Below are 55,804 nucleotides of genomic sequence, written 5' to 3'. Positions count from 1 at the left end.
GCTGGGTGATCTTAACGATAAACTGCGAGAACGGATTATAAAAATCGCATCTTGCCCACTGCATCCAGATACGCAGCAGCAGCACTTTCACGTAAAGATTAATTATCGTTGAGACCAGAAAAGTCAACGTCAGCATGGAGTCCCTCAAAAGTTAGTTAGTGGCGCCGTAATCGCGCGCGCCAAATATGGCGGTGCCAATGCGCACCATGGTCGTACCTGCCTCAATAGCCGCATCCATATCGTCGCTCATCCCCAGAGAGAGCGTGTCGACGGAGGCATAACTCTTTTTCAGTTCGCTAAAGGCTGCCGCCATCCGGCGACAAACGGCCAGCTGGTGCTGATAATCCGCCTCCGGCGCGGGGATCGCCATCAGGCCGCGCAGCGTTAAACGCGGCAGCTGAGCAATCTCCCGAGCCAGATCCGGCAGCGCAGCCAGCATGATGCCAGATTTACTCTGCTCGTCGCTGATATTTATCTGGATCAGCACATTCAACGGCGGTAAATCGGCCGGACGCTGTTCGTTCAGCCTTGCGGCGATCTTCAGCCGATCCACCGTATGGCACCAGGCAAAGTTTTCCGCTACCAGCCGACTTTTGTTGGATTGCAGCGGCCCGATAAAGTGCCACGCCAGCGCGGAATTGTTAAGCGCCTGGATTTTATCGACGCCTTCCTGCACGTAGTTTTCGCCAAAGGCAAGCTGGCCCGCCGCCGCCGCTTCTTCGACCGCGCTCGCAGGTTTTGTTTTGCTCACTGCAAGCAGCGTAATTTCTGCTGGATCGCGGCCGCATCGTGCGGCTGCCGCTGAGATCCGCTCGCGTATCTGCTGTAAGTTGTGCTGAATCGGGGTCATAGTCAGGGAGTTAATATGGATATTGAGGAATTAGTGGCGCTTAGTGTAAAGCATAATGCCGGGGATCTGCACCTCTGTAGTGGTCATTATCCGTTCTGGCGGCTGGCCGGCAGGCTGGAGGCGATACCGGGCGGTCTTCCTGCCAGCGACGAGCTGCTGCTAAAAATTAGTCAGGCGTGGCTGGATGCCGATCAGCAACGCGAATTCGCTCGCGCAGGCCAGCTGGATTTCGCGCTGACGCTGGCCGACGGCACGCGGCTGCGGGCGAATCTGTTCCGACAGCGGCGGGGTATTTCGCTGGCGCTGCGCTTTATCACCAGCCGCTGTCCCGAGCTGGCGGAGCTGGATCTACCGCCGATAGTAAAGGAGCTGCTCCGGCTGCAGGACGGGCTGGTATTGGTGACGGGCGCGACGGGCAGCGGCAAATCAACCACGCTGGCTGCGCTTATCGGCGCGATTAACCAACAGCAGCACCGCCATATCCTGACGCTGGAAGATCCGGTGGAGTTTATTCACCGCAGCGAGCGATCGCTGATCCAGCAGCGGGAGATAGGCCGGCACTGCGTCTCTTTCAGCACCGGGCTGCGGGCGGCGCTGCGCCAGGATCCGGACGTCATCCTGCTGGGCGAGCTGCGCGATAGCGACACCATCCAGCTGGCTTTGACGGCGGCAGAAACCGGGCATCTGGTGCTGGCGACGCTGCACACGCGCGGCGCGGCGCAGGCGGTGGACAGGCTGGTGGACGTTTTTCCCGGCGCGGAGAAAAACCTGATCCGCAGCCAGCTGGCCGGCAGCCTGAAAGCGGTGATTGCGCAAAAGCTGGTGCCGGGCGTGACCAGGGGGCGGGTGGCGCTGTTTGAGGTGCTGATTAATACCCCAGCCACAAGCAGCTTGATTCGCGAGGGCAAAACGCATCAGCTGCCGGGCGTGCTGCAAACCGGCGCGCAGCTGGGTATGCAGACGTTTGAGCAAAGTTTGCAGGCGCGGCGGCAGGCCGGGCTGGTGGCGTGATTTCAGGTGAAGACGGAGGTGTAACGGAAAGCGGGGCCGATAGCGTAATGGCAGGCGTTACTGGCAAGTGGAGCTGGAGAAGTAATGGCAATCGAGACTGGCAGCCGCTGGTGCTGGGGCGTGGCGGCAATCGAAACGGGCGGGTGGCGGTGCTGCTGGCGTAACGTTAAGCGGGGCTGGTGCACGAGCCGGGCGACGTTACGCGGCCCGGCGGTAAAAGTGAAGCGATAAACGAGCCGACTAGCTCCACGCGTTCTCAAACCAGCTTTCGAGGATGATCACGGCCGAAAGGGAATCGACGCTGCCCTTGTTCAGCGCCCGAAAGCCGCCGCGTGAAAAGAGGTCAGCCCTGGCTTCCACGGTGCTGAGGCGCTCATCGTGCAGCTCTACCTTGACGCCAAAGCGGCCGTGCAGCCGGTTGGCAAATTTGCGCGCTCTGGCGGTTAGCGGCTGTTCGGTGCCGTCCATATTTAACGGCAGACCGACCACAACATGATCCGGCTGCCACTCTTTCAGCAACGCCTCGATTTTGCTCCAGTCGGGCGTGCCATCCTGCGCTTTTAACGCGGGAAGCGGGCGGGCGGTGCCGGTAAGCTGTTGGCCTATCGCCACGCCGATGCTTTTGGTGCCGAAATCGAAGGCCAGCAGAGTAAGGTGGCTCATCAGGCGTGTCCAACATCGCTGGTGATATTGTGAATATCCACGCCGATGCTTTTCGCCGCTTCGCGCCAGCGTTCGGCCACGGGCGTTTTAAACAGAATATTGCTGTTGGCCGGAATGGTCAGCCAGGCGTTTTCCAGCAGCTCGTTTTCCAGCTGGTCTTTCTCCCAGGCGCAGTAGCCCAGCGCGACCAGCACGCTTTCCGGCTGCTCCGGCGTGCCCAGCGTTTCCAGCACGTCGCGGGAGGTGGTGATCACCGTATTATCGGAAACGCGAATGCTGGACGCGTAGGTATGCTGAGCCGAGTGCAAAATAAAACCGCGATCTTCTGCCAGCGGGCCGCCGGCAAAAACCGGCTTGTCGAGTTTGACTTCGGGTTCGCGCGGGGTTGGCATAATTTTTAACTTCTTAAGAATGCCGTCGACGGTAAGATTTTCCATCGGTTTATTAACGATAATACCCATGGCGCCTTCGTCATTGTGTTCGCAGATATAAACAACCGAACGTTTGAACAAAGGATCCAGCAGCGTGGGCATGGCAATCAAAAAATGATGCTGTAAATTCATATCAGGATTCTGTAGTCGGGTTGCCCGCCTGTGGTAAAGGCCGCAGGCGAACAACAGGGTTAGCACGAAGGCCCGTCAATCCTTTTCTTATCAGGCCAGTCGTTTTTCAATCGCATCCATAAGCATACCAGTAATTGAAATCGGGAATGCGGCCTCGATCTCACGTATGCAGGTCGGGCTGGTCACGTTAATTTCCGTCAGCTTGTCGCCGATGATATCCAGGCCGACAAAAATCAGGCCCTTTTGCTTCAGCATTGGGCCGACGCGGCGGGCAATTTCCCAGTCGCTTTCGGACAGCGGACGCGCTTCGCCACGGCCGCCGGCCGCCAGGTTGCCACGCGTTTCGCCCGATTTGGGAATGCGAGCCAGGCAGTAAGGCACGGGTTCACCATCCACCACCAGCACGCGCTTGTCGCCTTCTTTAATCGCTGGCAGATAGTTCTGCGCCATGCAGTAGAAGCTGCCGTGCTCGGTCAGCGTTTCAATAATCACCGACAGGTTTGGATCTTCCTGCTTCACGCGGAAAATAGAGGCGCCGCCCATGCCGTCCAGCGGTTTCAGGATAATGTCGCCGTGCTCCTGCCAGAAATCGCGGATCTGCTGCGCGCTGCGGGTCACCAGCGTGTCCGGCGTCAGCTCAGCAAACCAGGCGGTATAGAGCTTCTCGTTGCAGTCGCGCAGGCTCTGCGGCTTATTCACGATCAGCGTGCCTTTTTCTTCCGCGCGCTCAAGGATGTAGGTCGCGTAGATAAATTCGGTGTCGAAAGGCGGATCTTTACGCATCAGCACTACGTTCAGGTCGGCCAGCGCAATATCCTGCTCGCTGCCGAACTCGTACCATTTGTCGTAGTTTTGCTCAACGCTCAACAGACGCGTTGCGGCGCGCGCTTCACCGCCGCGCAGATAGAGATCTTTCATCTCCATATAGTGAATTTCATAACCGCGGCGCTGTGCTTCCAGCAGCATCGCGAAGCTGCTGTCTTTTTTAATATTGATGGCGCTAATCGGGTCCATCACAATGCCAAGCTTAATCATTAGTCTCTCCAGTTGAGCTTTCTTGCCTGCCGTTTTTCTCGTCAGTGCCTGTTATCAGCCTAAATCGCCAAACCGCACCTGAAGGGCGGTAATGGCGGTTAGCGCGGTGGTCTCCGTGCGCAGCACGCGAGGCCCTAAAAGGATATCGGTAAAGCCGTAGCGCGCCGTCATCGCGATCTCATCCGCCGTCAGGCCGCCTTCCGGGCCAATCAGCAAACGGACGCGTTCCACGGGCTGCGGCAGGGTATTGATGCTTTGGCTCGCTCTCGGGTGCAGATTGAGCTTCAGGCTGCTGTCCTCTTCGGCGCTCCAGGCCTCCAGCGTCATTGCTTCACGCACCTCCGGCACGCGATTTCTGCCGCACTGCTCGCAGGCGGCAATCACAATTTTTTGCCACTGCTGGATTTTTTTCGCCAGCCTTTGGGCATCAAGCTTTACGCCACAGCGCTCAGAAAACAAGGGGGTGATGCTGTTTACGCCCAGTTCCACCGCTTTTTGAATGGTGAACTCCATCTTCTCGCCGCGCGACATCACCTGGCCTAAATGCAGGTGAAGCGGGGATTCACGGCACTCTTCGCGACTTTCCTGCACGGCGACGCGCACATTTTTCTTATCCGCCTGCACGATTTCGGCGCTAAATGTCAGATTAGTACCATCGAACAATTCCAGGCGCTGACCGGCGTTCATCCGCAGTACGCGTCCTACGTGATTTGCCGCTTCTTCGTTGAGGAAAACTTCACTGCCGACGACCAGCGGTTCGGCATGATAAATGCGGGGTATACGCATGGGGATCCTGATAAAAGTAACTGGCCGCGGCGGGCGCGGCCAAGACATGCTGTCCAGTTTAGGCCACAGATTTTACCGCTGGCAAGCACGCTGTACATAGGGGTTGTGGTTGCCCTGGACTTTTGCGATGCGGTTATCGCGCTCGCATTCCCAGGCGGTAACCGGATACTGCTTGTCCCAGACCGTCATCAGCTGAGTCTGCTGTTTCGACATCGCAATCTGGTACTGGTCGCGCATATAGAACCAGGTGCGGGCGATGGCGCCGCGCGCGCGCGCTGGCGGTTCAGCCTGCTTGTTCTTGAAGTCGATCTTCATTTCGCACTGGCCGTACTGATGCTCGCTGCCGTTCCACTGGCTGTACATAAAGTTGCCGCGATCGCCGTTAACCTCGCCGATGGCAGGCTGCAGGTTATGCAGATCGGACTCTATACGGCGATAGCCCGCGTCTTTGGCGCACTGTTTTCTGCCGCCATCCTGCCAGCACTGGCGCTGGTGGCCGAAAGTCCAGGCGGGCACCACGTGCTCCCACTCAATGCGGTTAGCGCGGTTGGCATTTTTGCGCACCTGATAGCCGCAGGAGGCGAGGTCCGGCACGCCTTTTTTCCCCTGCCAGTTAATTTTACAGCCGCAGTAAAAAGAGCCTGGCGCATCGGCATTGATTTGCGCGGCATAGGCTTTTGCCTGGCTGAAATTATTCTGATGGTAGTTGTTGGGGCTTAACCCGTGGGCAAAGAAGGCGGTCAGCAGCGAAAAGCAGCCAATAATTTTGCGTAACATAGTCCGGTTTTCTGTCAGTCAATAAAGCGGCGAGAGTAGCAGAAGCGCCGGATAACAGGAAATCGTCGCGTGCTTTATCAGCGCTTTTTTTGACGCCAGGCCGATTTTTATGCGGGCGTAAACGTGCCGGGCAGCAATTTTTCGCCGCAGTGAACGCAGCGGTATTCGCTTTCGCCGCGCGTGACCCGGTTATGGCGACGCACGGTCAGCTGATGCTGCTGACAGCGGCAGCGATAGGGGAAAGCGCGGCTGCGCACCGATTCGATAGCAAACTGGTGGGTGCGTCGTGCAGGCACGCCCAGCACGCTTTCCATCATCCACTTCCACTCTTTGCCATGCGGCGCCACGCGGCCAAACTGTTTCCATACCAGCAGATGCGCCAGCTCGTGCGGCACCACTTCATTGATAAAAGCTTCCTGATTTTCCAGCAGCAGCACCGGATTCAGGCGGATCTCCCAGGCTTCCAGCCAGGCGGTGCCCGCAGCCGTACCGCGCTGCTGATAAACCAGCTTTGGTTCAGGATAGTGACGTTCAAGGCGCTGATTAGCCTGCTGCAGCTTGTCGCGCAGCGAACGCATCACGGCCTGTTGTAGGGCTATTGGAAGTCGAGGGGATTTCATGGTGCAGAGGATACGACGTGAGGCAGGGGAATTCAATGAAGCTGGCCGGGTTGCCCCGGCCAGTGAAGCTTAGTCGCGCTGACCGATGTCGCGCAGCTTTTTGCCACTTAACAGGTTGCGTTCGATATGCTCAAGAGAAACGTTTTTGGTTTCCGGGATCAGCATAATAGTCAGAATGATAAAGAGGATATTCAGACCTGCGTAGACCCAGAAGGTATTGGCGTTGCCCAGCGTGTTCAGCATGGTCAGGAAGGTCGCCCCGACGATCATGTTGGCAATCCAGTTGGTCGCCGTAGAAACGGTGATACCAAAATCGCGGCCTTTCAGCGGCTGAATTTCAGAACACAGTACCCAGATCAGCGGGCCGGCGCTCATGGCGAAGCCGATGATAAACATCAGCAGCATAGCGATTGCAAAGTACTGTGCACCGGCAGAGTGAATGCCGATATGCAGCATGGTACCCAGCACGCCCATACCGATCGCCATGACCAGGAAGCCCAACTTCAGGGTCGGCTTACGGCCCCAGCGATCCACCAGACCGATAGCGATAAAGGTCGCCAGCACGTTGATCAGACCAACGATAACGGTGCCCCACATCTGCTCGGTGGTATTGGTAAAGCCGGCAATTTCAAAAATTTTCGGCGCGTAGTACATGATGACGTTCATACCGGTGAACTGCTGCATAACCTGTAGCAGAATACCCAGCCAGACCGCACGGCGGAAATTACCGTTGTTTTTGAACAGATTCCAGCCGGACTGTTTGATCTTCAGGCTTTCACGAATTTCATCCAGCTCGCGTTTTGCCTGCTCGCTGGTGTCGCGCAGGCGATCCAGCACGCGCTGCGCATCGCGGAAGTTGCCTTTCGCCGCCAGCCAGCGCGGGCTGTTAGGCAGGAAGCAGACGCCGACCAGCAGCAGGGCCGCCGGGATAGTGATGATGCCCAGCATCCAGCGCCATTCGCCGGTGTAGCTGAACGCGGTATCGGAGAGATAGGCACCCAGAATACCGATGGTGATCATCAGCTGGTACAGCGAGATCATGCTGCCGCGAATTTTTTCCGGTGCGATTTCAGAAAGGTAAAGCGGAGCGGTAAAGGAAGCCACGCCGACGGCCAGGCCCAGCAGCACGCGCGCCACAATCAGCATATCCGCGTTTCCCGCCATGGCTGACCACAGCGAGCCGATAACGAACAGCACGGCGCCAATCATCAGGCTCTTTTTACGACCGAGGTAAGAGGACATCCAGCCGCTGCCGACGGCGCCGACGGCGGCACCGAACATCATCGAGCTGACAATCCATTCCTGCTGGTGGGCAGTGACGTTGAAATCTTTCGCAATGAAAGGTAAAGCGCCGGCAATCACGCCGATATCCAGCCCGAAAAGCAGGCCGGCGAGTGCGGCGAGTAAACATACGAACAAGGTCATCGCCTTGTTGGATGTTCTGCTCTGTTTCTTATTATCAGGCATGAAGCCTCCATATTAGTGGTACTGTATATTGTTTTTATAAATGTTAAAAAAACCCGGCGCGAAAGACTGTGCGGGCGATCACACGGTGTAATCGGTTACACACCAGATCTTTCTGAAAACAGTGGTTTTCATACGCGCTTACGCTTTATAACCGTTCAGGCATAGCACTAAATAGCTTCTCCTGGTTCCCTGCTGGCCCTCTATCGGACAGCGCTGAAAATAGCGCATTCCCGCTACTCTTGTTAAGGCTGGAAATTCTTAATTATCAGATGCTGCCTGATGTTTCTGGATGTAACCGTTAACATGCGGGGCGACGAAGGCCTGCAAAAGTGTATACGGAGTTTACCAATCTGCCAGCCAGCGGGCAGCAAAAAGGGCACCCTTTAGGTGCCCTTGATGCGATAGGTAAAACCTTACTTCAGGCCAGCCGCTTCGCGCAGCTGTGCGGCCTTGTCGGTTTTTTCCCATGGGAAGTGCTCGCGGCCAAAGTGACCGTAAGCCGCAGTTTCGCGGTAGATTGGGTGCAGCAGATCCAGCATCTGGATCAGGCCGTAAGGACGCAGGTCGAAGAACTCGCGTACCAGCAGCGTCAGCTGTTCGGTAGAGATTTTTTCTGTACCAAAGGTTTCTACCATGATGGAAGTCGGTTCCGCAACGCCGATGGCGTAAGAAACCTGGATTTCACAGCGATCGGCCAGGCCGGCAGCCACGATGTTCTTGGCCACGTAGCGTGCCGCGTAGGCTGCGGAACGGTCAACTTTTGACGGATCCTTACCGGAGAACGCGCCGCCACCGTGACGAGCCATGCCGCCGTAGGTGTCCACGATGATTTTACGACCGGTCAGGCCGCAATCGCCCATCGGGCCGCCGATAACGAAACGGCCGGTTGGGTTGATATGGTATTTGGTACCGGCGTTGATCCATTCAGCTGGCAGAACCGGCTTGATGATCTCTTCCATCACCGCTTCCTGCAGCGCTTTCTGATCGATATCTTCTGAATGCTGCGTAGAAAGCACTACCGCGTCGATACCAACGATTTTGCCCGCATCGTACTGGAAAGTGATCTGGCTTTTCGCATCCGGACGCAGCCACGGCAGGGTGCCGTTTTTACGCACTTCGGACTGACGCTGCACCAGACGGTGCGCGTAGGTCACCGGCGCAGGCATCAGCACGTCGGTTTCGTTGGTGGCATAGCCGAACATCAGGCCCTGATCGCCCGCGCCCTGTTCCAGCGGATCGGCGCGATCCACGCCCTGGTTGATATCCGGTGACTGTTTGCCGATAGCATTCAGCACCGCGCAGGAGTTGGCATCAAAGCCCATGTCGGAATGAACATAGCCGATTTCACGCACGGTATTACGGGTGATCTCTTCGATATCTACCCACGCGCTGGTGGTGATTTCGCCACCGACCAGCACCATGCCGGTTTTTACGTAGGTTTCACAGGCGACACGGGCTTTCGGATCCTGCTCAAGGATGGCATCCAGCACGGCATCAGAGATCTGGTCGGCGATTTTATCGGGATGGCCTTCTGAGACGGACTCGGAAGTAAAAAGGTGTTTAGCCATTTATTCTTTACCTTACTGAAACGGGTTGGGATCGACTGCATAGCGCTAAAAAGAAACGGTTTTCTCTCTCTGCGCCCCCTCAGGCAAAGCCATGAGCAGTACAATAATTTAATTTAAGACGCTTAGAAGTTAACCAGTATAGATGGATTCACATCTGGACGGCTATTTTAGGTTACTCGTTAAACAGATTGCCAGCATTTTTTATCGGAAACAACCGGGGAATTTTGTAAAAATTACCGTGTCCCTTGTTGTTCCTTACATTTAAATTTTGCATTCCTGTCGTGCTGATTGTATAAAACGCCGCTGCTGTAAGCCGGGTTTGCCGGTATCAGCGGCAGGCGCGTCAGCGAGAGGACTTTTCGCTGGCCTTTTCCTCCCGGTTTCCCCAAGCGGAGCTGAATACGGTCATGATCGCAACCGGTTCATTGCGCCATTCCGGCGCACGCAGACTCTTCCTGTCCTGTTTTCCTGCCTCGGCGCCGTGCCGATGTAGCGCCGGTCGTGATGCCGGCATTTAATGTCGATAATCTCCTCCTTCTCGTTTCTCAGCGCAGCTGGGTGCCGGAGTCCGCGACGTGTTTAATGTTATACTTCTGATATCGCCTGGTGCGGTTCCTCAGCGTTTTATGCTGGGATGCCCGGTAGTCGATGGGTTGTTGTCGTGGGTTTTCCCTGCGATAGTAGTTAACTGTTCCGCATCATTGAAATTCGAGGCTCGCGATGTCTGACGACAGCAAGATGATTAAGGGTTCGTCAGCAGGCGAACAGGGTGTACTCCGCTCAATGCAGGAGGTGGCCATGAGCGATCAAGATGCCAGCAAAATGCTGCGCACCTACAATATTGCCTGGTGGGGCAATAATTATTACGACGTCAATGAGCTGGGGCATATCAGCGTCTGTCCCGATCCCGACGTGCCGGAAGCGCGCGTCGATCTGGCCCGGCTGGTTAAAGAGCGCGAGGCCGAAGGGCAACGCCTGCCCGCGCTGTTCTGTTTCCCTCAAATTTTACAGCATCGCCTGCGCTCCATTAACGCAGCGTTTAAGCGCGCGCGGGAATCCTACGGCTATCGCGGCGACTATTTCCTGGTCTATCCGATCAAGGTTAACCAGCATAAGCGCGTGATCGAATCGCTGATCAACTCCGGCGAGCCGCTGGGGCTGGAAGCGGGCTCCAAAGCGGAGCTGATGGCGGTGCTGGCGCACGCGGGCATGACCCGTTCAGTGATCGTCTGTAACGGCTACAAAGACCGTGAATATATTCGTCTGGCGCTGATCGGCGAAAAGATGGGCCACAAAGTCTATCTGGTGCTGGAAAAGATGACCGAAGTGAAGCTGGTGCTGGAAGAAGCGGAACGCCTGAACGTGGTGCCGCGTCTTGGCATCCGCGCGCGCCTGGCCTCGCAGGGTTCCGGCAAATGGCAGTCCAGCGGCGGCGAAAAGTCCAAGTTTGGCCTGTCCGCTACGCAGGTGCTGAAGCTGGTTGAGATCATGCGCGAAGCCGGCAGAATGGAAAGCCTGCAGCTGCTGCACTTCCACCTCGGCTCGCAGATGGCGAATATCCGCGATATCGCCACCGGCGTACGCGAATCGGCACGTTTCTATGTCGAACTGGCGAAGCTGGGCGTCAACATCCAGTGCTTCGACGTGGGCGGCGGCCTGGGCGTGGACTATGAGGGAACGCGTTCCCAGTCCGACTGTTCGGTCAACTACGGCCTGAACGAATACGCCAACAACGTGATCTGGGCTATCGGCGATGCGTGTGAGGAGCACAATCTGCCGCATCCGACGGTCATCACCGAATCAGGTCGTGCGGTTACCGCGCACCATACCGTGCTGGTTTCCAACATCATCGGCGTGGAACGCAACGAGTTTATTACGCCGGAGTCGCCGCCAGCGGATGCGCCTCGCCCGATTATCAGCCTGTGGGATACGTGGCAGGAGATGCACGAGCTGAACAATCGTCGCTCGCTGCGTGAATGGCTGCACGACAGCCAGATGGATCTGTTTGATATCCATACGGGCTACTCTCAGGGCATTTACAATCTGGAGCAGCGCGCCTGGGCCGAGCAGCTTTACCTGAGCGTTTGTAACTACATTCAGCAGCATCTGGATCCGGGTAACCGCGCGCACCGTCCGATTATCGACGAGCTGCAGGAGCGTATGGCGGATAAGATTTACGTCAACTTCTCGCTGTTCCAGTCCATGCCGGACGCGTGGGGCATCGATCAGCTGTTCCCGGTGCTGCCGCTGGAAGGGCTGGATAAAAAGCCGGAGCGCCGCGCCGTGCTGCTGGATATTACCTGTGATTCAGACGGCACCATCGACCACTATGTGGACGGCGACGGTATCGCTACCACCATGCCGATGCCGCAGTACGACGTGGATAATCCGCCGATGCTGGGCTTCTTTATGGTCGGCGCGTATCAGGAAATCCTGGGCAATATGCACAACCTGTTCGGCGATACCGAAGCGGTTGACGTTTATGCTTACGCGGATGGGCGTGTTGATGTGCAGCTGTCGGACGAAGGCGATACCGTAGCGGACATGCTGGAATACGTGCAGCTGGATCCGAACGAGCTGCTGACGCATTTCCGCAAGCAGATTGCCGAATCCGATCTGGACGATGAGCTGCGCGCGCAGTTTATCGAAGAGTTTGAAGCGGGCCTCTACGGCTACACTTATCTGGAAGATGAGTAAGCCTTAGCCGCGCGGTCGGGCGGCGCTTTTTCCGCCTGACAACCTGAACCCAATCCCTTTCTCGTCGGGCCTAACGACGCGACGGGGATTTTTTTTAGCTATAACAGTAAGGCCAGCCTGGCCGACAGCAAGAGAGGGGCTTATGTATAATACTCTGGGCAACCAGTACGATAACTCTTTGGTTTCCAATGCTTTTGGTTTTATGCGTTTTCCGGTTAACTTCCAGCCGTACGACAGCGACGCCGAATGGGTGATCACCGGCGTACCGTTTGACGCGGCCACGTCCGGCCGTCCCGGCAGCCGCTTAGGGCCGGGCGCCATCCGTCAGATCTCCACTAACCTGGCCTGGGAAGGCTGCCGCTGGCCGTGGAATTTCGATCTGCGTCAGCGTCTGAACGTCGTTGACTGCGGCGACCTGGTTTACGCTTTTGGCGATTCGCAGGATATGAGCGACAAATTGCAGGCCCATGCGGAGAAGCTGCTGGCTAACGGCAAACGCATGATGACCTTTGGCGGCGACCACTACGTCACGCTGCCGCTGCTGCGCGCGCACGCGAAACACTTCGGCAAAATGGCGCTGGTGCATTTTGATGCGCATACCGATACCTATTCCAACGGCCCGAAGTTCGACCACGGCACCATGTTCTACACCGCGCCGCAGGAAGGGCTGATCGATCCGACGCGCTCCGTGCAGATTGGTATTCGCACCGAGTTCGATGCATCGCTGGGCTTCAACGTGCTGGATGCGGCGCAGATTAACGATCGCAGCGTCGACGATATCATCGCGCAGGTGAAAGAGATCGTGGGCGATATGCCTGTTTATCTGACTTTTGATATCGACTGTCTGGATCCGGCTCACGCGCCGGGCACGGGCACGCCTGTTGTCGGCGGTCTGACCTCGGACAAAGCAACTAAGCTGGTGCGCGGTCTGAAAGGGCTGAACATTGTGGGCATGGATCTGGTGGAAGTCGCGCCGGGCTATGACCAGTCCGATATCACTGCGCTGGCCGCCGCCACGCTGGCGCTGGATATGCTGCACGTTCAGGCTGTGAATAAAGGCGAGTAATCGTCGAAAGGGGCCAGCCGCAGGGCTGGCCTTGTTCAGGCTTATTTTCCGGCTTCGATGCGCGCTTTAATATGCGCCGCGCGGGACTCGGAAGAAGGGTGAGAATCGAACATGGTGCTCGCGCTGCCGCCTTCCAGCTTCGCCAGTTTCTCAAAGCTGGTTTCCAGACCCAGCGGGCTGATACCGCGTTTTTTCAGCAGATCGAACGAGTAGTCGTCCGCCTGTGACTCCTGTTTTTGCGAGAACTGCGCGTTAACCAGCTTTTCGCCCAGATCGCCCAGCTGCGACTGCGACAGCGTAGCGGCAATACCGCCAACGGATGCGGCCGCAGTACGCGCTGCGGTGGTGCCGTAAGCGACCTGCATCGCGCGGCGGGTATGGCCCAGCGCCACGTGACCCATTTCATGGCCCAGCACGCCTTCCACTTCGTTGTCCGTCATCATATCCATCAGGCCGCTGTAAACGCGGATACAGCCGTTGGCCATCGCCCAGGCGTTGACGTCTTTGGTCAGGTAAACCTTATAGTTAGCAGGCGTGCCGTTGATGTTATCGCCAAGCGCGGCGGCGATTTTATTCAGGCGCTGGGTGTAAACGCTGTCGGCGGGTGCAATCTGCGCTTCGCTGTCCATTTGCTCGCACGATTTTACGCTCAGCTCTTTTACCTGCGCGTCGCTAAGCGAAGCGGCCTGATAAGCCTGCGCGCCAGACTGCAACAGCGCGTTGCTGTCAAAATTCTGACAGCCGGTCAGTGCGGTAGCGACGGCCAGCGCCATCAGAGAAGCGGGTATTTTCATATTTCCATCCATTAGATAACAAGGTAATAAAAACAAACACCTGCCGTTAAAGGCAGGGAATAAGACTGGCACTATGTTAACTTCCTGCGCGCTAATGCATAGTTCCAACGTCTGAAAAACGCAAGTATGGCCCTGTTTTTTTGCACTTTTCGCCATGTACATTCGGCTGCTCTTTCATGTACATTGAGGGTCGTCTTTTGCAGCTTTGCCTGATAACTCATTGATTAAAATAGGTTAAGGACGGCGAAGCCTTTAATCCGACCTGGAGTAGAACATGTCTTCTCGTAAAGAGCTTGCGAACGCCATTCGCGCATTAAGTATGGATGCTGTACAGAAAGCGAAATCCGGCCACCCTGGCGCGCCCATGGGCATGGCGGATATTGCCGAAGTGTTATGGCGTGATTTCCTGAACCATAACCCAACCAACCCGCTGTGGGCCGACCGTGACCGCTTCGTGCTGTCCAACGGCCACGGCTCAATGCTGATTTACAGCCTGCTGCACCTCTCTGGCTACGATCTGCCGATTGCCGAGCTGGCGAACTTCCGTCAGCTGCATTCCAAAACTCCAGGTCACCCGGAATACGGCTACACCGCCGGCGTTGAAACCACCACCGGCCCGCTGGGGCAGGGCATCGCCAACGCCGTGGGTATGGCTATCGCCGAGCGCACGCTGGCCGCGCAGTTCAACCGTCCAGGCCATAACGTTGTCGATCATAATACCTACGTGTTTATGGGCGACGGCTGCATGATGGAAGGGATCTCGCACGAAGTTTGCTCGCTGGCCGGTACGCTGAAGCTGGGCAAGCTGGTGGCTTTCTATGATGATAACGGCATATCGATTGATGGTCACATCGACGGCTGGTTCACGGACGATACCGCACAGCGTTTTGAAGCCTACGGCTGGCACGTGGTGCGCGGCGTGGACGGCCACGACGCGGAAGCGATCCGCAAAGCGGTTGAAGAAGCAAAAGCGGTCAGCGACAAGCCTTCACTGCTGATGTGCAAAACCGTAATTGGTTTCGGCTCGCCGAACAAAGCTGGCACGCACGATTCCCACGGCGCACCGCTGGGCGACGAAGAAATCGCGCTGACCCGTAAACAGCTGGGCTGGCACCACGCACCGTTTGAAATCCCTCAGGATATCTACGCGCAGTGGGATGCCAAAGAAGCGGGCAAGGCGAAAGAAGCGGCCTGGAACGAGAAGTTCGCGGCCTATGCCAAAGCTTATCCCGAGCTGGCTCTGGAGTTCCAGCGCCGCACCAAAAACGAGCTGCCGGAAAACTGGCAGGCCGAGTCGCAGAAATTCATTGAGCAGCTGCAGGCCAATCCGGCCAAAATCGCCAGCCGTAAAGCCTCACAAAACGCGCTGGAAGCTTTCGGCAAGCTGCTGCCGGAATATCTGGGCGGCTCCGCCGACCTGGCGCCAAGCAACCTGACCATGTGGTCTGGTTCTAAGCCGATCAACGAAGACGCGGCGGGCAACTATATTCACTACGGCGTGCGTGAGTTCGGCATGACCGCTATCGCCAACGGCATTACGCTGCACGGCGGTTTCCTGCCGTATACCGCCACTTTCCTGATGTTTGTGGAATATGCGCGTAACGCTGCCCGTATGGCCGCGCTGATGAAAATCCGTCAGGTGATGGTCTATACCCACGACTCTATCGGTCTGGGCGAAGATGGCCCGACGCACCAGCCGGTTGAGCAGCTGGCCAGCCTGCGCGTCACGCCGAACATGAGCGTATGGCGTCCGTGCGACCAGGTTGAGTCTGCGGTAGCCTGGAAATATGCGATTGAGCGTCACGACGGCCCAACCGCGCTGATCTTCTCCCGCCAGAACCTGGCGCAGCAGGATCGCAGCGCCGAGCAGCTGGCTAACGTGGCTCGCGGCGCCTATATCCTGAAAGATTGCGACGGCACGCCGGAAGTGATCCTGATTGCGACCGGTTCTGAAGTGGAGCTGGCGGTTGGTGCTTACGAGAAGCTGAGCGCGGAAGGGCGTAAGGCGCGCGTGGTGTCCATGCCGTCTACCGATGCTTTCGACAAGCAGGATGCGGCCTATCGTGAAGCCGTACTGCCGAAAGCGGTTGGCGCGCGCGTGGCGATTGAAGCCGGTATCGCCGATTACTGGTTCAAATACACCGGCCTGCATGGCGCGGTGGTTGGCATGACCACCTTTGGCGAGTCGGCACCGGCCGAGAAGCTGTTTGAAATCTTCGGCTTCACCGTAGACAACGTAGTCGCTAAAGCGAAAGAGCTGCTGTAATAAACCGGGTTCGCCTGTGCAAGCAGGTGAACCTTCCTGGCAATCGCTTAAGCCGTAATCAATCCGGTTCGCCTGTGCAAACAGGCGAACCTTTTTACCTACTGCGCGGTGTCCCGCAAATGGAAATCCTGGCTGGGCGGTATCACCGGCTCCGCAAAGCTTTTCACCACGTTGCTTTCCGGCTCTCTTTCCGTCTTATAAGGCTTGGACTGGCCATAAAATTTACCCTGCTGGTTGATCGAAAGCGATTCGCACTCGATGGTGCCATCCATAAATCCGTTGGCGTTAATGGCCACCTCCCGACTACAGCATAATCCTTTCAGCTCGCCGCTGATTTCGGTGCGCTGCGCCCAGATTTCCCCTTCGACCCGCCCATCTTTCTGCACAAAAACGGTTTTTTCTGAATTCACCTTACCGTTAACGCTGCCGGTGATATGAATATCGCCTGCGGCGCTGATTTCACCTACGATGGTGCAGGTATCCGGGATGGTGGTGGTGCCTGTGGCAGGCGCGCTGGCGACGGTTGCGGCAGAGACGCTTTCTTCAAATTCGCTGTCCATTAGCGAAGCGGAAGAGGGCGGCACGGGCGAAGTGTAATTCAGCGGAGCGCTGGGTTGACGGGGATTCTCTTTACGTTTGAACATCGCTATTTCCTTATTTAACGTGAATTTCCTGAAGGCAAGCCAGGTAAAAATGGCGGAGGCTGCGGCCATTAACAGTCCCCGATGCTGGCGGATCAGCAACAGCGTTGTCGCCCAGCTAAGGGAATAGACGAGCAGCGCTGAAGCCCAGATAATCCAGAGATACCAAAGCAAGTTGTAATTCATATTCCGGCACGGTTAGTGACCAGAGAGTGGACGCCAGATCTTTCCCGATCTCGCTACAGCCAGCCGCGCTTTTACCGGCGCTCTGCTGTGGGCGTCTCCTTCCTGGAAACGGTTGTCAGAGAGAAAATTCTGATATTTACCTGCAAAAGTAAGAAAATTCCGTTGATCGTGTCGCTAACTGGTTACTTGAAAGTAAATATCAGTAAAAGTTACTTTACTACTTTGTTGAGCGTTGTTGGCCTGTTTTTTATACAGAACCTTATCTAAATGTGATGCAGGTCAGATTTTTAAACTGTGGATTGATCTGGCGCATTCCAATTATTCCGCATTGTCTTTATTGTAGCTGAACCGTTTCAACAAGCATTGGGACTGACCTCTTTCCGTTGGAAAAACGGCCCGGTAACGCAAAAATTCCCTGTACAAACGGGAACGTCTGGCTCAGGCTAACGCTCCGGTTTTGCACAGAATTTGGATGCAGGAGTGATATGACGGTTCGTATTGCCATCAACGGTTTTGGACGCATTGGACGCAACGTGCTGCGCGCGCTTTATGAAACCGGACGCCGCGCGGAGATTACCGTCGTGGCGGTTAATGAGCTGGCGGAAGCCGCCGGCATGGCGCATCTGCTGAAATATGACACCAGTCATGGCCGTTTTGCATGGGACGTTCGTCAGGAGCGGGATCTGCTGTGGATAGGCGAAGATCCTGTGCGCATTCTGCATCGGGCCGCTATCGCCGATCTCCCCTGGAAGGAGCTGAACGTGGATGTGGTGCTGGACTGCACCGGCGTCTGGGGCAGCCGCGAAGACGGCGAAGCGCACCTTGCCGCCGGGGCGAAAAAAGTCCTGTTTTCCCATCCGGGCGGCAACGATCTTGACGCTACCGTGGTTTACGGCGTCAATGAAAAAGCGCTAAAGGCCAGCGATCTGATCGTCTCTAACGCCTCCTGCACCACTAACTGTATTATTCCTGTGATTAAGTTACTGGATGATGCTTTCGGCATTGAGTCGGGAACGGTCACCACCATCCATTCCGCCATGCACGATCAGCAGGTTATTGACGCTTACCACACTGATTTGCGCCGCACTCGCGCAGCCAGCCAGTCGATAATTCCGGTCGATACTCGCCTTGCCGCCGGTATCGCGCGTATTTTTCCGAAATTCAATGACCGTTTCGAAGCGATCGCCGTGCGTGTACCGACAATCAACGTGACCGCCATTGATTTAAGCGTCAGCGTCCGCACGCCGGTAAAGGCCTGCGAGGTGAATGCGCTGCTGCGAAACGCATCAGAAAAAGCATTTAGTGGTATAGTTGACTATACGGAACTACCGTTAGTCTCCATTGATTTTAACCACGATCCGCACAGTGCCATTGTGGACGGCACGCAAACGCGGGTCAGCGGACAGCACCTGATCAAAACGCTGGTCTGGTGCGACAACGAATGGGGCTTTGCTAACCGAATGCTCGACACGACGTTAGCCATGGCCGCCAGCGGTTTCAGCCAGGGCGCGGACTGCGCCTTTAAAATTTAGAGAATCAACGAGAGGACTCACCATGTCAGTAATTAAAATGACCGATTTGGATCTTGCCGGGAAACGCGTACTGATTCGTTCTGATTTAAACGTGCCGGTTAAAGAGGGCAAAGTCACCTCTGACGCACGTATCCGTGCTTCACTGCCAACCATTGAAGCCGCGCTGAAACAGGGTGCGAAAGTGATGGTCACTTCTCACCTGGGCCGCCCGACCGAAGGCGAGTACAACGAAGAGTTCTCCCTGCTGCCAGTGGTTAACTATCTGAAAGAAAAACTTTCTTCTCCGGTTCGTCTGGAAAAAGACTACCTGGAAGGCGTTGATATCGCCGAGGGCGAGCTGGTAGTGCTGGAAAACGTTCGTTTTAACAAAGGCGAAAAGAAAGACGACGAGGCGCTGGCGAAAAAATATGCCGCGCTGTGCGACGTCTACGTGATGGACGCCTTCGGCACCGCGCACCGCGCCCAGGCTTCCACGCATGGCGTGGGGAAATTTGCGCCGGTAGCCTGCGCTGGCCCGCTGCTGGCCGATGAGCTGGAAGCGCTGGGCAAAGCGCTGAAAGAGCCTGCTCGTCCAATGGTGGCGGTGGTTGGCGGTTCTAAAGTTTCCACCAAATTCGACGTGCTGAACTCGCTGGTGAAAATCGCCGATACGGTGATCGTAGGCGGCGGCATCGCCAACACCTTCGTGGCTATCGACAACAAGGTGGGTAAATCCCTGTACGAGCCGGATTTCGTGGAAGCTGCGAAAAAACTGCGCGACGAATATAAAATTCCTGTGCCAACCGACTCCCGCGTCGGCACGGAATTCTCTGAAACTGCGCCTTCAACCGTGAAGAAAGTCTCCGAAGTTAAAGATGATGAAGAGATCATGGACTTTGGCGACGAAACCGCAGAAGCCATGGCTAAGTTGTTGAAAGAAGCCAAAACTATTCTGTGGAATGGCCCGGTGGGCGTGTTTGAATTCCCGAACTTCCGCAAAGGCACCGAAATCGTGGCGAAAGCCATTGCCGACAGCGACGCATTCTCTATCGCAGGCGGCGGTGATACGCTGGCTGCCATCGACCTCTTCGGCATTGAAGATAAGATTTCTTATATCTCTACCGGCGGCGGCGCTTTCCTTGAGTTCGTGGAAGGTAAAAAACTGCCTGCGGTAGCTATGCTGGAAGAACGCGCGAAACAGTAACCTCTGGGGCGGAGGGCTGCCTCCGCCAGAATGATTTGCCCCTTAAGGCGCAACATCTTTTCCTACTGCCGACGAAACAGGACAAAAGACATGTCTAAAATTTTTGATTTCGTAAAACCAGGCGTTGTCACCGGTGACGACGTACAGAAAATCTTCAAAGTCGCAAAAGAGAACAAATTCGCACTGCCAGCGGTTAACTGTGTCGGCACCGATTCCATCAACGCCGTGCTGGAAACCGCCGCGAAAGTTAAAGCGCCGGTTATCATCCAGTTCTCCAACGGTGGCGCGGCGTTCATCGCCGGTAAAGGCCTGAAGTCCGATAAGCCGCAGGCTGCAGCCATCCTGGGCGCAATCTCCGGTGCGCATCACGTGCATCAGATGGCGGAACACTACGGCGTGCCGGTTATCCTGCATACCGACCACTGCGCGAAAAAACTGCTGCCGTGGATCGACGGTCTGCTGGACGCGGGCGAAACTCACTTTGAAAAAACCGGTAAGCCGCTGTTCTCTTCCCACATGATCGACCTGTCTGAAGAGTCGCTGGAAGAAAACATCGAAATCTGCAGCAAGTATCTGGCGCGTATGTCAAAAATCAACATGACGCTGGAAATCGAACTGGGCTGCACCGGCGGTGAAGAAGACGGCGTTGATAACAGCCATATGGATGCTTCCGCACTGTACACCCAGCCTGAAGACGTGAACTACGCTTACGAAAAACTGAACGCAATCAGCCCGCGTTTTACTATCGCGGCCTCTTTCGGTAACGTTCACGGCGTGTATAAGCCAGGCAACGTTAAGCTGACGCCAACCATCCTGCGTGATTCTCAGGAATATGTGACCAAAAAACATAACCTGGCGCACAACGCGCTGGACTTCGTTTTCCACGGCGGTTCCGGTTCTTCCGCTGCTGAAATCGAAGAGTCTATCAGCTACGGCGTGATCAAGATGAACATCGATACCGATACCCAATGGGCGACCTGGGACGGCATCCTGCAGTACTACAAAAAGAACGAAGGTTATCTGCAGGCGCAGCTGGGCAACCCGGAAGGCGCTGATAAACCAAACAAGAAATACTACGATCCGCGCGTATGGCTGCGCTCTGCTCAGACTTCCATGATTACTCGTCTGGAGCAGGCGTTTAAAGAACTGAACGCGGTAGACGTACTGTAATTTTCTCGTTCTGAACAGAAGGCTCCCTCGCGGAGCCTTTTTTTATGGGCAAATTTTAGAACGTCAGCGAAGTTTGCCTTCTGCATTTCTGTAAATATTGGCGCGGCTATCGGCTTTTCCCTTATTAAAAACCCTGCAAAAAAAGCGCCTTTGCGGTAACAAATTATTAATTTGCCTCGTTATTTGGCACCAGACAGCATTTTTAGTTACGCTTGAGGTTTGGGATGCCAGCCTGGACTGGCAGTCTGCTTACTTCCCGGCGGGGAACAACAACAGGATAAGCAAATGGAAGATTTGAACGTAGTCGACGGCGTTAACCGCGCTGGCAGCTGGCTGGTACACAATCAGGCGCTGCTGCTGAGCTATGCGGTAAATATTGTAGCGGCCATTATCATCCTGATTATCGGGACTATCGTAGCGCGTATCATTTCAAAAACGCTGAACAAGGTGCTGCGCGCTCGTCATATCGACGCCACCGTAGCCGATTTCCTTTCGGCGCTGGTGCGCTATGCCGTGATTGCGTTTACGCTGATTGCGGCGCTTGGGCGCGTAGGCGTACAGACGGCGTCGGTTATCGCCGTGCTGGGTGCCGCAGGTTTGGCCGTCGGTCTGGCTTTGCAGGGCTCGCTCTCCAACCTGGCAGCTGGCGTGCTGCTGGTGACTTTTCGTCCGTTCCGCACCGGTGACTTTATCGATATCGGCATTATGGGCACCGTACAACAGGTACAGATTTTCTCTACCACGCTGAAAACCGCGGACGGCAAAACCGTTGTGGTGCCAAACGGTAAAATCATCGCCGGCAACATCGTAAACTTCTCTCGCGAGCCGGTTCGCCGTAATGAATTTATCATTGGCGTCTCCTACGATGCCGACGCGGACCAGGTTCTCAAACTGCTGCGCGAAGTGGTGGATGCCGATCCTCGCGTGCTGCAGGATATGGGCGTACAGATTGGCCTGAACGAGCTGGCGGCTTCGTCGGTTAATTACGTGGTGCGCTGCTGGAGCAACGCGGGCGATCTGCAAAACGTATACTGGGATCTGATGAAGAACTTCAAGCGCACACTGGATGCCAACAATATCGGTATCCCTTATCCGCAGATGGATGTGCACCTGCATCAGACGGCCGAAGCGAAAAGCGACGCTGCTCAGACTGCTGCGCCAGTACAGGCAAAGGCAGAGTAATGTTAGCCGGTTGAGCCTGACGGCTTGCTCATCATGCAAAAGAAAAGGCGGACTGCGGTTCGCCTTTTTACCGATCGTTATCATTAGCTAAGTTTATGGAGTATTAGAATCTTCAATTTCCTCTAATGATGCTGTCGCTATACACTCGCCGCCAGCTGAAACCGTTTGAGGAAGACTCTATGTTTGCCGTTTTTCTGCAGGGCATGGCGCTGGGCGCCGCGCTGATCCTGCCGCTGGGGCCGCAGAATGCTTTTGTGATGAACCAGGGCGTGCGCCGCCACTACCATTTAATGACCGCCACGCTTTGTACGCTGAGCGATATCCTGCTGATTTGCGGTGGCGTGTTCGGTGGCAGCGCGCTGCTGACCCATTCCACCCTGCTGCTGAACCTGGTAACCTGGGGCGGCGTACTGTTTCTTTTGTGGTACGGCTGGGGGGCGCTGCGTACCGCCTTCAGCGGCGATGTGGCGCTGGCGTCATCGGAAGCGATGAAGCAAAGCCGTTGGCGCATTATCGCCACCATGCTGGCCGTAACCTGGCTGAATCCGCACGTCTATCTCGATACCTTTGTGGTGCTGGGTAGCCTGGGCGGCCAGCTTCCGGCAGAAGCGCGCAAATGGTTTGCACTGGGATCGGCCTGCGCCTCGCTAATCTGGTTTTTCGGCCTGGCTATCCTTGCTGCCTGGCTGGCACCGCGTCTCAATACCACCAGGGCGCAGCGTATTATTAATCTGCTGGTGGGGCTGGTGATGTGGCTGATCGCCCTGAAGCTGGCGCTGCAGGCGCTGAATATCTGGTAAACACGGCCGAACTCATTCCAGGAATTAAGGTCATAGTCTGGCAGGTACAATCGCACTAAGATGCGAACTGATGGATAAATTGTGGAAGCCGGTACGCCGTAGTCAGGCCGGCTTCTTCTGCTATGACTGAAGTCCCATGGAGGATCTCCTTTGAAGCTGACCAAACTGGCGCTGGCCGCCCTTATTTTTACCTCGCCTTTTGCCGCCGTGGCGGATGAACTGCCTAACGGCCCGCATGTTGTCACGTCCGGGCAGGCAAGCGTCGACGCAACGCCCGATATTGCCACGCTGGCGATAGAGGTTGGCGTCTCGTCGAAAGATGCCTCTGAAGCGAAAAAACAGGCCGACAGCCGTGTCGCCCAGTATTTTGATTTTCTCCAGAAAAACGGCATTGATAAAAAAGATATCAACGCGGCCAACCTGCGTACGCAGCCGGAATACGATTATCTGAAAGACGGCAAATCGGAGCTGAAAGGCTATCGCGCGGTGCGTCAGGTGCAGGTTACGCTGCGCCAGCTGGATAAGCTGAACGAGCTGCTGGACGGCGCGCTGAAATCGGGCCTGAACGAAATCCGCTCCGTTGAGCTGGGCGTGGCTAATCCCGATAGCTATCGCGATAAAGCCCGGCAGGCCGCTATCGAAAACGCGACGCATCAGGCTGGCGAGCTGGCGAAAGGCTTTAACGCTCAGCTGGGGCCGGTTTACAGCATTCGCTATCACGTAGCCAACTATCAGCCGATGCCAATGGCGAGAATGTTTAAAACCGCCGACGCCGCGCCGATGAGCTCGGCCGCGCAAACCTACGAGCAGCAGAGCATTCACTTTGACGATCAGGTGGATGTGGTGTTTGAGCTACAGCGCAAGCAGTAATCTCAGCTTGCTGAAAGCCGCGTCCGGTAAGCATTCCGGACGCTTTTCTTTGCCAGGGATGCCAGGCAAAAATCCGCTCCAACCTGAGCGCTATTCCCCCTGGCGCAGCACGCGATGGCCGTGGGCAATCAGCGCGTCGGTCACTTTGCGCATCAGGCGGCTTTCCGGCGCAAAACGATGCCAGTACAGCATTCGGCGCTGAAACAGCCCCGGCGTCAGATCGATCAGTTCGCCTTCCGCCAGCTCGCGCTCAATCTGTAAGTGCGGGATCATACAGCAGGTCGTGCCCTGACGCGCCAGCTGCACAAAAGCCTCCGACGAGTTAACGATATGGCACGGCACGCTGCCGGGCGACAGATCGAAATTCTGCTGTAAAAACGCCTGATGCATATCGTCAAGATGATCGAAAGCCACCGCCGGCGCCTTCAGCAGTGCGGAGCGGGTCACGCCGTTCGGAAAGTAGCGCGCGGCGAACTCTTTCGAGCCGACAAACAGATAATCCAGCGCGCCGAGCTGATCCACCAGGCAGCTTGGCAGCGGCTGCGGCTGGATACTTACCGCGCCGACTACTTCGCCGCGCCGCAGGCGCTCCTGGGTACGGGTTTCGTCTTCCACCTGAAGATTCAGGCGCACCGGTGAATCGCTCAGCACCGTTTTCAGCGCGGGCAGCAGCCAGGTCGCCAGACTGTCGGCGTTCACTGCCAGCGACAGCAGCAGCGGCGTGGTGCCGCTGTTTTCATCGCCCAGCCACTCTTCTTCCAGCAGCTCTACCTGATGCAGCAACGCCAGCAGCTTTTGCCCCTGTTCGGTAGGGCGAGGCGGCACGGTGCGCACCAGCAGCGGCTGACCAAACATATTTTCCAGCTGCTTGATGCGCTGGGAAACGGCTGACTGGGTAATACAAAGTTTTTGCGCCGCGCGTTCAAAGCCGCGCTCGCGAATGACTGCATCCAGCGCCTGAAGCGTTCGATAGTCCGGGCGTTTCATTGTTGTTTTAGCTCTCTTTCAGGTGTGGAATCTGCACTATGCCATATTTTTGCCATTTTGCCCTGCGCTTAAAGCTGGCGTCCCGGTTTTGCGGTCTCTCTTCCAGAGTGACAACAAATGGCGCCGCAGGGCGGTTTTTTCAACGAGGGTTGCTTTATACTATCGCCACACAGTAGCAGCACGGATTCTAAACTTACCATGACGCAGGATGAACTGAAAAAAGCCGTTGGCTGGGCCGCGTTAAACTATGTTGAACGCGGCACTATCGTTGGCGTGGGCACCGGATCGACCGCCGCCCACTTTATTGATGCGCTGGGCTCGATTAAAAATGAGATTGAAGGCGCGGTTTCCAGCTCGGAGGCTTCCACGCTCCGGCTGAAAAGCTTAGGTATTCCGGTTTTCGATTTGAACGAGGTGGATTCCCTGTCGGTTTACGTTGACGGCGCCGACGAGATCAACAGCGCGATGCAGATGATTAAAGGCGGGGGCGCGGCGCTGACCCGTGAAAAAATCATTGCCGCCGTGGCGAAGAAGTTCGTCTGCATCGCCGACGAATCCAAGCAGGTCGACGTGCTGGGCAAATTTCCGCTGCCGGTCGAGGTCATTCCTATGGCTCGCAGCTTTGTGGCGCGCGAGCTGGTGAAGCTGGGCGGCCTGCCGGAATATCGTCAGCAGGTGGTCACCGATAACGGTAACGTCATCCTGGACGTGCATAATCTGAAAATCCTGGATGCCGTCGCGCTGGAAAAAGCCATCAACGCGCTGCCGGGCGTAGTCACGGTGGGGCTTTTCGCCACGCGTGGCGCGGACGTGGCGCTGATCGGCACGGCAAACGGTGTAAAAACGCTGGGCGATTAGCTGATTAGCGTGGCCGTTTTACCAGCCGGGAATGGCCGGTAGTGCATCAAGGTCGTGGCCGTCAGCCGCGACCTTAAGCGCCAGGCTCTAAGTCATAGCTGTAGCCATAGCTATAAGCGCCAGGTCATAGCTGTAGCCGTAAGCTCTGAATGCTAAGTGCTAAGTGCTAAGTGCTAAGTGCTAAGTACTAAGTACTAAGTGCCAGGTGCTAAATGCCAGGCCACAATCGATAAGCTCTAAGCTCTAAGCTCTAAGCTCTAAGCTCTAAGCTCTAAGCTCTAAGCTCTAAGCTCTAAGCCATAAAAAAACGATCTTACCGGCGCGGCTATCGCCTCGGTTAATTTTTATAAAAAAACATCTTTTCTTTTGCCCCACAAATTTGGTGACTTATGTCACGGAATTTACCCCCGCCTCGCGATCCTGCTGACGATGCTTCACGTGTCATGATTATCTGCCGATTTATGCTGATGCTTTCGGCTGCCGTGCTGGCCGCAAGGCAATCGTTTGTATTGCCGCGCGCGTAAATTTTGATATTTTGACAGAAGGCTGACTTATTCCTCACGGAGTCAGTCACTTCTGAAGTCTGCTGAATAGGGTCGGGAAATGGCAAAAGTATCACTGGAGAAAGACAAGATTAAGTTCCTGCTGGTCGAAGGCGTGCACCAGAGCGCGATTGAGAATCTTCGGGCGTCAGGCTACACCAACATCGAATTTCACAAGGGCGCGCTGGACAGCGAAACGCTGAAAGAAGCGATCCGCGATGCGCACTTTATTGGTATCCGCTCGCGTACCAACCTGACCGAAGAGATTTTCGCCGCGGCAGAAAAACTCGTCGCGGTAGGCTGCTTCTGCATCGGCACTAACCAGGTCGATTTGCAGGCCGCAGAAAAACGCGGTATTCCGGTGTTCAATGCGCCTTTCTCCAATACCCGATCCGTAGCAGAACTGGTCATCGGCGAGCTGCTGCTGATGCTGCGCGGCGTACCGGCCGCCAATGCTAAAGCGCACCGCGGCATCTGGAACAAGCTGGCGGTCGGCTCTTATGAGGCGCGCGGCAAAAAGCTGGGCATTATCGGCTATGGCCATATCGGTATGCAGCTGGGCGTGCTGGCCGAAAGCTTAGGGATGCACGTCTACTTTTACGATATCGAAAGCAAGCTGCCGCTCGGCAACGCCACGCAGGTTCGCTACCTCTCCGAACTGCTGAATATGAGTGATGTGGTCAGCCTGCACGTGCCGGAAACGGCCTCCACCCAGAATATGATGGGTGCGGAAGAGCTGGCGATGATGAAACCCGGCTCGCTGCTGATCAACGCTTCACGCGGCACGGTAGTGGATATTCCGGCGCTGTGCAAAGTGCTGGCGGACAAACATCTGGCCGGCGCGGCCATCGACGTCTTCCCGGAAGAGCCGGCAACTAACGCCGATCCGTTTAATTCGCCGCTGTGCGAGTTCGACAACGTGATCCTGACGCCGCATATCGGCGGTTCAACGCAGGAAGCGCAGGAAAATATCGGGATTGAAGTAGCGGGTAAACTGGCGAAATACTCAGATAACGGCTCGACGCTGTCAGCGGTTAACTTCCCGGAAGTGTCGCTGCCGATGCATGGCCAGCAGAGCCGCCTGCTGCATATTCACGAGAACCGTCCCGGCGTGCTGACCGCCATCAACAATATCTTTGCCGGTCAGGGCATCAACATTGCCGCGCAGTATCTGCAAACCACGCCGCAGATGGGCTATGTGGTGATCGATATCGATGCGACGAAGGAAGTGGCCGACAACGCGCTTCAGCAGATGAAAGCGATTCCGGGCACCATTCGCGCTCGTCTGCTTTACTGATGACGCAAAGCGTCCCCGCTCGTGGGACGCTTTTCCTGCCATTGCCAGAGCCGCGAAGGCGTAATTATCGCCGGCAAAGGCACATCCCATTCCGCCACGGGCAATGTTTCTACCTGCTGACAGTCATGCGCCAGGCCAATCGGCAACAGGCCGTGCTGCGGCCAATTTTGCAGAGTGCGGTCATAAAAGCCGCCGCCCATACCCAGACGCTGTCCGGCCCGATCGAACGCCACCAGCGGCACCATTATCACATCCAGCTCGTCCAGCGTGGCCAGGTTGCGGATATCCAGCGGCGGTTCCGGGATACGCAGACGGTTAGGCTGCAACAGCGTTTCCGTGTCATAGCGCAGAAAAAGCAGCTGACCGCGTGAAAAAGGGTGCAGTACGGGCAGATAAACTTCCTGATGACGCTGCCAAAGTTTGGCAATCAGCGGACGGGTATCCAGTTCGCCGTCGAAGGACAGGAACAGCGCGATTTTGCGGGCCTGCTGAACGGGTTTGAAGCTTAGCGCATGTTCGGCGACCGTTACGGCGGCCAGGCGCTGCTGTTCTGGTGTCAGGTCACGACGCAGATGGCGAATGTGAGTACGAATATCCTGACGATCGAGAAGGCTGAGGTTCATCAGTTTCACCGTGTCGGAAGCGGGATAAAGCAGGGAACCCGAAAGCGCCGGGAAGAACATGGCTTTGCAGGTGGTAAAGAAGGGAATCTCCGAGATGCCGCCGCAGGCTGTAACCCTTGAACCCTTGGTTCAAGGTGAGTGTACCGTCATAACCATCAGGCTTCTCGGACGGACCGAGCATGCACACAGGTTACAGAGCGCCACACTCTGTTTGGTATGAAATATCGGCTCAGGGGACTGGCCCGCTTGCAAACACCTCAGAGAATTTTTTACATCACCGTTACTGTAACACAGATAACGTTAACGTGTTATTCGAATTGCGTTCCAGTTCTTTCCGTAATGCGACCTTGTTCAAGCAATGCCTGCTCGATAGTCTGCTGTAACATTCGGATACGCTGTTCCATATTACTGGCATAATCGCGGGTTTTCATCTTTTCCTGCGCTAACTCATGGCAGATGTTCAACGCGGCGATAAAAACCAATTGTTCAGTATTGGTGACTCTAGTGCGAACTTTAAGATCTTGCAACCGTTGATTAAGGTCTTCGGCGGCCAGATTCAGCGCATCTTGCTGTTCAGGCGGACAATTCACTCTTAAGGAACGGCCAAAAATTTGAATATCTACGGGCTGTGCAGACATAAAACCATCCTGACTGATTACTTCGCCGGTAATCTCCCTTGCCGCTCAATGGTTTGGGAGGGGCGCAACTATATCTACCCCTGGCAGAAGAAACAACCCCTTTCTGGAATCAAAGAGGCACCTGGTGGTAGCATAACACGAACTTATCCAGCCAACGATGACCAAAACCTATGTCACTAACAAACACAATGCCGGGCTACGACGCGCTGGCTTCAGCACTGACGCAGCAGGGCGTGGGAATGACCCCGGCTGAAATGCACGGCCTGATCAGCGGAATTCTCTGCGGCGGCAACAAGGACAGTAGCTGGCAGACGCTGGTACACGACTTAACGAACGAAGGCATGGCCTTCTCGCAGACGCTGGCTCAGCCTTTGCAGCAGCTGCACCAGGGCATCGGCGATACGCTGGAAGACGAAGGTTTCCTGTTTCAACTCTATTTGCCGGAAGATGACGATATCACCGTCTTCGATCGGGCGGATGCGCTGGCGGGCTGGGTTAACCACTTTCTGCTGGGCCTGGGCGTGTCGCAGCCGAAGCTCGATAAGGTCAAGGGCGAAACGGGCGAGGCGATTGACGATCTGCGTACTATCGCCCAGCTCGGCTATGATGAAGATGAAGACCAGGAAGAGCTGGAACAGTCGTTGGAAGAGGTGATTGAGTATGTGCGCGTAGCGGCGCTGCTTTGCCACGACACCTTTACCCATATCGCGCCAACGGCGGTGGAAGTGAAAAAACCAACGCTGCACTAATTTCTGCCACGCCAGGGGCGGCGACAGAAAAAAAGCGCGCTGTATGCGGGCGCTAAGATGGATTGCATTCAGGAGAAGCGGATGACACAGCAAGAGTTCGTGCGCCGTCGCCAGGCGCTGCTGGCAAAAATGGCACCGGCCAGCGCGGCGGTGATCTTTGCCGCGCCGGAGGCGACGCGCAGCAATGACAGCGAGTACCCTTATCGGCAGAACAGCGATTTCTGGTATTTTACCGGCTTTAACGAGCCTGAAGCGGCGCTGGTGCTGATCAAAAGCGCGGAAAACCATAACCACAGCGTGCTGTTTAATCGCGTTCGCGATCTGACCGCTGAAATCTGGTTTGGCCGTCGTCTGGGTCAGGATGCCGCGCCGGAAAAACTCGCTGTCGATCGCGCGCTGCCCTGGGATGCCATCAGCGACCAGCTGCCGCAGCTGCTGAACGGCCTGGACGTGGTTTATCACGCACAGGGGCTTTACGAGCAGGCCGACACGCTGCTGTTTGGCGCGTTGGAGAAGCTGCGGCGCGGCGCTCGTCAGAACCTGACCGCGCCGTCGACGCTGACCGACTGGCGGCCCTGGGTGCACGAGATGCGCCTGTTTAAATCGCCGGAAGAGCTGGCCGTGCTGCGTGAAGCCGGTCGTATCAGCGCGCTGGCGCATACGCGGGCGATGCGGCAGTGTCGGCCCGGAATGTTTGAGTATCAGCTCGAAGGCGAAATCCAGCACGAATTCAACCGTCACGGCGCGCGCTTTCCCTCTTACAACACCATAGTTGGCGCCGGTGAAAACGGCTGCATCCTGCACTACACCGAAAACGAGTCCAGGATGCGCGACGGCGATCTGGTGCTGATTGATGCGGGCTGCGAGCTGAAAGGCTACGCGGGCGACATTACGCGCACTTTCCCGGTTAACGGCAAATTCAGCAAGCCTCAGCGCGCCGTCTACGATATCGTGCTGGCATCGCTTAATCGGGCGCTGGAACTGTTTCGTCCCGGCACCAGCATCCGCGAAGTTAATGCGGAAGTCGTGCGCATTATGGTGACGGGGCTGGTCGGGCTGGGCGTAATGCAGGGTGATGTTGAGACGCTGATTGCGGAACAGGCGCATCGCCGGTTCTTTATGCACGGCCTGAGCCACTGGCTGGGGCTGGACGTGCACGATGTCGGCGGCTACGGTCACGAGCGCGATCGCGTGCTGGAGCCGGGCATGGTGTTGACGGTCGAGCCCGGTCTGTATATCGCGCCGGATGCGGATGTGCCTGTGGAATATCGCGGCATCGGTATCCGGGTGGAAGATGACATTCTGATCACCGAGGATGGCAACGAAAACCTGACCGACAGCGTGGTGAAAGATCCGGATGAGATTGAAGCATTAATGGCGGCGGCTAAAACATTATGAGCATGATCATCGCAGGCGGCGGGATGACGGGCGCGACGCTGGCGCTGGCTGTTTCCTGGCTGACCCAGGGCAGGCTGCCGGTGACGCTGGTCGAAGCGCAGGATCCGGCTTCAAGAACGCATCCCGGCTATGACGGACGGGCGATAGCGCTGGCGGAAGGCACCTGCCAGCAGCTGGCGGCGATCAACCTCTGGCCCGCGCTGAAAGCGTGCGCCACGCCGATCACTCACGTTCACGTCAGCGATCGCGGGCACGCCAGCTTTGTGTCGCTGGCTGCGGAAGATTATGATATTCCCGCGCTGGGGCAGGTGGTTGAGCTGCACGATATCGGCCAGCGGCTGTTTAAGCTGCTGCAAAAAGCGCCGGGCGTACGCGTGGTCTGTCCGGCGAAGGTGGCGAAGGTCGAGCGGACGCAGCAGCAGGTCAGCGTGCTGCTGGATAATGACGAAACGCTGACGGGGCAGCTGCTGGTGGCTGCAGACGGTTCCCGCTCCGCCGTGGCCGCCTCCTGCGGCGTGCAGGTGGCTTCTGAGGATTATCAGCAGGTTGCTGTTATTGCCAACGTTTCCACCGCACAGCCGCATCAGGGAAGGGCGTTTGAACGCTTTACCGAAAATGGCCCGCTGGCGCTGCTGCCGATGTCCTCTGGTCGCAGTTCGCTGGTGTGGTGCCACCCGCTGGCGCAAAAAGCGCAGATTGATAGCTGGGACGATCGGCAATTTTTAGACGAGCTGCAAAAAGCCTTTGGCTGGCGGCTGGGACGCTTTACCCAGGTTGGGCAGCGCTACAGCTATCCGTTGGCGCTGCTGTCCGCTTCGCAGCACGTTTCCCATCGGCTGGCGCTGGTTGGCAACGCGGCGCAAACGCTGCATCCGATTGCGGGCCAGGGATTTAATTTAGGTATCCGGGACGTAATGTCGCTGGCGGAATCCGTGGCCGCCGCCTGGCGGGCGCAGCAGGATATCGGCAGCTACGGCGTGCTACAACAGTTTCAGCAGCGTCGCCAGCCGGATGCCGTTGCTACTATCGGGATAACCGACAGTCTGGTCAGGCTGTTTGCTAACCGCTACACGCCGCTGGTGCTGGGGCGAAATCTGGGCCTGATGGTGATGGATTCGCTGCCGCTGGCGCGTAATTTGCTGGCCGAGCGCACGTTAGGCTGGGTCGAGCGTTAAGGAGAAAGCAGTGATGCAAACTTATGATGTTATTGTCGCCGGTGGCGGAATGGTCGGCCTGGCCGTCGCCTGTGGCTTACAGGGCAGCGGCATGAAAATCGCCGTGCTGGAACGCGAAGCGCCGCAGGCGACGAACGACAGCGCGCCGGCGCTGCGCGTCTCCGCCATTAATGCCGCCAGCGAGCGCCTGCTGCAGCACCTTGATGTCTGGAGCGCCATTCAGGCCAACCGCGCCAGCGCCTATCACGGGATGGAAGTCTGGGATCGCGACAGCTTCGGCCGGATTGAATTCGATGACGCTCAGCAGGGCCTGGCGCATCTGGGCCATATTATTGAAAATCCGGTTATTCACCGGGCGCTGTGGCAAAAAGCCAGCGAATCACGGGATATTACGCTGATTACGCCAGCGGAGCTGCAGCAGGTGGCGTTTGGCGATAACGAAGCTTTCGTCACGCTGGGCGATGGCACCATGATGACGGCGCGGCTGCTGGTGGCCGCCGACGGCGCCAACTCCTGGCTGCGTAACAAGGCGGATATTCCGCTGACGTTCTGGGATTACGATCACCATGCGCTGGTCGCTAATATTCGTACCGAACAGCCGCACGACGCCGTAGCGCGCCAGGTGTTTCACGGCGAAGGTATTCTGGCGTTTCTGCCGCTCAGCGATCCGCACCTCAGCTCAATCGTCTGGTCGCTGCCGCCGCAGGAAGCCACGCGTTTACAGTCAATGCCGGAAGAGGTCTTTAACCAGCAGCTGTCGGTCGCCTTCGATATGCGTCTGGGGCTGTGCAAACTGGAAAGCGAGCGTAAGGCTTTCCCGCTGATGGGCCGCTATGCGCGTAATTTCGCGGCGCATCGTCTGGCACTGGTTGGCGACGCGGCGCATACCATTCATCCCCTGGCGGGGCAGGGCGTTAACCTGGGCTTTATGGATGCCGCCGAGCTGATCGGCGAGATCAAACGTCTGCATCAGCAGGGCAAAGATATTGGCCAGCACCTTTACCTGCGACGCTACGAGCGCAGCCGCAAGCACAGCGCGGCCGTGATGCTGGCAAGTATGCAGGGCTTTCGCGAGCTGTTTAAAGGCAATAATCCCGCGAAGAAGCTGCTGCGTGATATCGGCCTGAGCCTGGCAGATAATTTGCCTGGCGTGAAGCCGCGTCTGTTAAAGCAGGCGATGGGCCTGCACGATCTGCCGGAGTGGCTGCGGTAATAAATTGCAGCGTTCAGGCCCGACCTGAACGCTGGTTATTTTATCCCACATCTGTCATTGTTTACCTCATATTTCCTTATCTTCCTTGCTTCAGTCTGAGAAATAATGCGGCAGGCACTTACCCGTCTGCAACCTGGTGCTTCTGCCACAATACGAAAAGAAAACACATCGGGGAGCGGTGCATGACCCGTAAGTGTCATACGCAGAGAATTCCTGGTTTGCGCAGATAATACGACCGGCCCGGACAAAATCAATCCCTTTTTTGATGATGGTCATAAGACTGCCTGATTTTGCTTTGCCGCTCTGGAAGTGTTTAAAGGAATTGTGTTAAGTCCCTACGCAACAGGAGTAAAACGATAGTCGATGTAAACAAGGAGAGTAACTCATGGCATGGAATTACAATGTAATGCTCAGGACCTTCAAACATAACGGTATATATAAGTTCAGTGCGCGTTACGCTGGCGCGCCGGGCTATAAGGATAATCCTGAGTATGAATGTCTGCGTGATAAAGGTCCATTACCGAGAGGGAAGTACAGGATTGTGGGCATACCGTTCACGCATAAAAAAGCAGGTGTGTTTACGCTAAGGCTGGAACCAGACAGGGGCAACAGCATGTGCAATCGCGAGGGTTTTTTAATTCATGGTGACAGCAAAAAGGCGCCCGGTACGGCATCAAATGGCTGCATTATACTGGCTCCCTGGTATCGTCAACAAATATGGGACAGCATGGACAAGGAGCTGATTGTTGAATGAAGTATCTACTGTTATTTCTGTGCCTGACCGCATTCAGCTCTGTAGCTGTTATTGATAATAATTGCAAAGACCTGCACTCCGGAACTGCAATAGCCATGACGGATACAATGTCTGCTACTTTGAATATAGATAAAAATACGATAGCAAAGGAGGAAACTAAAACAGAGCTTATTTTTAACGAGCCTGTAAGTGACATTCTTTCAGAACAATATGCTCTTGAAGTTTTAAAGAACGCCCAGAGTGAAAAAATACCCAAAGTAAAGGAGATCTTTTCCCAATACAATGCCAGGAACCTGATAATTAAGTTCACATTCAAAGATATCAACAATAAAGAAGATATCTTTCTGGTTTCGGCTATTGCTAATGATTACGAATGCGACGTGAATTTTAATGGTTTTATTACTGTTAAGCGTGAATTTTGATTTTTGCTCCTTTGCTCCTTTGCTCCTTTGCTCCTTTGCCCCTTTGCCCCTTTGCCCCTTTGCCCCGGTGTAGGGGCTTCTTAATTTCCGCGCGTTACTTTCCGGACTGCGCACCAGCATGATTTTTTTCGACCCTCGCATTCGTCACCAGTATCAAAAAAGGCACGGTAAGCCTGGCGGGCATAGGTTTAAATCCGAGGCCAGCGCAGCGCGTCTCCGCCATTAACGCTTCCCTGTCTAACGTAGAGTTGGAAGCAAAAAGGCCAGAGCGACATTCATTCTTTGTAGATAGCACATGCAAAAAACGCCAGGTTGTAAGTAATACAGTAACTTTATGCACTAGCACACCTTTCATGCCTAATACTGAGTCTTTATGTTTTTAAATCACAGGTGAAGTACATCCTGAGCGCGCCATTCTTAAGATGTAAACAAGGAAATTTCATCCGGTGCATCTTGATTGTGCAGCCTGCCCCAAACGGGCGCGTCGTTTGAGAAATTCTAATTTAGCGTGCTTCTTCGCATTACTTTTACTAATCATCAGGTTTGAGCCATAAAGCAGGTTTTTATCTTCAACGGGCTGATACCTTACTTTTATCCTGAGATTTTGGCTGCTTAATAACATATTTGCGTATTAACTGCGCAAAAAGTGGTGATTTTATCTGTCTGATTTTGCTGCCTGAGAACACCGTCAAAAAAATCATACCCGTTTTAACTTATGGTTAACGCTGGATTTCGGTGGTAAGTTCGGAGCAAGGATATCGTTTGCGCCGGGCTGCCTGCCGACGCCGAACACTTTGCCTGAGGAAGAAGATGAAACAGACCCCTTTGTTCGAACAGCATCAGGCCTGCGGCGCGCGCATGGTGGATTTTCATGGCTGGATGATGCCGCTGCACTATGGTTCGCAGCTGGATGAGCATCATACGGTTCGTAGCGATGCCGGCATGTTCGACGTGTCGCATATGACTATTGTCGATCTGCACGGCGTCCGCACCCGGGAATTTTTACGCTACCTGCTGGCCAACGACGTCGCCAAACTGACCCAGCCCGGCAAAGCGCTTTATACCGCTATGCTCAACGCCTCCGCTGGCGTAATCGACGATCTGATTGTTTACTTTATGACCGAAGAGTTTTTCCGGCTGGTGGTGAACTCCGCCACGCGGGAAAAAGATCTCGCCTGGATTACCCAACATGCGGAAGGCTATGGCGTGACGCTGACCGAGCGCGACGACCTGGCGCTGATCGCGGTGCAGGGGCCGCAGGCGCAGGCAAAAGCCCGTTCGCTGTTCGATGAGGCGCAGCGAGAGGCCGTAGCGGACATGAAGCCCTTCTTTGGCGTGCAGGCTGGCGAGTTGTTTATTGCTACCACAGGCTACACCGGCGAAGCCGGGTATGAAATCGCCCTGCCCAACGAGCAGGCGGCGGATTTCTGGCAAAAGCTGCTGGCGGCGGGCGTGAAGCCTGCCGGTCTGGGCGCGCGCGATACCCTGCGCCTGGAAGCCGGCATGAATTTATACGGGCAGGAAATGGACGAGGGCGTTTCGCCGCTGGCGGCCAATATGGGCTGGACAATCGGCTGGCAGCCTCAAGAGCGCGATTTTATCGGCCGCGAGGCGCTGGCGTCGCAGCGTGAAAAAGGCACCGAGCAGCTGGTCGGTCTGGTGATGACCGAGAAAGGCGTACTGCGCAACGGCTTACCGGTGCGCTTTACCGACGCGACCGGCAACCTGCAGGAAGGCATTATCACCAGCGGCTCTTTCTCGCCAACTTTAGGCTACAGCATTGCGCTGGCTCGCGTTCCCGCAGGCATTGGCGAGCAGGCGATTGTGCAAATCCGCAACCGTGAAATGCCGGTTCGCGTGACCAAACCCGTTTTTGTACGCGCCGGTAAAGCGGTGGCGTAAAAGGCGCTTTCCGCGCTTCAGCTGCGGAAAACGACCCGGAATTATTTTAAGGAGATCAGGCGATGAGCAATGTTCCAAACGAACTGAAATACCGTGAAAGCCATGAGTGGGTGCGTAAAGAAGAAGATGGTACCTATACCGTAGGCATCACCGCCCACGCGCAGGAGCTGCTGGGCGATATGGTGTTTGTCGATCTGCCCGAAGTGGGCAACACCTATAGCCAGGGCGAAGACTGCGCCGTAGCCGAGTCGGTAAAGGCCGCCTCCGATATTTATGCGCCGGTCAGCGGCGAAATTGTCGAAGTCAACGGCGCGCTGGCAAGCGAACCGGAGCTGGTCAACAGCGATCCCTACAGCGATGGCTGGCTGTTCCGCATTAAGGCCAGCGACGAGTCCGAACTGGAATCGCTGATGGACGCGGACGCCTACAAAACCAGCATTGACGAATAGACGGCGGCAGCGCGGGCCGTGCTTCTGCGGCCCGGATTTATTTCGTCAGCAATTTATTAGCCCTCTCCGGAGCTCCGTCTCCTTAATGCCTTTGCCCGATGCAGGATTTACCGCTAATGACTACTCTCAGCCAGCTTGAACATACCGGCGCTTTTATCGAACGCCATATCGGCCCTTCGCCAGCCCAGCAGGAAGCGATGCTGAACGCGGTAGGCGCCGCCTCTCTCAGCGAGTTGATTACCGCTATCGTCCCGGCTGATATTCAGCTGCCCGGCGCGCCTGCCGTCGGCGATCCCCTGACCGAACATCAGGCGCTGGCCGAGCTGAAAGCGATCGCCAGCCGCAACCTGCGTTATAAATCCTGTATCGGGATGGGCTACACGCCGGTGCTGACGCCGCCGGTTATTCTGCGCAACATGCTGGAAAATCCCGGCTGGTACACTGCCTACACGCCTTATCAGCCCGAGGTTTCTCAGGGCCGACTGGAAGCGCTGCTGAACTTCCAGCAGGTCACGCTGGATTTGACCGGCCTGGATATCGCCTCTGCTTCGCTGTTGGATGAAGCGACCGCCGCCGCCGAGGCGATGGCGATGGCGAAGCGTGTCAGCAAGCTCAAAAACGCCAACCGCTTCTTTGTGGCCGAAGATATTCATCCGCAAACGCTGGACGTGGTGCGGACGCGGGCGGAAACCTTTGGCTTTGAGGTGGTGGTCGATAAGGCGGCGCGCGTGCTGGATCATCAGGACGTGTTCGGCGTGCTGCTACAGCAGGTCGGCACCACTGGCGAGGTACATGACTACACCTCGCTGATCCATGAGCTGAAGGCGCGGAAAGTGATAGTCAGCGTCGCTGCGGATTTTATGTCGCTGGTGCTGCTGACCGCACCGGGAAAACAGGGCGTGGATATCGTGTTTGGCTCTGCGCAGCGTTTTGGCGTTCCGATGGGCTACGGCGGCCCTCACGCAGCCTTCTTTGCCGCCCGTGACGAATACAAACGCTCAATGCCAGGGCGCATTATCGGCGTCTCGCGCGATGCGGCGGGCAACACGGCGCTGCGGATGGCAATGCAGACTCGCGAGCAGCATATCCGTCGTGAAAAGGCCAACTCCAATATTTGTACGTCACAGGTGCTGTTGGCCAATATCGCCAGCCTGTACGCGGTCTTCCACGGCCCGCACGGCCTGAAACGCATCGCCTCGCGCATTCATCGCCTGACGGATATCCTGGCGGCCGGGCTGCAAAAGGGCGGCATGACGCTGCGCCATCAGAGCTGGTTCGATACGCTGACCGTTGAAGTCACGGATAAAGCCGCGGTGCTGGATCGCGCGCTGAGTTTCGGCATCAATCTGCGCACCGATATCCACAACGCGGTGGGCATCACCCTGGATGAAACCACGCTGCGGGAAGATGTGGCGGCGCTGTTCTCCGTGCTGCTGGGCGAAAATCACGGTCTGGATATCGACGAGCTGGACAGCGCCGTGGCCGACAGCGCGTCCGTTCCGCCAGCGATGCTGCGCAAAGAGCCCATCCTGACGCATCCGGTCTTTAACCGTTACCACAGCGAAACCGAGATGATGCGCTATATGCACAGCCTGGAGCGCAAGGATCTGGCGCTGAATCAGGCGATGATCCCGCTCGGCTCCTGCACCATGAAGCTGAACGCCGCCGCTGAGATGATCCCGATTACCTGGCCGGAATTCGCGGAGCTGCACCCGTTCTGTCCTGCCGATCAGGCCGCCGGCTATCTGCAAATGATCGGCCAGCTGTCGCAATGGCTGGTGCAGCTGACCGGCTATGACGCGCTCTGTATGCAGCCTAACTCCGGCGCGCAGGGCGAGTATGCGGGCCTGCTGGCGATCCGCCGCTATCATGAAAGCCGTGGCGAAGCCGGACGTAATATCTGTCTGATCCCCAGCTCGGCGCATGGCACCAATCCGGCATCGGCACAGATGGCGGGCATGGCGGTAGTCGTAGTGGCCTGCGACAAACAGGGCAATATCGATCTGCACGATCTGCGGCAGAAAGCGGAACAGGCGGGCGAAGCGCTCTCCTGCATTATGGTGACCTATCCTTCCACGCACGGCGTCTATGAAGAAACCATCCGCGAGGTTTGCCAGATCGTTCATCAGTATGGCGGCCAGGTTTATCTGGACGGCGCCAACATGAACGCCCAGGTCGGCATCACCACGCCTGGCTATATCGGCGCGGACGTCTCACACCTTAACCTGCATAAAACCTTCTGTATTCCGCACGGCGGCGGCGGGCCAGGCATGGGGCCGATTGGCGTAAAAGCCCATCTGGCGCCATTTGTGCCGGGCCACAGCGTGGTGCAGATTGACGATATGCTGACGCAGCAGGGCGCGGTGTCCGCCGCGCCGTTCGGCAGCGCTTCTATTCTGCCCATCAGCTGGATGTATATCCGCATGATGGGCGCGGAAGGGCTGAAGCAGGCCAGTTCGGTAGCGATCCTGAACGCCAACTATATTGCCGCGCGCCTGAAATCGGCCTATCCGATCCTGTATGCCGGACGGGACGGGCGGGTAGCGCATGAATGCATCCTGGATATTCGTCCGCTGAAAGAGCAAACCGGCATCAGCGAACTGGATATTGCCAAACGCCTGATCGACTATGGCTTCCACGCGCCGACCATGTCCTTCCCGGTGGCGGGCACGCTGATGGTGGAGCCGACGGAATCGGAAAGCAAAGTGGAGCTGGATCGCTTTATCGACGCCATGCTGGCTATCCGCATGGAGATCGACCGCGTGGCGGAAGGTGAGTGGCCAGCGGAAGATAACCCGTTAGTTAATGCGCCCCATACGCAAATGGAGCTGGTCGGCGAGTGGTCGCATCCCTACACGCGCGAGCTGGCGGTCTTCCCGGCGGGCAGCGCGAATAAATACTGGCCGACCGTCAAGCGTCTTGACGATGTTTATGGCGATCGAAATCTGTTCTGCTCCTGTTTGCCGATGAGCGAATATGAATAAAGCAGCATAGTGATACAGACTGAAGGGCACCCTGGTGCCCTTTATTTTTATCGGGAGGCAAAAATGAAAACGGCTTTGGTAACCGGCGGCAGCCGGGGAATTGGGCGAGCCACCGCGCTGCTGCTGGCACAGCAGGGCTATCAGGTTGCGGTTAACTATCGTCAGCGTGAGGAAGCGGCGGCGGAAGTAGTGTCGCTTATTCAGCAACAAGGCGGAAAAGCGTTCAGCGTGCAGGCCGATATTTCTGATGAACAACAGGTAGTAGCGATGTTTCGCAGCCTTGATCAACAGGGCGCCGTGCTCAGTGCGTTGGTCAATAATGCCGGGATCCTGTTTCAGCAGACCAGCGTGGCGCAGCTAAACGCCGAACGCATCAATCGCGTTTTCGCTACCAATGTCACCGGAACCTTTCTCTGCTGTCGCGAAGCGGTAAAGCGCATGAGTTTTCAGTACGGTGGGCAGGGCGGTGCAATCGTAAACGTCTCTTCCGCCGCAGCCCGTAGCGGTGCGCCACACGAATATGTCGATTATGCCGCCTCGAAAGGGGCTGTAGATACGCTAACCAGAGGGCTGGCGCTGGAAGTGGCGGCGCAGGGCATCCGGGTTAACGCGGTACGGCCGGGATTAATCTATACCGATATGCACGCCGACGGCGGCGAGGCGGATCGCGTCAACCGTATTGCGCCGACTCTTCCCATGCAGCGCGGCGGCGAGCCGGATGAAATTGCCAACGCCATTCTCTGGCTGCTTAGCGAAGCGGCTTCTTATGTTACCGGCACTTTTATCGATGCCGCTGGCGGACGATAACGGGATAAAGGCTGTCGAATAACGGCGCCCGCGCCATTTAGTGGCTGCTTAGCGAAGCGGCTTCTTATGTCACCAGCACTTTTATTGCTGCCGCAGCCGGGCGTTACAGGGTGAAGGTCGCCGAATAACGGCCTGTTTTTCCTGGTTAAACAGCTGTTACAGCCGTTCACAGTTTATTTAAGCTTACAGTTGTACTCTGAAATCACTCTCGTCTAAGCTGAACGTGCGCAACTTTCGGACGGGCGGCTGAAAACGAGCCTGGATGCGATCCCCTTTGGCCGCCCCTCCGCTTCAGATTGGAAGAGGACAATGCATGACCAATAAAAAAGTGTTAACGGAGGGCTACTCCGTTGCAGAGGAGATAGCTAATAGCATCAGCCACGGCATCGGCTTTATCTTTGGTATTGTAGGGCTGGTGCTGCTGCTGTCGCAGGCGCTCGACAGCCAGGCCAACGCCGTCGCCATCACCAGTTACAGCCTCTATGGCGGCAGCATGATCCTGCTGTTTCTGGCCTCGACGCTTTATCACGCCATCCCTCATCCGCGCGCCAAAAGCTGGCTGAAAAAGCTGGACCATTGCGCTATTTACCTGCTGATTGCCGGCACCTATACGCCTTTTCTGCTGGTGGGACTTAAGTCGCCGCTGGCGCATGGCCTGATGGTGGTGATCTGGAGCCTGGCGCTGGTGGGCGTGCTGTTTAAACTGTTTTTTGTGCACCGCTTCGAAGCCTTATCGGTCATAACCTATCTGCTGATGGGCTGGCTGTCGCTGGTTGTGATTTATCAGCTGGCGATGAAACTGTCGGCGGGCGGCGTCTGGCTGCTGGCGGCGGGCGGCATTATCTATTCGCTGGGGGTGATTTTTTACGTCTCAAAGCGCATTCCCTATAACCACGCCATCTGGCACGGCTTTGTGCTTGGCGGCAGCATCTGCCATTTTCTGGCGATTTACTTTTATATTTCATAAAAAAAGGGGCCGTCCGGCCCCTTATTATTACGAAATCTCGTAGGGCAGCGGCTGGATAGCCAGACTGCCGCCTTCGTCGCCCTGTACCCGCAGCGCCGTTTCCGGCTCCAGATCGTTATTCAGCACCGCCTGCACCCAGACATCGCCATTATCCAGCTGACAGGCGGCCAGAATGGTGCCGGTGCGGCGCCAGTTGTCGCCCAGCTTCATTTCCAGCGCATCCGCAGCGGCCGGAACGCGGGCGGCCTTGCCGGCCAGCCAGTAAAGCGCACGCTTGTTGGCGCCGCGGAATTTAGCGCGCGCCACCATCTCCTGGCCCGTATAGCAGCCTTTTTTAAAGCTGATAGCGTCCAGCGCCTGCAGGTTTGTCGCCTGAGGAATAAACTGCGCGCTGTTCGCCGCGTCGATAACGGGCAGGCCAGCTTCGATATTCAGCGCCAGCCACTGCGAGCTGTCGGTTAGCTGTGCCTGACCGTCCAGAGCCGCGCGCAGCGCTAGTGCTCTGTCGCGATTCAGGATTAGCAGAAAGCGTTCCGCCGGTGCGGAAAACCACAGCAGCGTCGCATCATCCTGCTGCACGACTGGGTTTTCAGCGTCCGGCAGCGTGTCAAACAGCCCGGCCAGCGCGGTGCGCGCCTGAAAACCGGCTACACCCAGCAGCACCGCTTCGTCATCCGCTTCGATAGCGACTTTGGCGAAAACGGCATACTTTTTCAGCTCGCTGATTTGCGTATCGCGCAGGCTGCGGCGTTCCAGATAGGCAAAGCCTTCGCCACGGTGAAACAGACGCAGATTGCTCCACATTTTCCCTTTTGCATCACAGTGGGCGGCGGGAAGATGCGCATTGGCATCCAGCGCAGCGACGTCCAGCGTCAGCTGACCCTGCAAATAGCTGACGCGGTCCGCGCCGGTCACGTTGACCAGCGCCCACTCTTCCAGCGAGATCAGCGTAAGCGGCAGACGGGCAGAGGCCGCAGGTTGACGAGGCGGGAAAGATAAAGTCGGCATAGCGGATTCCTGAAGTCAAATAAGCCTGCATTCATGTTAAAAGAGCCGCCCGGCTTTGCAACCAATTTTCTGAAGGCGACGCACAAAAGGCGCGCTTGCGCGGCAACAAATGCTTTTATCGTGCGGCGCATTACGCAAAGCCAAATTGCGCCATCAACATCGGCTTAAAAAAGCGCTACACTAGCGGCCATCTTTCACCGACTGACGATGGGAAGCATGGATATTGAAAATAGAGCGCGCGTGCAGTGGGCCTGCCGGCGCGGTATGCGGGAACTGGATATCTCCATCATGCCGTTCTTTGAATATGAATATGACACGCTGAGCGATGGCGATAAAAAGATCTTTATTCGCCTGCTGGAAAGCGACGATCCCGATCTGTTCAACTGGATGATGAATCATGGCGAACCTGCCGATCCGGAACTGAAACGCATGGTTCACCTGATCCAGCAGCGAAACCAGCAGCGTGGCCCTGTGGCGTTCTGATCTGCGGGTCTCCTGGCAGGCGCAGTGGATGTCGCTCTCGCTGCACGGCGTGGTAGTGATAGCGCTGCTGTTGGCGCCGTGGCCGGCCAGCTTAACGGTAGTGTGGATGCTGCTGCTGACGCTGGTGGTGCTGGAGTGCGTGCGTAGCCAGCGACGCATTCGCAGCCGGGAAGGCGATATCGCGCTGCTGGCGGACCATCAGCTGCAATGGCGGCAGAAGCACTGGCGCATCTGCGGTCGGCCGTGGATGACGCGGCGGGCGATCCTGCTGGCGCTGCGCTCCGCTAAAGGCGAGCGCGAGAAGCTCTGGCTGCTGCGCGACAGCATGAACGAAAGCGAGTGGCGGCAGCTCCGTCAGCAGCTGCTCGCTATTCACTAAACGGCAGGCTTACAGCGTGGCGGCCATTTCCGTCAGGATTTGTTCGCACCACTGCGCGATACGCTCGTCCGTCAGCTCAAACTGGTTAACGTCGTCCAGCGCCAGGCCGACAAACTGCTGGCCGTCGGCGGTTAGCGGTTTGCGGCTGATAAACTCGTAGCCTTCGGTAGGCCAGTAGCCGACAAAAACGACGCCCAGCGGCTGCAGCACCTCATGCAGCATGCCAAGCGCGTCCAGAAACCACTCGCTGTACTCGGCCTGATCGCCCATACCGTACAGCGCCACGGTTTTGCCGCGCAGGTTTAGCGTAGCGAGGTCGGTCCAAACCGCCTCCCAGTCCTCCTGGATTTCGCCGAAATCCCAGGTGGGAATGCCCAGGATCAGCATGTCGTACTGCTCCATCAGCTGCGGCGAGTCCTCTTTCAGATTGTGCAGCGTAACAAGATCCTCGCCGATAAAATCGCGGATTTTCTCCGCCGCCATCTCGGTGTAACAGGTGCTGGAACCGTAAAAAAGCCCGATATTCATACGCGGTTTACTCAATTCTCCTGGTTCAATGGCGCGAATTATATCAGAATTGAGCTTTGACGGCGTGCCGTCGGGTAAGTGGAAAAGGAGTCAACGTGCAGGACAGCGATCTGACAGAGCAGTTTCTTGATGCCTTATGGATTGAGCGAAATCTTGCGCAAAATACGGTGGCTTCCTATCGGCTTGATCTGATGTCGCTGGTGAACTGGCTGGCGCATCACCAGCTGGATCTGCTGCATGTAGACAGCGCCGGGCTACAGAACTTTCTGGCCGAGCGCGTGGAAGGTGGCTATAAGGCCAGCAGTTCCGCTCGCCTGCTCAGCGCCATGCGGCGCCTGTTCCAGTATCTTTACCGGGAAAAGCTGCGTGAAGACGATCCCAGCGCGCTGCTGGCCTCGCCTAAACTGCCGCAGCGGCTGCCGAAAGATCTCAGCGAAGCGCAGATAGAGCGGCTGCTGCAGGCGCCCTCTACGGATATCCCGATAGAGCTGCGCGACAAAGCCATGCTGGAGCTGCTTTATGCCACCGGGCTGCGCGTCACGGAGCTGGTCAGCCTGACGCTCAACAACGTCAGCCTGCGCCAGGGCGTGGTGCGCGTGGTGGGCAAAGGCGATAAAGAGCGGCTGGTACCGCTGGGTGAAGAGGCGCTGCACTGGCTGGAGCATTACATTGAATATGGTCGTCCGTGGCTGCTGAACGGACAGACGCTGGACGTGCTTTTCCCCAGCAACCGCGCGCAGCAAATGACCCGACAAACGTTCTGGCACCGCATCAAGCATTATGCGACGCTGGCGGGCATCGACAGTGAAAAGCTCTCCCCCCACGTGCTGCGACACGCTTTCGCCACGCATCTGTTGAACCACGGCGCCGATCTGCGGGTCGTACAGATGCTGTTAGGGCATAGCGACCTGTCCACCACGCAAATTTATACCCATGTCGCCACCGAGCGGCTACGGCAGTTACATCAACAGCATCATCCCCGCGCCTGACGCGGTGATCAAACGGCCAAACTATAAGGCCATGAGGATAATCAATGAAAAAGCGTTACTTTCTCCTTTCTCTGCTGGTAGCAGCTGGCCTGGCGCATGCCGACGATGCGGCCATCAAGCAATCCCTGGCGAAGCTGGGACTGCAGCAGATGGAGATCCAGCCGTCGCCTTTGCCAGGGATGAAAACCGTGCTGACCGAAAGCGGCGTGCTTTACGTCAGCGAAGACGGCAAGCAGTTTATTCAGGGGCCGCTGTACGACATCAGCGGCGCGCAGCCGATCAACGTCACCAACAAACTGTTGGAGAAAAAAGTCGACGCGCTGAGCAGCGAAATGATCGTGTATAAAGCGCCGAAAGAGCAGCATGTCATCACCGTCTTTACCGACATCACCTGCGGCTACTGCCATAAGCTGCATTCGCAGATGGCGGACTACAACGCGCTGGGGATCACCGTGCGCTATCTGGCCTTCCCACGCGAAGGCATGAACGGACAGGTCGCCAAAGAGATGAAATCAATCTGGTGCGTGGCCGATCGCAAAAAAGCGTTCGACGCGGCGATGAAAGGCGAAACCCCTGCGGCGGCCGACTGCAAAATTGACCTGGCTAAGCATTACCAGCTGGGCATTCTCTACGGTATTCAGGGCACGCCAGCCATCCTGCTGCAAAACGGTATGATGATCCCTGGCTATCAGGGGCCGCAGGAGATGAAAAAGCTGCTGGATAGCCAGAAGACAGGCGGCTAAGCCCAGTGAAAGGAAAAACCGAATTACGCCGCCGCGTGGCGGCGCAGGCGTGCGAGCTGCCGGAGGATCTCCATCCTCTGCTGCGTCGCCTCTATGCGCATCGGGGCGTTAAGCAGGCCGTGGAGCTGGAGCGCGGTGCCAAAAATCTTCACGCGTTTCACTCGCTCAGCGGCATTGAGCGGGCGGCAGAGATCCTGCAAAAGGCCATTGCCGATAACCTGTGCATTATGATCGTTGGCGATTTCGACGCCGACGGCGCCACCAGCACTGCGCTGACCGTGCTGGCTTTACGCAGCATGGGCGGCCGCAATATCAAATATCTGGTGCCAAACCGGTTTGACGATGGCTACGGCCTGAGTCCGGAAGTGGTGGAGCAGGCGGTGGCGCGCGGTGCGCAGCTGATTATGACCGTGGATAACGGCATTTCTTCCCATGCTGGCGTCGCGCTGGCGCACGAAAAAGGCATCGCCGTAGTGATCACCGATCACCACCTCCCCGGCGATACGCTGCCGGATGCGGAAGCGATTGTTAATCCTAACCTGGCGGACAGCGAGTTTCCTTCACGCACGCTGGCGGGCGTGGGCGTCGCGTTTTATCTGATGCTGGCGCTGCGCGCGCGGCTGCGCGACAGCGGCGTCGCCACGCTGCCAAACCTGGCCGAGCTGCTGGATCTGGTGGCGCTGGGCACGGTGGCGGACGTGGTGCCGCTGGACGCCAACAACCGCATCCTGGTCTGGCAAGGGCTGAGCCGTATTCGCGCCGGCAAATGCCGCGTCGGCATCCGGGCGCTGCTGGAAATCGCCAATCGCGACGCGCGCCAGCTTGCCGCCAGCGACCTGGGCTTTGCGCTGGGGCCGCGTCTCAACGCTGCCGGACGGCTGGACGATATGTCGGTCGGCGTCGCGCTGTTGCTTAGCGAAGACATCGCCCAGGCGCGCATGCTGGCCAGCGAGCTGGATGCGCTGAACCAGACGCGCAAAGAGATAGAGCAGGGGATGCAGACGGAAGCGCTGGCGTTGTGCGATGCGCTGGAGCGCAGCAGCGAAGCGCTGCCGCTTGGTATCGCCATGTACCATCCGGAATGGCACCAGGGCGTGGTCGGCATCCTGGCTTCGCGGCTGAAAGAGCGCTTTCACCGTCCGGTTATCGCCTTTGCGCCCGCCGGTGACGGCACGCTGAAAGGGTCGGGACGCTCCATCAGCGGGCTGCATATGCGTGACGCGCTTGAGCGGCTGGATACGCTCTATCCCGGCCTGATTATCAAGTTTGGCGGCCACGCGATGGCGGCGGGCCTGTCGCTGGAGGCGGAAAAGTTCGATGAATTCCGCCAGCGCTTTGGCGAGCTAATCGGCGAATGGCTCAGCGAAGAGTCTTTGCAGGGCGTGGTCTGGTCAGACGGCCAGCTGATGGCGCAGGAGCTGACGTTGCCCACCGCAGAGCTGCTGCGTGAAGCCGGGCCATGGGGGCAGGCGTTTCCCGAACCGCAGTTTGACGGCAAATTTAAGCTGATCCAGCAGCGGCTGGTGGGCGAGCGTCATCTGAAGGTCATGCTGGAGCCGCTGGGCGGCGGGCCGCTGCTGGACGGTATCGCTTTCAATATTGATACCGCGCTCTGGCCCGATCCCAGCGTGAAGCAGGTAGAGCTGGCCTACAAGCTGGATATCAACGAGTTTCGCGGCAACCGCAGCGTGCAGCTGATTATCGAGCATCTCTGGCCGCTGTAGCCTGAACAGGCAAGTCTTACTCAGTCAGGAAGAGGTTGTGATTTGTCATGGCAGAGGGATAGCGTAATAAGTAAGCGCTTTTCATTATCTTGCAGTCCCAAAATGGGACTGGTATAGTCAAGGCGAATGTTTACCCAGGGAGGGGACATGAAGATTATCGCGGTAGCGCCATTACGGGAATTCTGGACCCTCCACAATCAGGCTGAGCAACCGCTTAAGGCCTGGGTTGATGAAGTCAGAAAAGCGACCTGGCGGACGCCACAGGATATGAAGAGGCGCTATCCGTCAGCCGATTTTGTGGCGAAAAACCGGGTGATATTCGAGATAAAGGGTAACGACTATCGGTTAATAGCCGCTGTGGCTTACCGCTTTCAGGCGGTATACGTGAAGTTTGTTGGAACCCACGCCCAATATAACGACATTGACGCTAAGACGGTGGAGCTATGACAAAGTATCAAATCAAACCTATTCGCACTGAAGAAGATTATCACTATGCGCTGGCTGCGGTTTCGCCGCTTTTTGATAATGAACCTGAACCCGGCTCAGAGGCGGCAGATTTTCTGGAAGTAACTATTTTGCTTATAGAAAAATATGAGCAGGAGCATTATCCCATTGAAGCGCCGGATCCAGTCGCGGCCATTAAATTTCGCATGGAGCAAATGGGAATGACCGCCAACGATCTGGTGCCGGCAATCGGTCTCAAAAATCGCGTTTATGAGGTGCTGAATTATAAACGAACGCTGACGCTGCCGATGATCCGCAGGCTGCATAAGATGTTTAACATTCCTCTGGCTTCGTTAGTGGCAGAATATCCGCCCGAGCCCCCAGCTTCTGCCGGTTAAGCGTCAACAAGCGTAACCAGCGCCGGTGCGCCTTCCGACTAAGGGATTGGCTGCGGTAAACTGCTGCCGCGCTAACGCTACAAACTCCCCGCAAATTCGTTTAAACTGCGTAGTTACATTGCAGACTTTTGAAGATCTAAATCATGTTTGAAATTAATCCGGTAAAGAACCGAATTCAGGATCTCACTGAGCGCAGCAGCGTTCTCAGGGGGTATCTTTGACTACGATGCCAAGAAAGAGCGCTTAGAAGAAGTTAACGCCGAGCTGGAACAGCCGGACGTCTGGAACGAGCCTGAACGCGCGCAGGCGCTGGGCAAAGAGCGTTCCGCGCTGGAAGCGGTAGTAGAAACGCTGGATCAGCTGAGCCAGGGGCTGGAAGATGTTGCCGGCCTGCTGGAGCTGGCGGTAGAAGCGGACGACGAAGAAACCTTCAACGAAGCGGTTGCCGAGCTGGACGGGCTGGATAAAAAGCTCGCCGATCTGGAGTTCCGCCGCATGTTCTCCGGCGAATACGACGGCGCGGACTGCTATATCGATATTCAGGCCGGCTCCGGCGGTACGGAAGCGCAGGACTGGGCCAGTATGCTGGTGCGTATGTACCTGCGCTGGGCCGAAGCGAAAGGCTTTAAAACGGAAGTGATCGAAGAGTCCGAAGGCGAAGTAGCCGGTACTAAATCCGCCACGCTGCGCATCAGCGGCGATTACGCTTTCGGCTGGCTGCGTACCGAAACCGGCGTGCATCGTCTGGTGCGTAAAAGCCCGTTCGACTCCGGCGGTCGTCGTCATACCTCTTTCAGCTCCGCGTTTGTCTACCCGGAAGTGGATGACGATATCGATATCGAGATCAACCCGGCCGACCTGCGTATTGACGTTTACCGCGCTTCCGGCGCCGGTGGTCAGCACGTTAACCGTACGGAATCGGCGGTGCGTATCACCCATATTCCAACCGGTACGGTGACCCAGTGCCAGAACGACCGTTCTCAGCATAAGAACAAAGACCAGGCGATGAAGCAGATGAAGGCGAAGCTGTACGAGCTGGAAATGCAGAAGAAAAACGCTGAGAAACAGTCGCTGGAAGATAACAAATCCGATATCGGCTGGGGCAGCCAGATCCGCTCCTACGTGCTGGACGATTCACGCATCAAGGATCTGCGCACCGGCGTGGAAACCCGTAATACTCAGGCGGTGCTGGACGGCGATCTGGACCGATTTATTGAAGCAAGTTTGAAAGCAGGGCTATAAGGAACTGACATGTCAGAACAACAACCGCAGGGCGCCGACGCCGCACTTGAGCTGAATAATGAACTGAAAGCGCGTCGCGAAAAGCTGAGCGCGCTGCGTGAGAACGGCGTGGCATTTCCCAACGATTTCCGTCGCGACAGCCTTTCCGACAAGCTGCACGCAGAATATGACGCGAAAGAGAATGAAGAGCTGGAAGCGCTGGGCGTAGAAGTCAGCGTGGCGGGACGAATGATGACGCGCCGTATTATGGGCAAGGCATCCTTTGTTACGCTGCAGGACGTAGGTGGCCGCATCCAGCTGTATGTTTCTCGCGACGATCTGGCGGAAGGCATTTACAACGAACAGTTTAAAAAGTGGGATCTCGGCGATATCGTCGGCGCTCGCGGCAAGCTGTTTAAAACCAAAACCGGCGAGCTCTCTATCCACTGTAGCGAACTGCGTCTGCTGACCAAAGCGCTGCGCCCGCTGCCGGATAAGTTCCACGGCCTGGCCGATCAGGAAACCCGCTATCGCCAGCGCTATCTGGATCTGATCTCCAACGACGACTCGCGCAAAACCTTTAAAATTCGTTCGCAGATCATGGCGGGCATCCGTAGCTTTATGGTCGGCCGCGACTTTATGGAAGTGGAAACGCCAATGATGCAGGTGATCCCCGGCGGCGCGTCTGCCCGTCCGTTTATCACCCATCATAACGCGCTGGATATTGACATGTATCTGCGCATCGCGCCCGAGCTTTACCTGAAGCGTCTGGTGGTCGGCGGCTTCGATCGCGTCTTCGAGATCAACCGTAACTTCCGTAACGAAGGGATCTCGCCGCGCCATAACCCAGAGTTCACCATGATGGAACTCTATATGGCCTATGCGGACTACAAGGATCTGATCGAACTGACCGAAAGCCTGTTCCGTACGCTGGCGCAGGACGTGCTGGGCACCACGGTAGTGCCTTACGGCGATCAGGAGTTCGACTTCGGCAAGCCGTTCGACAAACTGACGATGAAAGAAGCCATTCAGAAATACCGTCCGGAAACCGATCTGGCCGACCTGGATGATTTTGACAAAGCCTGCGCTATCGCGCAGTCGCTGGGCATCAAGGTTGAGAAGAGCTGGGGTCTGGGCCGCGTGGTAACGGAAATCTTCGAAGAGACGGCGGAAAGCCATCTGATCCAGCCGACCTTTATCACTGAATATCCGGCAGAAGTGTCGCCGCTGGCTCGCCGCAACGACGTTAACCCGGAAATCACCGACCGCTTCGAGTTCTTTATCGGCGGCCGTGAAATCGGTAACGGCTTCTCCGAGCTGAACGACGCGCAGGATCAGGCTGAACGCTTCCTGCAGCAGGTTAACGCCAAGGATGCGGGCGACGACGAAGCGATGTTCTACGACGAAGACTACGTAACGGCGCTGGAGCACGGCCTGCCGCCAACCGCAGGCCTGGGCATTGGTATCGACCGTATGGTGATGCTGTTTACCAACAGCCACACCATTCGCGACGTGATCCTGTTCCCGGCGCTGCGTCCGTCAGGAAAATAAGCAACGGCTGTGGAATTAAGGGGCGACTTGTCGCCCCTTTTTTATGGCTGATTTCAGGCGAGAGCTGGCGATGGCCTGAACGGTTCCGGGAAGTCCCCATCAAAGTGACGGATTTTGCTCTTCGCTAGGCTAAAGCCTGCGCTGGAATAAAGTACGTAATGTTTGCCTGCGCAAAACCGGTTTGTTACCGGAACCAGCAGCGCGTCCGGTGCCGCTCTTTGACCACCATCGCTCTTCATGTCGAAATAGCGATAAGCTCCTGCTGCCAGCGGAGTAAGCCGCCATGCCGTTACGATTTTATCGCCTCGTCGAGCCAATCCTTAAAGCGCGCGTAGGGCACGTACAGCGATACGTTTTTATACAGCGTTTTACCGGTTTTAATATCGTTAATGCGGTTGGAATAGCCGACGATAACGCCTGCCACAGAGTCATCGGACGCGTTATAGACTGCGCCGCCGGACATGCCCTGCACCACGCCCGCGTCGGAAGCCACCACAACGCAGCTCAGCTTGTTCCAGTCGTTCTTCAGGCCGGTATTCACCAGATTGGTGCCGGTTGAGGCCACCGGCATGGCAGAGATAAAGCTGTAGCCATACAGATTGATTTTGTCGCCCATAAAGCCGTTACGGAAGCGCGGCGCGGGAACGTTGCCGTTTTTATGGTAAACCACCGCCAGGTCGCATTCAGGATGGCGCGACTTAACGCGATAAAGCGAATATTTCGCCACGTGCGCCGCCGTCAGGCTGTAATCGGCGGTCAGCGGAATAGTGGTGCCCAGCGTGCCCACGCCCAGAATGGTCGGAATGCCGGTAACGGTCATATCCACACGCTTCTCTGCTTCGCTGCTGTACTCATATTTTCCTACTGAGCACCCGGTGATACTCAGCGTCAGCAGGCAAATAGCCAGTCGCATCTTTGCTCCTCGGTAATGAATCGATCAAGCACAGCTCAATAAACGCCCGTTGCATCCATCATCGAGGTATCGGCCAACACTCGGAAAACTTTACCTATTTAACCTCACTCCGCGTCAAATGATTATCAGATAATTGATAATTTTCCGTAATGATTACCGTCTCAATGCGCGCAAAACACGACCATTATTTACTAAAGTAGCGGCGTATTTTCCTCAAGTATAGACAAACCGCGAGGCCCAAAAACGCGCCGGAAAGGCTAAAATCGGTGGATCTGACGGTCAGTCGGCGGCGATTATTGCCTTTCAGGCAAGAGATTGTTGCCTGAGAAGGGGTATAAGTCCCTGATGAGCTGTGCTTTAATCTCTGATGTGATGTAGATCAAAATTCACATTCTGTAATACTTTCCCCGCCCTTTTTTTGCCTGTCGACCGCTGTCGGCGGAAAGATAATTTTTTCTGGAGAAGATGAGATGCCCGTTTCTTTACTGGCGCTGGCGCTGAGCGCCTTTGCTATAGGCACCACGGAATTCGTTATTATGGGCCTGCTGCCGGAAGTGGCAGGCGATCTCGGCGTAACGATCCCTTCGGCGGGCTGGTTAATCAGCGGCTATGCGCTGGGCGTGGCGATCGGCGCACCGATTATGGCGCTGCTCACGGCTAAGCTGCCGCGTAAAAAAACGCTGATTTTACTGATGTCGATCTTTATTGTCGGCAACGTGCTTTGCGCGCTGGCTTACAGCTACAACCTGTTGATGATGGCACGGGTGATCACCGCGCTTTGCCACGGCGCATTTTTCGGCATTGGCGCCGTGGTAGCCGCCAGCCTGGTCGCGCCCGACAAGCAGGCTTCCGCCGTGGCGCTGATGTTTACCGGCTTAACGCTGGCTAACGTGCTGGGCGTGCCGTTGGGTACCTGGTTTGGCCAGCTGTTTGGCTGGCGCGCCACCTTCTGGGGCGTGGCGGTGATTGGCGTGCTGGCCTTTATTGCGCTGATTGTCAGCCTGCCCACCAACCGCAACGAAAAGCCGGTACATCTGGCCAGCGAGGTCAGCGCGCTGGCTAACGGCAAGCTGTGGCTGTCGCTGCTGATGACGGTGTTTTTCGCCGCCGCCATGTTTGCGCTGTTCAGCTATATTGCGCCGCTGCTGCTCCAGGTTACCGGCATCAGCAACAAAGGCGTCAGCTGGACGCTGTTTTTAATCGGCGGCGGCCTGACCGTCGGCAATATCCTGGGCGGCAGGCTGGCCGACTGGAAAGTCTCTTTTAGCCTGATCCTCAGCTTCTCGCTGATCGCGCTGTTTTCGCTCGCCTTTAGCTGGACCAGCCATGCGCTGTGGCTGGCGGAAATCACCCTGTTTTTATGGGCGATGGCAACGTTCTCTACCGTGCCGGGACTGCAAATCAACGTGGTTCGCCACGGCAAAGAGGCGCCGAACCTTGTGTCTACGCTGAATATCTCTGCGTTTAACGTCGGCAACGCGTTTGGCGCATGGGCGGGCGGTGCAGTGATTGACGGCGGTTACGGGCTGACTTCCGTGCCGGTTGCGGCGGCCGTACTGGCCGTTATGGGCCTGCTGATTTGCCTGCTGACCTTCCGCCGCCCGCGCGGCCAGCAGCAGGCGGCGCGCGCTTAAGCCAGTAATGCCGCGAGGCGCTGGTTGAACAGGCTGCTATGCTCGCGCAGATGCAGACTGAACGCGTCAACCAGCGCCGAGCCGGGGCGGTGCTGCGGCCGGATCAGGCTGACGGTAAAAGGCACCGCAATGCTGAAGCGGCGGATTGCCACGCCGTTGCCCGCATAGTCCAGCGCCGTGAGCGGATTGACTATCGAAACGCCCACGCCCGCTCTTACCATCGCACAAACCGAGGCCGCGCTGTGCGTCTCCATCACCATTCTGCGCTGAACGCCCTGCTCGCTGAATAGCTGATCCAGTAACTGACGATAGCTGTCCGTTTGCGACAGGCTGATAAAGTTTCTCCCGGCGAAATCCTGCGGCGTCAGGCAGCTTTTTTCCGCCAGCGCGTCGTCCTGCGGCAGCACGCAAACCTCATTACCGGTAAAGATTACGCTGCGTTCCGTGCCGGCCGGCGTCTGGCCGGTTTCCGTTAAGCCTAAATCGTAACGCTGCGCCGACAGCCACTCTTCCAGCAGCGGCGACTCCTGCGGAATGATATTCAAACTGACGTCGGGATAACGCTGCAAAAAGGGCTGGCAGAGCAGGGGAAGCAGCGACTGGGAAAACACGGGCAGACAGGCCACAGACAGCTCGCCCTGGCGAAACTGGCGCAGGCTTTCGGCCGCGTTGATAATCCTGTCCAGACCGTACCAGGACCGCTGCACTTCCTCAAACAGCTTCAGTCCCTGAACGGTAGGGTGCAGACGGCCCCGGATGCGATCGAACAGCTTCAGGCCGGTCAGCTTTTCCAGCCTGGCCAGCTCGCGGCTGACCGTGGGCTGCGAGGTATGCAGCATGACCGCCGCTTCGGTCAGATTGCCGGTGGTAACAACCGCATGAAAAATTTCGATATGCCGCAGCGTGATGCCAGCCATAAAAACCCCCGCAAAAAGACTAATTCATATCATGAATGAATAGACTTCGCTAAAACAGATATTTTTCATCCCGCTGTCGCTATGGCGTAATAACGCTATTACTGACAGGAGAAAGCCCGATGCCACGCCCGCTGAACACCACTGAAACCGCTCTGAACCGTGACAATTTGCTCCAGCTGGCGCGCCAGTATGGCGGCCCCGTCTGGGCTTATGATGCCGATGTCATTGCCGACCGTATCGCGCAGCTGCAACAGTTTGACGTAGTGCGTTTTGCGCAAAAAGCCTGCTCTAACGTTCATATCCTTAAGCTGATGCGCGCAGCGGGCGTTCGCGTTGATTCGGTTTCGCTGGGAGAAGTGGAGCGCGCGCTGGCGGCAGGCTTTCAGCCCGGCGGGGAAGAGATCGTCTTTACGGCCGATCTGCTGGATGCGCCTACGCTTGCCCGTCTGGCAGAGCTTGCGATCCCGGTGAATGCCGGTTCGGTTGATATGCTGCATCAGCTGGGCGAAGTGTCGCCGGGCCATAAGGTTTGGCTGCGCGTTAATCCGGGGTTTGGTCACGGCCACAGCCAGAAAACCAATACCGGCGGTGAAAACAGCAAGCACGGGATCTGGCACGGCGATCTTGAGCTGGCGCTGGCCGCTATCCGGCAGCATCGGCTGCAGCTGGTCGGCATCCATATGCATATTGGGTCGGGCGTGGATTATGGTCATCTGGAGCAGGTTTGCGACGCGATGGTCAGGCTGGTTATCGACTTCGGACAGGATGTGGAGGCGATCTCAGCCGGCGGCGGGCTTTCCATTCCTTACCGTTTTGGCGAAGAAGCGATCGATACCGCTCACTACTTTGGGCTGTGGGATGCGGCGCGCCAGCGAGTGGCGCAGCATTTAGGCCATGCGGTGAAGCTGGAAATTGAACCGGGACGCTTTCTGGTGGCGGAATCTGGCGTGCTGGTGTCTGAAGTGCGCGCCGTTAAACAGATGGGCAGCCGCCACTTCGTGCTGGTGGACGCCGGTTTTAACGATCTGATGCGCCCGGCGATGTATGGCAGCTATCATCATATCTCCGCCATTGCCGGAGACGGACGCGATCTGCAAGAGAGCCGGACGATTGACACCGTGGTGGCGGGGCCGCTGTGCGAATCCGGCGACGTTTTCACCCAGCAGGAAGGCGGCAAAGTCGAAACCCGCGCGCTGCCGCACGTCAGGCCGGGCGACTATCTGATATTTCATGATACCGGCGCTTACGGCGCGTCGATGTCCTCTAACTACAACAGCCGCCCGCTGCTGCCGGAAGTGCTGTTTGAAAACGGCCAGCCGCGCCAGATCCGCCGCGCGCAGACCGTTCAGGAGCTGCTGGCGCTGGAGACGTAAGCATCAG

The 55,804-nt window shown here is 56.7% G+C and carries 56 protein-coding genes and 1 other RNA gene (2 of these 57 only partly in view); 36 read left to right on the top strand and 21 right to left on the bottom strand.

Annotation, left to right across the window (positions count from 1 at the left end; genetic code table 11):
- Both ACVWZ0_RS18405 and ACVWZ0_RS18400 read right to left on the bottom strand, forming a co-directional pair.
- Positions 1–136 carry the beginning of a YggT family protein gene (locus tag ACVWZ0_RS18405; RefSeq protein ID WP_253458591.1) on the bottom strand. The gene continues 416 nt to the left of window position 1, outside the view, so only the first 136 of its 552 coding nucleotides appear in the window; it begins with the start codon at positions 134–136; its stop codon lies off the left edge, out of view.
- Between the two features lie 15 nt (positions 137–151).
- Entirely contained in the window at positions 152–850 is a 699-nt protein-coding gene (locus ACVWZ0_RS18400; protein WP_253458593.1) for a YggS family pyridoxal phosphate-dependent enzyme, read from the bottom strand.
- A 15-nt stretch (positions 851–865) separates the two neighbouring features.
- Here ACVWZ0_RS18400 and ACVWZ0_RS18395 point away from each other — a divergent pair, with 15 nt between their 5' ends.
- Complete coding sequence (locus ACVWZ0_RS18395) at positions 866–1,861, top strand: type IV pilus twitching motility protein PilT (RefSeq protein WP_253458596.1); 996 nt, start codon at positions 866–868, stop codon at positions 1,859–1,861.
- A gap of 84 nt (positions 1,862–1,945) precedes the next feature.
- A complete protein-coding gene (locus ACVWZ0_RS18390) occupies positions 1,946–2,092 on the top strand; it encodes a hypothetical protein (RefSeq protein WP_253458599.1) in 147 nt (48 codons plus the stop codon).
- Positions 2,093–2,101: 9 nt separating this feature from the next.
- Here the strand turns inward: ACVWZ0_RS18390 and ruvX are convergent, their stop codons facing one another.
- The 8 genes from ruvX to metK form a co-directional block, all read right to left on the bottom strand.
- Positions 2,102–2,524: a Holliday junction resolvase RuvX gene (ruvX, locus tag ACVWZ0_RS18385; RefSeq protein ID WP_125287317.1), complete on the bottom strand. Its 423-nt coding sequence runs from the start codon at positions 2,522–2,524 to the stop codon at positions 2,102–2,104.
- On the bottom strand, positions 2,524–3,087 hold the full coding sequence (locus ACVWZ0_RS18380) for a YqgE/AlgH family protein (RefSeq protein ID WP_125287318.1): 564 nt from the start codon (positions 3,085–3,087) through the stop codon (positions 2,524–2,526). Before ACVWZ0_RS18380 ends, ruvX begins: the two co-directional genes overlap by 1 nt.
- 90 nt (positions 3,088–3,177) lie before the next feature.
- Positions 3,178–4,122, bottom strand: coding sequence for a glutathione synthase (gene gshB / locus ACVWZ0_RS18375; RefSeq protein WP_125287319.1), 945 nt, complete (start codon positions 4,120–4,122; stop codon positions 3,178–3,180).
- Positions 4,123–4,176: 54 nt separating this feature from the next.
- Positions 4,177–4,908 (bottom strand): 16S rRNA (uracil(1498)-N(3))-methyltransferase, encoded by a 732-nt coding sequence (rsmE, locus tag ACVWZ0_RS18370; RefSeq protein WP_253458602.1) that lies wholly within the window; start codon positions 4,906–4,908, stop codon positions 4,177–4,179.
- A gap of 72 nt (positions 4,909–4,980) precedes the next feature.
- Positions 4,981–5,685, bottom strand: a complete 705-nt coding sequence (gene endA / locus ACVWZ0_RS18365) for a deoxyribonuclease I (protein WP_253458605.1) — start codon at positions 5,683–5,685, stop codon at positions 4,981–4,983.
- A gap of 107 nt (positions 5,686–5,792) precedes the next feature.
- A complete protein-coding gene (locus ACVWZ0_RS18360) occupies positions 5,793–6,305 on the bottom strand; it encodes a SprT family zinc-dependent metalloprotease (RefSeq protein WP_253458608.1) in 513 nt (170 codons plus the stop codon).
- Positions 6,306–6,374: 69 nt separating this feature from the next.
- Positions 6,375–7,772: a sugar porter family MFS transporter gene (locus tag ACVWZ0_RS18355; RefSeq protein WP_253458610.1), complete on the bottom strand. Its 1,398-nt coding sequence runs from the start codon at positions 7,770–7,772 to the stop codon at positions 6,375–6,377.
- Between the two features lie 413 nt (positions 7,773–8,185).
- On the bottom strand, positions 8,186–9,340 hold the full coding sequence (metK, locus tag ACVWZ0_RS18350) for a methionine adenosyltransferase (protein ID WP_253458613.1): 1,155 nt from the start codon (positions 9,338–9,340) through the stop codon (positions 8,186–8,188).
- A 626-nt stretch (positions 9,341–9,966) separates the two neighbouring features.
- Between metK and ACVWZ0_RS18345 the strand changes: the two genes are divergently transcribed.
- From ACVWZ0_RS18345 to speB, 3 genes are all read left to right on the top strand, one after another.
- Positions 9,967–10,068 carry a hypothetical protein gene (locus ACVWZ0_RS18345; protein WP_367317868.1) on the top strand — a complete coding sequence of 34 codons (102 nt, stop codon included), beginning with the start codon at positions 9,967–9,969 and terminating at the stop codon, positions 10,066–10,068.
- The gene (gene speA / locus ACVWZ0_RS18340; protein ID WP_125287325.1) at positions 10,061–12,037 is read left to right on the top strand and encodes a biosynthetic arginine decarboxylase; all 1,977 of its coding nucleotides are present in this window, start codon (positions 10,061–10,063) and stop codon (positions 12,035–12,037) included. Before ACVWZ0_RS18345 ends, speA begins: the two co-directional genes overlap by 8 nt.
- Positions 12,038–12,179: 142 nt before the next feature.
- Positions 12,180–13,103, top strand: a complete 924-nt coding sequence (gene speB / locus ACVWZ0_RS18335) for an agmatinase (RefSeq protein ID WP_253458616.1) — start codon at positions 12,180–12,182, stop codon at positions 13,101–13,103.
- Between the two features lie 41 nt (positions 13,104–13,144).
- On the opposite strand, the gene loiP is transcribed toward speB, so the two are convergent.
- Positions 13,145–13,897, bottom strand: a complete 753-nt coding sequence (loiP, locus tag ACVWZ0_RS18330; protein WP_125287327.1) for a metalloprotease LoiP — start codon at positions 13,895–13,897, stop codon at positions 13,145–13,147.
- 274 nt (positions 13,898–14,171) lie between these two features.
- Between loiP and tkt the strand changes: the two genes are divergently transcribed.
- On the top strand, positions 14,172–16,163 hold the full coding sequence (gene tkt / locus ACVWZ0_RS18325; RefSeq protein ID WP_253458618.1) for a transketolase: 1,992 nt from the start codon (positions 14,172–14,174) through the stop codon (positions 16,161–16,163).
- Between the two features lie 98 nt (positions 16,164–16,261).
- On the opposite strand, the gene ACVWZ0_RS18320 is transcribed toward tkt, so the two are convergent.
- Positions 16,262–16,990: a bactofilin family protein gene (locus ACVWZ0_RS18320; protein WP_253458621.1), complete on the bottom strand. Its 729-nt coding sequence runs from the start codon at positions 16,988–16,990 to the stop codon at positions 16,262–16,264.
- A gap of 485 nt (positions 16,991–17,475) precedes the next feature.
- Between ACVWZ0_RS18320 and epd the strand changes: the two genes are divergently transcribed.
- The 6 genes from epd (at position 17,476) to ACVWZ0_RS18290 (ending at position 23,727) form a co-directional block, all read left to right on the top strand.
- Complete coding sequence (epd, locus tag ACVWZ0_RS18315; protein ID WP_253458624.1) at positions 17,476–18,522, top strand: erythrose-4-phosphate dehydrogenase; 1,047 nt, start codon at positions 17,476–17,478, stop codon at positions 18,520–18,522.
- Positions 18,523–18,544: 22 nt separating this feature from the next.
- A complete protein-coding gene (gene pgk, locus ACVWZ0_RS18310) occupies positions 18,545–19,705 on the top strand; it encodes a phosphoglycerate kinase (protein WP_253458627.1) in 1,161 nt (386 codons plus the stop codon).
- Between the two features lie 90 nt (positions 19,706–19,795).
- Positions 19,796–20,875, top strand: a complete 1,080-nt coding sequence (gene fbaA, locus ACVWZ0_RS18305) for a class II fructose-bisphosphate aldolase (protein ID WP_253458630.1) — start codon at positions 19,796–19,798, stop codon at positions 20,873–20,875.
- Positions 20,876–21,160: 285 nt separating this feature from the next.
- On the top strand, positions 21,161–22,057 hold the full coding sequence (gene mscS / locus ACVWZ0_RS18300; protein WP_253458633.1) for a small-conductance mechanosensitive channel MscS: 897 nt from the start codon (positions 21,161–21,163) through the stop codon (positions 22,055–22,057).
- Between the two features lie 179 nt (positions 22,058–22,236).
- A complete protein-coding gene (gene argO, locus ACVWZ0_RS18295; protein WP_253458636.1) occupies positions 22,237–22,857 on the top strand; it encodes an arginine exporter ArgO in 621 nt (206 codons plus the stop codon).
- Between the two features lie 150 nt (positions 22,858–23,007).
- Positions 23,008–23,727, top strand: coding sequence for an oxidative stress defense protein (locus ACVWZ0_RS18290; protein WP_253458639.1), 720 nt, complete (start codon positions 23,008–23,010; stop codon positions 23,725–23,727).
- A 90-nt stretch (positions 23,728–23,817) separates the two neighbouring features.
- On the opposite strand, the gene ACVWZ0_RS18285 is transcribed toward ACVWZ0_RS18290, so the two are convergent.
- The gene (locus tag ACVWZ0_RS18285) at positions 23,818–24,714 is read right to left on the bottom strand and encodes a LysR family transcriptional regulator ArgP (protein ID WP_125287336.1); all 897 of its coding nucleotides are present in this window, start codon (positions 24,712–24,714) and stop codon (positions 23,818–23,820) included.
- Between the two features lie 198 nt (positions 24,715–24,912).
- Between ACVWZ0_RS18285 and rpiA the strand changes: the two genes are divergently transcribed.
- Both rpiA and serA read left to right on the top strand, forming a co-directional pair.
- Entirely contained in the window at positions 24,913–25,572 is a 660-nt protein-coding gene (gene rpiA / locus ACVWZ0_RS18280; protein WP_253458641.1) for a ribose-5-phosphate isomerase RpiA, read from the top strand.
- Between the two features lie 603 nt (positions 25,573–26,175).
- Entirely contained in the window at positions 26,176–27,411 is a 1,236-nt protein-coding gene (gene serA / locus ACVWZ0_RS18275; protein ID WP_253458643.1) for a phosphoglycerate dehydrogenase, read from the top strand.
- Here the strand turns inward: serA and ACVWZ0_RS18270 are convergent.
- From ACVWZ0_RS18270 to zapA, 3 genes are all read right to left on the bottom strand, one after another.
- Positions 27,405–28,034 (bottom strand): 5-formyltetrahydrofolate cyclo-ligase, encoded by a 630-nt coding sequence (locus ACVWZ0_RS18270; RefSeq protein WP_253458645.1) that lies wholly within the window; start codon positions 28,032–28,034, stop codon positions 27,405–27,407. The two genes, serA and ACVWZ0_RS18270, sit on opposite strands and share 7 nt — an antisense overlap.
- Before the next feature lie 82 nt (positions 28,035–28,116).
- Positions 28,117–28,301, bottom strand: a non-coding RNA gene (gene ssrS, locus ACVWZ0_RS18265) — 6S RNA.
- A 41-nt stretch (positions 28,302–28,342) separates the two neighbouring features.
- Positions 28,343–28,672: a cell division protein ZapA gene (gene zapA / locus ACVWZ0_RS18260; RefSeq protein ID WP_125287340.1), complete on the bottom strand. Its 330-nt coding sequence runs from the start codon at positions 28,670–28,672 to the stop codon at positions 28,343–28,345.
- Between the two features lie 170 nt (positions 28,673–28,842).
- Between zapA and ACVWZ0_RS18255 the strand changes: the two genes are divergently transcribed.
- The 11 genes from ACVWZ0_RS18255 to trhA all read left to right on the top strand — a co-directional run bounded on the left by ACVWZ0_RS18255 (position 28,843) and on the right by trhA (position 41,492).
- The gene (locus ACVWZ0_RS18255; RefSeq protein ID WP_125287341.1) at positions 28,843–29,421 is read left to right on the top strand and encodes a YecA/YgfB family protein; all 579 of its coding nucleotides are present in this window, start codon (positions 28,843–28,845) and stop codon (positions 29,419–29,421) included.
- A gap of 81 nt (positions 29,422–29,502) precedes the next feature.
- A complete protein-coding gene (gene pepP, locus ACVWZ0_RS18250; protein ID WP_253458647.1) occupies positions 29,503–30,819 on the top strand; it encodes a Xaa-Pro aminopeptidase in 1,317 nt (438 codons plus the stop codon).
- Positions 30,816–31,994, top strand: a complete 1,179-nt coding sequence (ubiH, locus tag ACVWZ0_RS18245; protein ID WP_253458649.1) for a 2-octaprenyl-6-methoxyphenyl hydroxylase — start codon at positions 30,816–30,818, stop codon at positions 31,992–31,994. The genes pepP and ubiH overlap by 4 nt, the downstream gene beginning before the upstream one ends.
- A 13-nt stretch (positions 31,995–32,007) precedes the next feature.
- The gene (gene ubiI, locus ACVWZ0_RS18240) at positions 32,008–33,207 is read left to right on the top strand and encodes an FAD-dependent 2-octaprenylphenol hydroxylase (RefSeq protein WP_253461226.1); all 1,200 of its coding nucleotides are present in this window, start codon (positions 32,008–32,010) and stop codon (positions 33,205–33,207) included.
- 385 nt (positions 33,208–33,592) lie between these two features.
- Complete coding sequence (locus ACVWZ0_RS18235; RefSeq protein ID WP_253458651.1) at positions 33,593–33,961, top strand: tlde1 domain-containing protein; 369 nt, start codon at positions 33,593–33,595, stop codon at positions 33,959–33,961.
- Complete coding sequence (locus ACVWZ0_RS18230) at positions 33,958–34,383, top strand: hypothetical protein (RefSeq protein WP_125287345.1); 426 nt, start codon at positions 33,958–33,960, stop codon at positions 34,381–34,383. Before ACVWZ0_RS18235 ends, ACVWZ0_RS18230 begins: the two co-directional genes overlap by 4 nt.
- Before the next feature lie 810 nt (positions 34,384–35,193).
- Positions 35,194–36,285: a glycine cleavage system aminomethyltransferase GcvT gene (gcvT, locus tag ACVWZ0_RS18225; RefSeq protein ID WP_253458653.1), complete on the top strand. Its 1,092-nt coding sequence runs from the start codon at positions 35,194–35,196 to the stop codon at positions 36,283–36,285.
- Between the two features lie 62 nt (positions 36,286–36,347).
- Entirely contained in the window at positions 36,348–36,734 is a 387-nt protein-coding gene (gcvH, locus tag ACVWZ0_RS18220) for a glycine cleavage system protein GcvH (RefSeq protein ID WP_253458655.1), read from the top strand.
- A 116-nt stretch (positions 36,735–36,850) separates the two neighbouring features.
- Positions 36,851–39,718, top strand: a complete 2,868-nt coding sequence (gcvP, locus tag ACVWZ0_RS18215) for an aminomethyl-transferring glycine dehydrogenase (RefSeq protein WP_394148241.1) — start codon at positions 36,851–36,853, stop codon at positions 39,716–39,718.
- A 63-nt stretch (positions 39,719–39,781) separates the two neighbouring features.
- On the top strand, positions 39,782–40,525 hold the full coding sequence (locus ACVWZ0_RS18210) for an SDR family oxidoreductase (protein ID WP_253458661.1): 744 nt from the start codon (positions 39,782–39,784) through the stop codon (positions 40,523–40,525).
- A gap of 313 nt (positions 40,526–40,838) precedes the next feature.
- Positions 40,839–41,492: a PAQR family membrane homeostasis protein TrhA gene (gene trhA, locus ACVWZ0_RS18205; protein WP_253458664.1), complete on the top strand. Its 654-nt coding sequence runs from the start codon at positions 40,839–40,841 to the stop codon at positions 41,490–41,492.
- 27 nt (positions 41,493–41,519) lie between these two features.
- Here the strand turns inward: trhA and ygfZ are convergent, their stop codons facing one another.
- Positions 41,520–42,500, bottom strand: a complete 981-nt coding sequence (gene ygfZ, locus ACVWZ0_RS18200) for a tRNA-modifying protein YgfZ (protein WP_253458667.1) — start codon at positions 42,498–42,500, stop codon at positions 41,520–41,522.
- A gap of 216 nt (positions 42,501–42,716) precedes the next feature.
- On the opposite strand from ygfZ, the gene sdhE reads away from it, so the two are divergent.
- Together sdhE and ACVWZ0_RS18190 are read left to right on the top strand one after the other, a co-directional pair.
- Positions 42,717–42,983, top strand: a complete 267-nt coding sequence (sdhE, locus tag ACVWZ0_RS18195) for an FAD assembly factor SdhE (RefSeq protein WP_125287352.1) — start codon at positions 42,717–42,719, stop codon at positions 42,981–42,983.
- A complete protein-coding gene (locus tag ACVWZ0_RS18190; protein ID WP_253458670.1) occupies positions 42,964–43,362 on the top strand; it encodes a protein YgfX in 399 nt (132 codons plus the stop codon). The genes sdhE and ACVWZ0_RS18190 overlap by 20 nt, the downstream gene beginning before the upstream one ends.
- 9 nt (positions 43,363–43,371) lie before the next feature.
- Here the strand turns inward: ACVWZ0_RS18190 and fldB are convergent, their stop codons facing one another.
- Complete coding sequence (fldB, locus tag ACVWZ0_RS18185; RefSeq protein WP_253461228.1) at positions 43,372–43,890, bottom strand: flavodoxin FldB; 519 nt, start codon at positions 43,888–43,890, stop codon at positions 43,372–43,374.
- A gap of 95 nt (positions 43,891–43,985) precedes the next feature.
- Between fldB and xerD the strand changes: the two genes are divergently transcribed.
- From xerD to lysS, 7 genes are all read left to right on the top strand, one after another.
- Positions 43,986–44,879 carry a site-specific tyrosine recombinase XerD gene (xerD, locus tag ACVWZ0_RS18180; RefSeq protein ID WP_253458672.1) on the top strand — a complete coding sequence of 298 codons (894 nt, stop codon included), beginning with the start codon at positions 43,986–43,988 and terminating at the stop codon, positions 44,877–44,879.
- Between the two features lie 44 nt (positions 44,880–44,923).
- On the top strand, positions 44,924–45,622 hold the full coding sequence (gene dsbC / locus ACVWZ0_RS18175) for a bifunctional protein-disulfide isomerase/oxidoreductase DsbC (protein WP_253458674.1): 699 nt from the start codon (positions 44,924–44,926) through the stop codon (positions 45,620–45,622).
- Positions 45,623–45,627: 5 nt separating this feature from the next.
- Positions 45,628–47,346, top strand: coding sequence for a single-stranded-DNA-specific exonuclease RecJ (recJ, locus tag ACVWZ0_RS18170; protein WP_253458676.1), 1,719 nt, complete (start codon positions 45,628–45,630; stop codon positions 47,344–47,346).
- Between the two features lie 147 nt (positions 47,347–47,493).
- Positions 47,494–47,793, top strand: a complete 300-nt coding sequence (locus tag ACVWZ0_RS18165) for a type II toxin-antitoxin system HigB family toxin (protein ID WP_253458678.1) — start codon at positions 47,494–47,496, stop codon at positions 47,791–47,793.
- The gene (locus ACVWZ0_RS18160) at positions 47,790–48,188 is read left to right on the top strand and encodes a helix-turn-helix domain-containing protein (RefSeq protein ID WP_253458680.1); all 399 of its coding nucleotides are present in this window, start codon (positions 47,790–47,792) and stop codon (positions 48,186–48,188) included. Before ACVWZ0_RS18165 ends, ACVWZ0_RS18160 begins: the two co-directional genes overlap by 4 nt.
- 143 nt (positions 48,189–48,331) lie before the next feature.
- Positions 48,332–49,430, top strand: a protein-coding gene (gene prfB, locus ACVWZ0_RS18155) for a peptide chain release factor 2 (protein WP_125287358.1) whose coding sequence is annotated in 2 segments (ribosomal slippage) — positions 48,332–48,406 and positions 48,408–49,430 — 1,098 coding nt in all. Because the reading frame shifts where the segments join, the coding sequence is not laid out codon by codon here.
- 9 nt (positions 49,431–49,439) lie between these two features.
- Positions 49,440–50,960, top strand: a complete 1,521-nt coding sequence (lysS, locus tag ACVWZ0_RS18150; protein ID WP_253458682.1) for a lysine--tRNA ligase — start codon at positions 49,440–49,442, stop codon at positions 50,958–50,960.
- Positions 50,961–51,249: 289 nt separating this feature from the next.
- Here the strand turns inward: lysS and ACVWZ0_RS18145 are convergent, their stop codons facing one another.
- Positions 51,250–51,873, bottom strand: a complete 624-nt coding sequence (locus ACVWZ0_RS18145) for a serine protease (RefSeq protein ID WP_253458685.1) — start codon at positions 51,871–51,873, stop codon at positions 51,250–51,252.
- 470 nt (positions 51,874–52,343) lie between these two features.
- On the opposite strand from ACVWZ0_RS18145, the gene ACVWZ0_RS18140 reads away from it, so the two are divergent.
- Complete coding sequence (locus ACVWZ0_RS18140) at positions 52,344–53,507, top strand: MFS transporter (RefSeq protein ID WP_253458688.1); 1,164 nt, start codon at positions 52,344–52,346, stop codon at positions 53,505–53,507.
- On the opposite strand, the gene ACVWZ0_RS18135 is transcribed toward ACVWZ0_RS18140, so the two are convergent.
- Positions 53,504–54,424 carry a LysR family transcriptional regulator gene (locus ACVWZ0_RS18135; protein WP_253458691.1) on the bottom strand — a complete coding sequence of 307 codons (921 nt, stop codon included), beginning with the start codon at positions 54,422–54,424 and terminating at the stop codon, positions 53,504–53,506. The genes ACVWZ0_RS18140 and ACVWZ0_RS18135 overlap by 4 nt on opposite strands.
- A 119-nt stretch (positions 54,425–54,543) precedes the next feature.
- On the opposite strand from ACVWZ0_RS18135, the gene lysA reads away from it, so the two are divergent.
- On the top strand, positions 54,544–55,797 hold the full coding sequence (gene lysA / locus ACVWZ0_RS18130) for a diaminopimelate decarboxylase (RefSeq protein ID WP_253458694.1): 1,254 nt from the start codon (positions 54,544–54,546) through the stop codon (positions 55,795–55,797).
- 3 nt (positions 55,798–55,800) lie between these two features.
- On the opposite strand, the gene galR is transcribed toward lysA, so the two are convergent.
- On the bottom strand, positions 55,801–55,804 hold the 3' portion of the coding sequence (gene galR / locus ACVWZ0_RS18125; RefSeq protein WP_125287364.1) for an HTH-type transcriptional regulator GalR. 998 nt of this gene lie beyond the right edge of the window; 4 of the gene's 1,002 nt are visible here — the last part of the coding sequence; the start codon falls outside the window, past its right edge — the gene reads right to left on this strand; the stop codon is at positions 55,801–55,803.

It is taken from the genome of Erwinia sp. TECH1 (assembly GCF_054057575.1).
This window is presented reverse-complemented; position numbering and strand designations above follow the sequence as displayed.

Excerpts from the sequence above, each read along its gene's own strand:
- ACVWZ0_RS18400 (WP_253458593.1), bottom strand. The coding sequence starts at position 850 with ATGACCCCGATTCAGCACAACTTACAGCAGATACGCGAGCGGATCTCA.
- ACVWZ0_RS18395 (WP_253458596.1), top strand. The coding sequence starts at position 866 with ATGGATATTGAGGAATTAGTGGCGCTTAGTGTAAAGCATAATGCCGGG.
- ACVWZ0_RS18390 (WP_253458599.1), top strand. The coding sequence starts at position 1,946 with ATGGCAATCGAGACTGGCAGCCGCTGGTGCTGGGGCGTGGCGGCAATC.
- ruvX (WP_125287317.1), bottom strand. The coding sequence starts at position 2,524 with ATGAGCCACCTTACTCTGCTGGCCTTCGATTTCGGCACCAAAAGCATC.
- ACVWZ0_RS18380 (WP_125287318.1), bottom strand. The coding sequence starts at position 3,087 with ATGAATTTACAGCATCATTTTTTGATTGCCATGCCCACGCTGCTGGAT.
- gshB (WP_125287319.1), bottom strand. The coding sequence starts at position 4,122 with ATGATTAAGCTTGGCATTGTGATGGACCCGATTAGCGCCATCAATATT.
- rsmE (WP_253458602.1), bottom strand. The coding sequence starts at position 4,908 with ATGCGTATACCCCGCATTTATCATGCCGAACCGCTGGTCGTCGGCAGT.
- endA (WP_253458605.1), bottom strand. The coding sequence starts at position 5,685 with ATGTTACGCAAAATTATTGGCTGCTTTTCGCTGCTGACCGCCTTCTTT.
- ACVWZ0_RS18360 (WP_253458608.1), bottom strand. The coding sequence starts at position 6,305 with ATGAAATCCCCTCGACTTCCAATAGCCCTACAACAGGCCGTGATGCGT.
- ACVWZ0_RS18355 (WP_253458610.1), bottom strand. The coding sequence starts at position 7,772 with ATGCCTGATAATAAGAAACAGAGCAGAACATCCAACAAGGCGATGACC.
- metK (WP_253458613.1), bottom strand. The coding sequence starts at position 9,340 with ATGGCTAAACACCTTTTTACTTCCGAGTCCGTCTCAGAAGGCCATCCC.
- ACVWZ0_RS18345 (WP_367317868.1), top strand. The coding sequence starts at position 9,967 with ATGCTGGGATGCCCGGTAGTCGATGGGTTGTTGTCGTGGGTTTTCCCT.
- speA (WP_125287325.1), top strand. The coding sequence starts at position 10,061 with ATGTCTGACGACAGCAAGATGATTAAGGGTTCGTCAGCAGGCGAACAG.
- speB (WP_253458616.1), top strand. The coding sequence starts at position 12,180 with ATGTATAATACTCTGGGCAACCAGTACGATAACTCTTTGGTTTCCAAT.
- loiP (WP_125287327.1), bottom strand. The coding sequence starts at position 13,897 with ATGAAAATACCCGCTTCTCTGATGGCGCTGGCCGTCGCTACCGCACTG.
- tkt (WP_253458618.1), top strand. The coding sequence starts at position 14,172 with ATGTCTTCTCGTAAAGAGCTTGCGAACGCCATTCGCGCATTAAGTATG.
- ACVWZ0_RS18320 (WP_253458621.1), bottom strand. The coding sequence starts at position 16,990 with ATGAATTACAACTTGCTTTGGTATCTCTGGATTATCTGGGCTTCAGCG.
- epd (WP_253458624.1), top strand. The coding sequence starts at position 17,476 with ATGACGGTTCGTATTGCCATCAACGGTTTTGGACGCATTGGACGCAAC.
- pgk (WP_253458627.1), top strand. The coding sequence starts at position 18,545 with ATGTCAGTAATTAAAATGACCGATTTGGATCTTGCCGGGAAACGCGTA.
- fbaA (WP_253458630.1), top strand. The coding sequence starts at position 19,796 with ATGTCTAAAATTTTTGATTTCGTAAAACCAGGCGTTGTCACCGGTGAC.
- mscS (WP_253458633.1), top strand. The coding sequence starts at position 21,161 with ATGGAAGATTTGAACGTAGTCGACGGCGTTAACCGCGCTGGCAGCTGG.
- argO (WP_253458636.1), top strand. The coding sequence starts at position 22,237 with ATGTTTGCCGTTTTTCTGCAGGGCATGGCGCTGGGCGCCGCGCTGATC.
- ACVWZ0_RS18285 (WP_125287336.1), bottom strand. The coding sequence starts at position 24,714 with ATGAAACGCCCGGACTATCGAACGCTTCAGGCGCTGGATGCAGTCATT.
- rpiA (WP_253458641.1), top strand. The coding sequence starts at position 24,913 with ATGACGCAGGATGAACTGAAAAAAGCCGTTGGCTGGGCCGCGTTAAAC.
- serA (WP_253458643.1), top strand. The coding sequence starts at position 26,176 with ATGGCAAAAGTATCACTGGAGAAAGACAAGATTAAGTTCCTGCTGGTC.
- ACVWZ0_RS18270 (WP_253458645.1), bottom strand. The coding sequence starts at position 28,034 with ATGAACCTCAGCCTTCTCGATCGTCAGGATATTCGTACTCACATTCGC.
- zapA (WP_125287340.1), bottom strand. The coding sequence starts at position 28,672 with ATGTCTGCACAGCCCGTAGATATTCAAATTTTTGGCCGTTCCTTAAGA.
- ACVWZ0_RS18255 (WP_125287341.1), top strand. The coding sequence starts at position 28,843 with ATGTCACTAACAAACACAATGCCGGGCTACGACGCGCTGGCTTCAGCA.
- pepP (WP_253458647.1), top strand. The coding sequence starts at position 29,503 with ATGACACAGCAAGAGTTCGTGCGCCGTCGCCAGGCGCTGCTGGCAAAA.
- ubiH (WP_253458649.1), top strand. The coding sequence starts at position 30,816 with ATGAGCATGATCATCGCAGGCGGCGGGATGACGGGCGCGACGCTGGCG.
- ubiI (WP_253461226.1), top strand. The coding sequence starts at position 32,008 with ATGCAAACTTATGATGTTATTGTCGCCGGTGGCGGAATGGTCGGCCTG.
- ACVWZ0_RS18235 (WP_253458651.1), top strand. The coding sequence starts at position 33,593 with ATGGCATGGAATTACAATGTAATGCTCAGGACCTTCAAACATAACGGT.
- ACVWZ0_RS18230 (WP_125287345.1), top strand. The coding sequence starts at position 33,958 with ATGAAGTATCTACTGTTATTTCTGTGCCTGACCGCATTCAGCTCTGTA.
- gcvT (WP_253458653.1), top strand. The coding sequence starts at position 35,194 with ATGAAACAGACCCCTTTGTTCGAACAGCATCAGGCCTGCGGCGCGCGC.
- gcvH (WP_253458655.1), top strand. The coding sequence starts at position 36,348 with ATGAGCAATGTTCCAAACGAACTGAAATACCGTGAAAGCCATGAGTGG.
- gcvP (WP_394148241.1), top strand. The coding sequence starts at position 36,851 with ATGACTACTCTCAGCCAGCTTGAACATACCGGCGCTTTTATCGAACGC.
- ACVWZ0_RS18210 (WP_253458661.1), top strand. The coding sequence starts at position 39,782 with ATGAAAACGGCTTTGGTAACCGGCGGCAGCCGGGGAATTGGGCGAGCC.
- trhA (WP_253458664.1), top strand. The coding sequence starts at position 40,839 with ATGACCAATAAAAAAGTGTTAACGGAGGGCTACTCCGTTGCAGAGGAG.
- ygfZ (WP_253458667.1), bottom strand. The coding sequence starts at position 42,500 with ATGCCGACTTTATCTTTCCCGCCTCGTCAACCTGCGGCCTCTGCCCGT.
- sdhE (WP_125287352.1), top strand. The coding sequence starts at position 42,717 with ATGGATATTGAAAATAGAGCGCGCGTGCAGTGGGCCTGCCGGCGCGGT.
- fldB (WP_253461228.1), bottom strand. The coding sequence starts at position 43,890 with ATGAATATCGGGCTTTTTTACGGTTCCAGCACCTGTTACACCGAGATG.
- dsbC (WP_253458674.1), top strand. The coding sequence starts at position 44,924 with ATGAAAAAGCGTTACTTTCTCCTTTCTCTGCTGGTAGCAGCTGGCCTG.
- ACVWZ0_RS18165 (WP_253458678.1), top strand. The coding sequence starts at position 47,494 with ATGAAGATTATCGCGGTAGCGCCATTACGGGAATTCTGGACCCTCCAC.
- ACVWZ0_RS18160 (WP_253458680.1), top strand. The coding sequence starts at position 47,790 with ATGACAAAGTATCAAATCAAACCTATTCGCACTGAAGAAGATTATCAC.
- lysS (WP_253458682.1), top strand. The coding sequence starts at position 49,440 with ATGTCAGAACAACAACCGCAGGGCGCCGACGCCGCACTTGAGCTGAAT.
- ACVWZ0_RS18145 (WP_253458685.1), bottom strand. The coding sequence starts at position 51,873 with ATGCGACTGGCTATTTGCCTGCTGACGCTGAGTATCACCGGGTGCTCA.
- ACVWZ0_RS18140 (WP_253458688.1), top strand. The coding sequence starts at position 52,344 with ATGCCCGTTTCTTTACTGGCGCTGGCGCTGAGCGCCTTTGCTATAGGC.
- ACVWZ0_RS18135 (WP_253458691.1), bottom strand. The coding sequence starts at position 54,424 with ATGGCTGGCATCACGCTGCGGCATATCGAAATTTTTCATGCGGTTGTT.
- lysA (WP_253458694.1), top strand. The coding sequence starts at position 54,544 with ATGCCACGCCCGCTGAACACCACTGAAACCGCTCTGAACCGTGACAAT.